This window comes from Eubacterium uniforme, from assembly GCF_900167115.1.
Lineage (GTDB): Bacteria > Bacillota > Clostridia > Lachnospirales > Lachnospiraceae > Eubacterium_S > Eubacterium_S uniforme.
In genome coordinates, this window is sequence record NZ_FUXZ01000011.1 from 57,672 (window position 1) to 115,342 (window position 57,671).

Genomic DNA, 57,671 nt, shown 5'->3' on the forward strand with positions numbered 1-57,671 from the left:
CTCATTCCATTATTTCGTTCCTTCTTATATCTTGTCGTCATAAGGATTGCATAATCAACTGTAGCACCAAGCTGAATAGTTCCAATTACAACTGAAGATATAAACGGAATTGTTGTTCCTGTATAATATGAGATTGCCATATTAATAAAGATTGCAAGTTCAATTACTGCAACTAAAATAACTGGAAGTGAAATTGACTTAAATGTAATTAAGATAATTAAGAATATAGCTCCAATTGAAACCACATTAACTGTCTTAAAATCCTTATCCGTAATATCGATCAAATCCTTTGTACAAGGAGCTTCACCAATCAGCATTGCCTTTTCATCATACTTATCAATTATTTTATTTAACTCATCCACCTGTCTGTTAACTTCATCAGATGCTACCTTATAATCAGAAAATACAAATGCTAATTTCCATTTATCATCTGCAAGTTCATCCTTAATCTTATCCGGAACAAATTCATCAGGTATTGATGGATCAACAAAACTATCATATGATAAAACTGTTTCAACACCTTTTACCTTTTCAAGTTCCTTAGCCATCTCGGCTGACTTTGATGCACTTAAATTTGAATCCATCAATATCATATGTGTTGAATTTGTATCGAATAATTCATTTAATTTGACATTTGCTGCACGACTCTTATAACTTACTGGTATTGTTTCATCCAAGTTATAATAAACATCAACATTATTATTTCCATGTAATGCTGGTATCAATATTACTATGTATAGCACCAATAGCAGCAAATGCTTTCTTGTTACGAACTTCGCTATTCCTTTAAATTCAGGTAATAATGGTTTATGTCTTCTTTTATCTATTGTTTTTTCAAATAATAATAGTATTGCTGGTAAAAGAGTTACACATTCAATAACACCAATTACTACACCTTTTATCATTACGATTCCTATATCAAGTCCCAAAGTAAAACTCATAAAACAGAGCGCTAAAAATCCAGCAACTGTTGTTATTGAACTAGCTGTTACTGAAACAATGGTGTTTGATATTGCATGAGACATTGCTCTTTTTGAATCATCCGGGAATTTTTCCTTATATTCCTTAAAGGAGTTATATAAGAATATGGAATAATCCATAGTGACACCAAGTTGTAATACTGCAGCAAGCGCCTTTGTAATATATGAGATTTCTCCCATAAAAATATTACTTCCTAAGTTATATACAATTGACATTCCTATACTTACCAAAAATAATACCGGTACTATGAACGAATCCATGGCAACGCCTAAAACTATAAGTGTTAAAATTCCAGCAATAACAACATAAACTGGTGTCTCAGTATTTGCTATAATTTTTGTATCCGTAACTACCGCTGACATACCACTTAAGAAACATTGTTCATTAGAGATTTCTCTAATATCTTCTATTGCCTTCATGGTTAAATCATCAGATGTTGTCTTATCATACATAATAAGCATCATTGTTGCATTTCCATTATTAAATGCATTAACGATTTTATCTGGTAATAATTCCATTGGAACTGTAATGTCCATTAATGAGTCATACCAAATAACCTTATGAACGCCTTCTACTTTTTCGATCTTTCCCTTTAGTTTTTCTACGTCCTTTTCTTTCATATCGTCAACTATGAAGAATGAAAATCCACCGGAGCCAAATTCATTAACTAGTATGTTCTGTCCTTTCATCGTTTCAATGTCACTTGGCAAATACGATAAAATATCATAATTAATTCTTGTATTTGCATAACCTATTATAGATGGAATTAGCAACAGAACATAAAGTACTATTATTAAGCCTCGATGTTTTACAATTGTTTTTCCTAATTTCCTAGCCATAATAACTCTCCTTAAATTAATTCAAACTTCTTTTTCATTTATGAAAAAGCTTTACAATTGATAATATTTTTCAAAACTGACTATCAGTCATTTTTGATTTCAACTGAATTATAACTCAAAACTGACTAGTAGTCAATATTTGTTTCTAAAATATTGATAAATTTATTTTTTTCATTTATACTATTCTAAGAAATCATTGTTTTTTGCTTGAATACTTGCATGTTTTTTAATTACATTTCAAAGCATATTCTAAAAATCAGGAGTTTATTTATGAGTAAAATTGATAAGAAAAAGAAAGAAAAAAAAGAATCACTTCTTGCTACAGCATTTGAATTATTTACCACTACTGGTTTTAATAAAACCTCTATTTCTGATATTTCAAAAAATGCAGGTGTTGGTAAAGGTACATTTTACCTTTATTTTAGAGATAAATATGATATTAGAAATAAATTAATAGCTCATAAGTCTAATGAGCTTTTTAATAAAGCTCATAATGAACTATTAAAACATTCTGATATTATAGATATTGAAGATAAGATTATCTTCATAGTTGACTATACTATTGATGAGTTAAAAGAAAATCAAAGATTACTTAATTTTATTTCTAAAAACCTTGGATGGGGGATTTTTAAAAATGCCCTTACTAACTACTCTCCTAGTGATGAGAATGAAGTTTCTTTCTTAGATTACTACATGAATATGATTAATGATGATAAATATAAATTCAAAGCTCCAGAAGTTATGCTTTTCTTAATTATTGAACTGGTTAGTTCAACATGTTATAGTGCAATTCTTTATAATGAACCACTTTCAATCGATGATTTAAAACCATATTTATATTCAACAATTAGAAATATAATTAAGGATAATATTATAGACTAATCCATAAAAATGATATATAATTATTAAGAATAAATTTTCAAATTTAGGAGTATATTTTGGATACCGCGAACATAATTAAACTAGTAATTTTAATAATATTGCTTATTCTCTCAGGCTTTTTTTCATCTGCAGAGACTGCTTTGACGACCTTAAATCGCATTAAGTTAAACTTAGCAGCATCAAGTGGTGATAAAAAAGCTATTCTTTTAGTTAAAATTACTAGCAATTCTTCAAAGATGCTTAGCGCAATTCTTATTGGTAACAATATTGTTAACCTTTCAGCATCAGCTCTTGCAACTATTCTCGCTCAAAACATATGGGGTAATAAATACGTATCATTTGCTACAGGTATTCTTACCTTCCTTGTGTTAATTTTTGGTGAGATTATACCTAAAACTGTTGCAAGTCTTTATCCTGAAAAGATCGCATACTTATACACATATATAATAAATATTTTAATGATTATATTAACACCATTTATATTTATTGTAGATAAAATTTCATATGTTCTATTAATGTGTCTTGGTATTGATACTAATAAAAAAAGAGACATTATAACTGAAGCTGAACTTCGTGGTATTGTAAGTGCTTCTACTAAGCATGGTATCATTGAAGATTCTGAAGAAGACATCATTAATAATGTATTTGATTTATCTGACGCTCTTGCTAAGGACATTATGGTTCCTAGAATAGACATTTGTAGTACTAGTGTTGACACTCCAATGAGCGACTTTTATGAGCTTGTTAGAGATAACAAGTATACTCGAATTCCAATTTATGAAAATACAATCGATAATATTATCGGTTTTGTTAATATAAAAGACGTATTTTTTGATATAATAAGCAAGGAGAATAAAAAGAAACGTAAAAAAGAGAATTTAAGAGATTACATTAGAGCTACTATTTATACTTTTGAGCAGAAAAACTTATACGAACTTCTCGATGAAATGATGGAGCAATCCATTCCTCTCGCTGTCGTTCTTGATAGTCACTCTGCTGTAGCTGGTATTATTTCTCTTGAAGATATATTAGAAGAACTTGTTGGTGAAATCAGAGATGAATTTGATAGTGATGAAGTTGATACAATTAGAAAGGCTGACAAAAGCCATTACATAGTATCTGGAATCACAAGAATTGAAGATTTCAACGACTTCTTCAACACAAAAATCACATCCGATGATTATGACTCAATTAGTGGTATTATTTTGGAAAAACTTGATAGAATTCCATCTATTGGTGATACCATTGAAATTGAAGATTTAACTATTAAAGTTACTAAACTCGATAAACAAAGAATTGACACATTAATTGTATATAAAACAAAATCAAAACAAAAGGAGGATTGATATGAGACATTTAATTAGCCCAATGGATTTATCAGTAAAAGAACTTGATGATCTTTTAGACCTTGCCTGTGATATCGAAAAGAATATAGATAAGTACAGCCATGCTTGCAGTGGTAAAAAGATTGCTACTCTTTTCTATGAACCATCCACAAGAACAAGACTTAGTTTTGAGGCTGCCATGATTAATTTAGGTGGACAGGTTTTAGGATTTTCTTCAGCCGATTCAAGTTCAGCTGCTAAGGGTGAAAGCTTATCAGACACTATAAGAGTTGTATCTTGTTACGCTGACATTGCAGCTATTAGACATCCAAAAGAAGGTGCAGCACTTGTAGCATCAGCTAAATCAAACATACCAGTTATAAATGCAGGTGACGGTGGTCATCAGCACCCTACACAGACGCTAACGGATTTGCTAACAATCAAATCTCTTAAAGGACGTCTTGATAATATTACCATTGGTCTATGTGGTGATCTAAAATTTGGTAGAACTGTTCACTCATTAATTAATGCTCTTGCAAGATATTCAAATATTAAGTTCATTCTTATCTCACCTAAAGAGTTAAGAGTTCCAGACTATATTAGAGATAATGTCCTTAAAGCAAATAATATTCCATATGTTGAAGCTGACAAATTAGAGGATGTTATGCCTGAATTGGATATCTTATATATGACTCGTGTTCAAAGAGAACGTTTCTTTAACGAAGAAGATTACATCCGCATGAAGGATTACTATATTTTAGATAAACCTAAAATGGAACTAGGAAAGGAAGATTTACTTGTATTACATCCACTTCCACGAGTTAATGAAATAGCTCCAGAAGTTGATGATGATCCAAGAGCAGTATATTTTAAACAAGCTCAATATGGTGTATATGTAAGAATGGCTCTTATACTTACACTTCTTGGAATTAAAGTAGATTAATTAATAGTTAGTATCAAAATAATACTAACTATTAAAATAAATAATTAGGAGGTATGCTATGCTTAACGTTGGACAGTTAAATAACGGTTTTGTACTTGATCATATTAAAGCTGGTAAAGCCATGCATATATATAACTACCTTGGTCTTGATAAACTTGATTGCCAGGTAGCAATAATAAAAAATGCTAGAAGCCAAAAGCTAGGAAAAAAAGACATTATTAAAATTGAAGGTCCACTTGATATTGTGGATTTTGATATACTTGGTTTTATAGATTGTAACATCACTGTTAACATTATTGAAAACGGTGAACTTACTGGTAAGAAACAACTCACACTTCCAAAAGTTGTAACTAATGTATTAAAGTGTAAGAATCCAAGATGTATTACTACTGTTGAACAGGGATTAGATCAGGTATTTATATTATCAGATCCTGCTATTCCGCTCTACAGATGTAAATATTGTGAAGAGAAATACGCAAGTTTATAATATTTATATAAATACCCCCCTTTAGGTTTAATATGCAACCATAATATTTGGTCATATCAAATCTAAAGGGGTTTTATTTATTCATAAACTACTTCTCTTGTTTCGTGATTACATAACGATTATCAAATGCATAAATTCACGCTTTCAAAGCTTTCCTCATCGAGTAAACAAATAAAAAAGACATCATATAAATGATGTCCTTTTAGTAGCGAGAGGGGGATTTGAACCCTCGACACCACGGGTATGAACCGTGTGCTCTAGCCAACTGAGCTATCTCGCCATATATAATTAAATTTATTTAATTTGCAATTTTGTTATGTTATATGGGACCTACAGGGCTCGAACCTGTGACCCCCTGCTTGTAAGGCAGGTGCTCTCCCAGCTGAGCTAAGATCCCTCAGCAGTTTTGACTGCCTTAATAGTATACTAATTATGTTCAATATTGTCAACTCTTTTTTCACTTTTTTTGAATATTTTTTTATAAATTTTTAATCCTCTTCTATTCAAATAATTTTAAGATTTTTTATTACACTTTTTTCACTATTTTTCCTATTGTGATATAATTATTATATAAATAAAAAACATAATTATTCTAATATGAAAGGATGTGTGTTTATGAGCGAAATAGATATGAAAATTATGACTGATACAAAAAGAATAGCTATGAGACCTCGTGTAGAAAGATATTTAGAAATCTACGAAGATGCTGTTTCAGATGTCGAAAACGAAGAAAAAACTGATCGTGTATTTTCTAACATGTTAACACAAATTCAATTTTTCCAACACGAAAGATTAATCCACCTTATAGTTACCGCAACTGTTGTACTTATTTACTTCATTGTAACAGGCCTTATGATGTTTTCTACATCAGTTGGTAGTTTATTGGTACTAACTCTTCTATTCACTTTATTAGCAATCTTGCTTTTCTTCTACATAAACCATTACTTCTTTCTAGAAAGAAGCATACAACGAATGTATAACCAGTATGACATATTATACGACAGACTATATAAAAAGAATAGTCCATTGGTAAAGAATTAGATAGTATTTATATTCAAAAAAAGGAAAACCCGTTAAAAAGGCTTTCCTTTTTTATTACTATTAAATATAAAAACTATTCTACTGAATCAATAAGTTCAAGTGTACGTTCTTCTGCCTGCTTTACACATAAAGCAACGAAGTCTTCGAGTTTTAAGCCATTCATCTGCTTATTACCTCTTACGTTAACTGATACTGTTCCTTCTTCTGCTTCCTTATCACCGATGATAACAATATATGGCTCTTTATACTTTTTAAAGCCTTTAATCTTTGTTTTCATATTCTCATCAGAATAATCAGCCTCCACTCTGATATGAGCCTTTCTAAGTGCTTTTTCAACCTTCTTAGCGTACTCATTATGCTCTGCTCTAATTGGAACAATACCAACCTGGTATGGTGACATCCAGAATGGAAATACCCCCTTGAAGTTTTCAATTAATATACCAATAAATCTTTCAAATGAACCAAAGATAGCTCTATGAATCATAACTGGCTGTTTCTGTGATCCGTCTGCAGCAACATACTTAAGATCAAAGTTAAGTGGCAACTGGAAGTCTAACTGAATTGTACCCATCTGCCATTCACGACCGATGCAGTCCTTCATCTTAAGATCAATCTTAGGACCATAGAACGCACCATCGCCTTCATTGATTTCATATCCACCTTCACCATACTTCTTATCTAAAATCTTCTTTAAAGCTGCTTCTGCGCTATCCCAGAGTTCTGGAGCGCCCATAAAGTCATCAGGTCTTGTTGAAAGTTCAGCTTCATATGTAAGACCAAATGTCTCATAGATGAATTTTGCAATATCCATGATATCACTAATTTCATCTTCAATCATGTCTTCTGTAAGGAATGTATGATCATCGTCCTGATGGAACATCTGAACTCTGAATAAACCATTTAATTCGCCTGATTTTTCTTTTCTATGAATAACCTGTGTCTCACTATATCTAAGTGGTAATTCCTTATAACTGTGAAGACCATTCTTATATACATTAATAGCATTAGGACAGTTCATAGGCTTAAGAGCAAATTCAACATCAGTTTCAATGTTTTCTTCACCAGATTCTTCATCTACATAAGCATTTGTTACAAGAAACATGTTTTCCTTATAATGTCCCCAATGTCCTGATGTTTCCCAAAGTTTTTTATGGTTAGCTACAGGTGATAAAATCTCCTGATAACCATATTCGTCATGAAGTTCTCTCCAGAAGTTGAGGATTGCATTATACATCTTAAAACCTCTTGGAAGCCAGTATGGCATACCTGGAGCTGATTCATCAAACATAAATAACTCCTGTTCTGGTCCAATCTTCTTATGATCTCTTTCCATAGCTTCTTTAACGAAATCAAGATGCTCCTTTAATTCCTGTTTAGAAGGGAAGGCATACATGTAAATACGCTGTAACTGATCATTCTTTTCATTACCTCTCCAGTATGAACCTGAAGCTGATTTAACTTTATATGCGCAATTAAGTAATTCCTGTGAATTAGCAACGTGAGGTCCTCTACAAAGATCGACAAAATCCTCACCTGTGTAGTAAATAGTAATCTTCTCACCTTCAGGAAGGTCTTTAATTAATTCTTCTTTATATTTCTGGCCTTTAAAAATTTCAAGAGCTTCAGCTGGGCTAACTTCTTTACATACCCAATCTTCTTTTCTTCTTAAAATTTCACGCATCTTATCTTCAATTGCCTTGTAATCCTCTGTCTGAATTGGACGTGGAAGCATAAAATCATAATAAAAACCATCATCTATCTGTGGTCCAATTGCAATTTGTACGTTTTCCTTACCAAAAATTTCCATAACAGCCTTAGCCATTACGTGTGCAAGTGAGTGTCTGTACACACTTAAGAAATACTCTCTGTTATCACTCATTATTCTACCTCCTAAAATATAAATCTCCGAAACCGCTACGCTTGTTTCGGGATTGAAATCAGTCGTCAAATACATTCAAGCAAGCTTGATGTGCTTGACTCGTTGCAAACAAATAAGTCCCTTGTACTAAGTACAAGGGACGTTAATAAACGCGGTTCCACCCAAGTTGCCATATTTAGTAAATACAGCCTCTCTTATGATTATAACGGAATCACCGTATTCATTTCATTAATCAATAATTAACTACTAAGAATCCCTCCAAGGTAGTTTTCAGATAAAACTTAATCTAGATTGCTCTCAGCTTATAACAATCTTCTCTGTCGATAAGACTTTTATCCTACTGTCCTTTTCAACGGTTTAAAATATGTGTATCATTATACGACTATTTTTAGTTATTGTAAAGTAATTTATTTAGATTCAGATTCACCTTCTTCTGAACTTATTTCTTCAGTATCGCCTTCTTCTGGGACAAGTCCAACTGGTTCATCCGTATCTTCTTCATCTTCTTCATAGTATTCATCATCTAGTTCTTCATCTTCTTCTGTACTAGGCTCTACCATTTTAACTGTAGCATTCTCTGCTAAGAAATCATATACAAGGTCATAAACCATAGACTCTTTAATCTCATCCTTAGTATAATCTTTTTCAAAACTTTCTACAGAATCGTATTCATAATCAGCTACATATTCATCAATATATTTTTTATATATATCATCAGTAACTTCTAAGTTCTCTGCTTTACAGATAGCCTTTAAAACTAATTCATTCTTAATCTGTTCTTCATAATAATTTTTAAGGAAATCATCTAATTTCTGATCTTCCTTCATATCATAAAACTGTTTTAAGAAATCTTCTAGTTCCATATCCCACTGTGAAGCTTCTTCCTGTAATGAAGAATATGCATCTTCTGATACTTCATCATATAAATCTTCTGGATAGCTTTTCATCTTGGAATCTTCAACAACCTTATTGAATAAATCCTCTTTCATGGCATATGCATTATCTTTTTCGCTATCTTTTTCTAATTTTTCCTTAACTGATTTTTTGTATTCATCTACTGAATTTGCATCAAATTTCTCTTTAACATACTCATCAGTTAATTCATGTTCAATATAATTATACGCTGAATTAATAGTTGCATATACTTCAGCTTCCTTGCCATTATACTTATCTCCTTCATAATTCGAAGAAGTGATATTCGCTGCATCAGCCACTTTAAAAGTATATGCATCACCTTTCTTTTTACCAAGAAGAGATGAATCTAACTCACTACAATAATCTTCGTCACCTATACAAAAATCGTAATCACTTTCACCAAGTTCAGCTACTTCCTGTCCATCAATCTTAACTGTAAGATTAAGATTAACAAAATCGCCCTTCTTTAAAGCTTCTGTAACTTCTACTTCTTCTGAAAGTTCATTTTCAATTTCTGAATCAACGTCTTCATCTGTAATGTAAACTTTTTCTTGAGTTCCTTCTAATCCCTTATACTTTCCAAGTTCAATATAATCATCAACATTATATCCATTTTTATTATCAAATTTTTCTTTTGACTTTGGATGTTTATGTCTTGAATATACTATCGCTCCAACTAATAATGCTGCTATTATTAATATTATAATTGGATAAATTAAACCCTTAAATTTTTTCATCGATACTCTCCATATAATTAATCTGTTTCTACGCTATAGTTTGGTGCTTCTTTTGTAATATGAATATCATGTGGATGACTTTCCTTAAGCGAAGCAGCTGAAATCTTAACGAATTTAGCTGTTTCCATAAGTGTTGGAACATCTTTAGCACCACAGTAACCCATACCGGCTCTAAGACCACCGATTAACTGGAATACTGTATCTTCAACAGAACCTTTATAAGCAACTCTTCCTTCAACACCTTCTGGAACAAGTTTCTTAGCATCTGTCTGGAAATATCTATCCTTGCTACCGTTTTCCATAGCCGCAATACTTCCCATACCTCTATATACTTTATACTTTCTACCCTGGAATAATTCAAATGTTCCTGGACTTTCATCACATCCAGCAAATATACTTCCCATCATACAAACGCTACCGCCTGCTGCGATTGCTTTTGTCATATCACCTGAGAACTTAATACCACCATCAGCGATAATTGGAATACCATATTCCTTAGCAACTTCATATGAATTCATGATTGCACTTACCTGTGGTACACCGATACCTGCAACAACTCTTGTTGTACAAATAGAACCAGGGCCAATACCAACCTTAACTGCATCTGCACCAGCTTCGATTAATGCCTTTGTAGCTTCACCTGTTGCAACGTTACCAGCAATAACCTGAAGATCTGGATATTCTTTCTTTATAGTTTTAACTGCATTAATGATATTAGCTGAATGACCATGTGCTGAATCAAGAACAATAACATCAGCTTTAGCTTCTACTAATGCCTTAACTCTGTCCATCATGTTACCTGTAATACCAACTGCAGCGCCACAAAGAAGTCTACCCTGTGAGTCTTTAGCTGATAATGGGTATTTAATCTGCTTTTCAATATCCTTAATTGTAATAAGACCCTTTAAGTTAAAATTATCATCTACAATTGGAAGTTTTTCTTTTCTAGCATTTGCTAAAATCTGCTTAGCTTCTTCAAGAGTAATTCCTTCTTTAGCTGTAACTAAATTTTCAGTTGTCATTGATTCTTTTATTTTCTTTGTGAAGTCTGTTTCGAATTTAAGATCTCTGTTTGTGATAATACCAACAAGCTTTCTGCCTTCAGTAATTGGAACACCTGAAATTCTAAACTTAGCCATAAGCTCATTTGCATCTGCTAATGTATTTTCAGGAGATAAATAGAATGGGTCTGTGATAACACCATTTTCTGAACGTTTTACCTTGTCTACCTCTTCTGCCTGTGCTTCGATTGACATGTTTTTGTGAATAATACCAATTCCACCCTGTCTGGCCATAGCGATTGCCATTCTGTGTTCAGTAACAGTATCCATGCCTGCACTCATCATCGGAATATTTAGTTTAATTGTCTTTGTAAGATTTGTTGATAAATCAACAAGATTAGGAGTTACCTCTGAATACTGTGGTACTAACAATACGTCATCAAATGTGATAGCGTCACCTATAATCATACCCATTATTATTTCCTCACTTTCTTTTTAATACTATATTTTTATATGCAAAAAATCCACGTGCTATAATTCCTTATAACTAATGGATTTTTGCTATATTAACAGTTTTAATAAATATTGTCAATTACTTTTTTTATTTTTTTTAAATTATTCTTCTGTATCTGCTTCATTATATTCTACAATCATAGGTTTTACATTTCTGATTGCATTTATAATTCGATTATTTTTCTTTAACAATATTACTTCTGCCCCCATATTACCTTTTAAAACGATACCTGTTTTTTGTTCATCTGATTCAAAACCTGATGAATAATCTAGAACCTTCTTACCATACAAATGTCTTTTAATTGAATCACTACCAGCTGGAGCAACAAGCTCTGCTGATGTCAAATCGTAAACCACCCATTTTTTTCTTTTACGCTTGTCAAATATCTTATCAATGGAAAGTTCTCCATTTAAATAAGAATACTCATACTCAAGTTTTGTTCTTGGAATAATCGTAAACCATAACACCGCAGCTATTAGCAAGAATACTCCTCCTAGCGGAGTAAACACAAGTAAAGCAAGCGATGCTGGCCATAGCGCAATAAGTATTGACTTTACTAGCACGGTTTTAAAACTCATTTTCACTTCAAATATATCTTCAATTAAAATATCACGTAGCATAAAATCTCCTAGTTTAACCTATCTGGTATGTTTATTTATTCAACTGATACAATGTAGTAATATATAGGCTGATCACCCTTATTTACTTCAATTTCTAAATCAGGATACTTTTCTTCAAGTGTCTTTGCACATTTTGCTGCATCTTCTTCTGATACTTCAGCACCATAGTAAATACTAATAAGCTCACTATCTTCATCAACCATAGTACCTATCATTTCTACTGTTGTATCTTCAACTGATTCACCAACTGCTGCAATACCCTTATCTGCAATCCCCATGATATTACCTTCCTTAATAGCAATACCATCGATAGATGTATCTCTAACTGCATATGTAACCTGACCAGTTTTTACATTACCAATTTCTTCGGTCATAATTGCAAGTGCTTCTTCACTTGAAACCTCACTATTAAAATTAATAACTGCTGCAATACCCTGTGGTATTGTCTTAGTAGGTACAACTACAATCTTTTTATCCTTTGAAAGTTTTTCAGCCTGTTCTGCTGCAAGAATAATGTTCTTATTATTAGGAAGAACATAAATTACATCAGCATTAACTTTATCAGCTGCATCTAAAATATCTGCAGTACTTGGATTCATAGTCTGACCACCTTCAATAACATAGTCAACTCCAAGACTTGTAAATATTTCATTAATACCACTACCAACTGAAACTGAAATAAAACCATAAGGCTTTCTAGGTTCATTGCTAGCAACTTCTTTAGTTTCCTCTGTAGTAGTTTCAGATACTAAAACATCTGCATCTTTTAAGTTACTTACCTTAATATTAGTAAGAACACCAAACTTGATACCCTTATGCATAGCAAGACCAGGATCATCTGTCTTCATACTTACAACAATTGTATCATTATTTACAGCAAATGAATCTATATCACCAAGAGAATCTAAATATCCTCTTAAATCACCATCAATATCAGCAGGGTTCTTCTCTGGTTTAAGTACGAAAGATGTTTCATATGTATACTTAACACCTTCATCAACCTTTTCTTCACCTGCAAGTGATGCATAATCAATCTCCTTACCAAGGAATGCATCAAATGCCCCCTGTAAGAATTCCATAAGGCCCTGTCCACCTGAGTCAACAACGCCAGCTTCCTTAAGAACTGGAAGCATATCTGGAGTTTTATCTAAAACTTCATATCCATACTTAATGGCTGAATCAATAATTTCTTCTAAATCATCAGTCTTTTTTGCCATCTCAGATACTTTAACACCTACACCTTTAGCAACTGTAAGGATAGTACCTTCCTTAGGCTTCATAACAGCTTTATAAGCTGTTTCAACAGCTCTTTCACAAGCTCTAGCAATTATAATACTATCAATTGCTTCTTCCTTTTTTACTTCCTTCGTAAAACCTCTAAGAAGCTGTGATAAAATAACGCCCGAGTTACCTCTTGCTCCTCTAAGTGATCCAGAAGATATAGCTTTAGCTAAGTTTTCCATGTTTGGAACATCTATAGCTGATACTTCTTTAGCAGCTGACATAATTGTCATAGTCATATTTGTACCTGTATCACCGTCTGGTACAGGGAATACATTAAGTTCATTAATCCATTCCTTTTTAGCCTCTAAATTAGCAGCACCTGCTAAAAACATCTTCTGAAGTAAAAATCCATCTATTGTCTGTATACTCACAACAAATTTCCTCCTTAAATAACCATTGCAATTAGTCGATAACTCTTACGTCTTCAACAAATATATTGATTTTTTTAATTTCCATACCTGTGTGCTCTTCCACTTTATACTTAACATTAGTAATTAAGTTATCAGCAACAGCGTGGATACCAACGCCATAAGCAACTATCACATGAAAATCAATAGTTATTTTATTATCTTCATCTATTTCTATATTTATACCCTTTGCCAAACTATCTCTCTTTAATAGTTGAACAAATCCATCTTTTACATTAACAGCTGCCATACCAACAATACCAAAGCACTCTACTGCTGTAGTACCTGCATACTTAGCTATTACTTTTGTATCAATAGTTATTTCACCATATGCGGTATTCATTTTACCATTCATATTTTATACCTCCATAAGTAATTGTATTAACTATATTCTATAGATAACCTTCATTTTTGTGAAAAATCCACGTCTATTTATTATACCCTTTATTTGCAAAAATATCAAGGCATATAAAAATATCAGGTCATAAAAAAAGGTATAAAAAAATACTTGCATTATATTTGCTAATTTGATACAATAGCAGTTGTGTCGGGCTGATATATAGGTTTAGCCTAATCTTTATTAAGGAGGTGTTGGACATGGCTAAATGTGCAATTTGTGACAAGGGTGCTCATTTTGGTATCGCTGTGAGCCATTCACATAGAAGATCAAACAAAATGTGGAAATCTAATGTTAAGTCAGTAAGAGTAAAAGTTAACGGAGCTACAAAGAGAATGTATGTATGTACACATTGCTTAAGATCAGGCAAAGTTGAACGTGCATAATTTGTAAGTTAGTTATAAATAAAAAAGCTGTTGTAAAACTTAAGTTTTATAACAGCTTTTTTATTTATACTCCTGAAATTTATTTCAGGAGAGCCATCCGCGGCTTAGAGCGGAGTCAAAGATTCTCTTTTAGAGAATCTTCCTTTCCTGAAATTTAATTTCCATAAACAATCTTAGCTACATCTACGCTTTCCTTTGCATCTTTAGCATAGTAGTCTGCGCCAATCTTTTCAGCATACTCTGGAGTAAGCACTGCTCCACCTACTACAACCTTACAATTAAGTCCTGCTTCTCTAATGAGCTTAATTGTTTTTTCCATAGAAGGAAGTGTTGTAGTCATAAGCGCTGATAATCCAACAAGACGTACATCGTGTTCTCTTGCAGCATCTACAACTAATGATGGTTCAACATCCTTACCAAGATCTATTATTTCATATCCATAGTTTTCAAGAATAACTTTAACTATATTCTTTCCAATATCGTGAATATCGCCTTTAACTGTTGCAAGAACAATCTTTCCATTACTAACCGAAGAATCATCCTTAACCATGCCATCCTTTATAACATCAAATGCTACCTTTGCAACATCCGCTGATAATATAAGCTGTGGTAAGAAAGTCTTTCCTTTTTCAAAATTCTCACCAACAACATCAAGTGCTGGTATAAGAATGTTATTTACAATATCAAGTGAGTCCATCTTTTCTAGTAATCTAGCAGTTGCATTTTTACCTTCACCTTTAAGTCCCTTAAAGATGGCATTATTAAGTGCATCCACGTCTACATCACCCGAACCACCTGCACTGTCAGATGCATCACTACCGCTAGCACCCTTTCTCATCTTCTTATCCGTAACAGGTGCATTTGAAAGGACTTCACTCTTCTTAACTAATTTATCTGTTTTAACAAATCCATTAAAGAATTCAATAAATTCCATTGAATTTTCATCATGGCACTTAAGAACTCTTGATGCAAGTACAGTACCAGTCATTGAAACATTATTTGGATTCATGATTGGTAAATCAAGTCCGTTCTCTATTGCCATTGCAAGAAATGTTGTATTAATCATTTCTCTATTTGGAAGGCCGAATGAAATATTAGATACACCAAGAACAGTTTTAAGTCCAAGCTGTTCCTTAACCATTCTAACTGCCTTAAGTGTTTCAACTGCTCCATCCTGTTCAGCTGAAACTGTAAGAACAAGACAGTCAATTATAATATCTTCCTTTGGGATTCCAATTTCAAGTGCTCTATCTAATATCTTCTTAGCTATTTCCACTCTCTGCTCTGCCTTCTTTGGGATACCGCCTTCATCAAGTGTTAGGCAAACAAGGTTTGCACCATATTTTTTTGCAAGAGGTAAAACAGCCTTTAGTGATTTTTCTTCACCATTTGCTGAGTTAATGATTGGCTTTCCGGCATATACACGAAGGGCTGCTTCTAAGACATCAGGTTTTGTTGAATCAATCTGAAGCGGAGTATCTGTAATACCCTGAAGCGCCTTTATAACCTTAACCATCATTTCTTTTTCATCAATTTCAGGATGGCCAACATTAACATCTAAAAGATCAGCACCACCATCAATCTGTTCAACTGCCTGTCCTAGGATATAATCAATATCACCTTCTACTAATGCTTCTTTAAATCTCTTCTTACCAGTTGGGTTAATTCTCTCACCAATAATCGTTGGTCTATTTACGATAACGTGCTTACTAGCCGATGTAACAACTGTTCTTTTAATCTTCTTTATTACATTAAAGTCCTTTCTATCAGCAAATGCCACCTCAAGTTTATCCCTTGTTGCCTTAATATAATCTGGATTAGTTCCACAGCATCCGCCAAAAACTTTAACACCCATCTGAGCCATTTTAACCATAAGATCTGAAAACTCATCTGGTAAAACATCATATGTATTATCAACTGGATCTGGCAAACCTGCATTAGGTTTAACCACAACTGGAAGATTAGTATTCTCTAAAATAATCTTAACTGTATCGAAAAGGTCAGCTGGGCCAACGGAACAATTAACACCAATTGCATCTACTCCAAGTCCTTCAAGAGTAACTGCCATTGCAACTGGTTCAACACCAGTAAATGTACGACCATCTTTTTCAAAACTCATAGTACAAAGTATTGGTAAATCACTATTTTCCTTAGCCGCTAGTACCGCTGCCTTAATTTCTAAAAGATCGGACATTGTCTCAATACAAATAATGTCTGCCTTATATTCACCTGTAGTAGCAGCAACTATTTCTTCCTTATATGCTTCATATGCATCATCAAACTTAAGATCACCTGTAGGCTCCATGAGTTTGCCAAGTGGTCCTATATCAAGTGCAACTAGTGCATTCGTACCCTCTGCTGCTTTTTTACCGTTTTTAATACCAGCCTGAATAAGTTCAGTTACACTGTATCCACTGCCAGCCGCTTTATACTTACTTGCACCAAATGTATTTGCATATACAATGTCAGTTCCAGCATTAATGTACTTTCTATGAATATCTACAATAACTTCTGGTTTTTCTATATTAAGTGTTTCAGGCATCTTACCAAGTTCAAGTATACCTGCCTGAAGCATGGTTCCCATACCGCCATCCAACATTATAAATTCATTCTCTTTAAGATTTCTTATATCCATGTATCCTCCGATGATACTTTCAGCAAATGCTTTCTAATATCATTCTACTTATTATATTTACTATATGCGCATACATCCTTCATATTACATATTGAACACTTATGCGAATACGAATCCATTATATCACGATTACCATCTAGTTTTCCATCAGAAACTCCAATAATACAAGTAACTGATTTAGTTGGAGTTAATAGTCCTCCATCACTTAAGTTAAGTCCAATGAGCTTTCTTGCATTTGCTAAGTCAAGGAATGTACTTTGAAATTCTAACGGGAAGTCTCCGTATCCCACGCCAAATCTCCAAGTTAAGTGCTTATCCTTAAATCTATTTATAAGCTCAAGGTCTATTAATTTAAGTGCATCCTCTATTGCTGCTGAAGCCAAGGCATCTGCACAAACCATGTCAAAGCTACCACTTACCTGACGCTTTCTAATAAACTCATCAACTGATGAAGATAAAGTTGCAGCAAGAAAAATCACCTTGTTACAATCTTTAAGGTGATTTTTTATGGACTGACCTTCTAACTTAATGTTAGGACCAATCATCATTGTTTCGTTGTCTATATCAAATACTTTATAAACGTATCTAACGTTTATGTTTTCTAGAAGAAGCTTTTCGTTTTCTTTTAGAATTTTTAATTCCTCTTCATTAATGGATGAATAATCTCCACCCATATATCTAAAAGCATCTTCCTTACTAATCTCTTTTAATTTAATCATATTTTTAAAGTATGTTTTTCACACTCTCCGTAATTTTTCTTGCAACATATGGATTATTCATAGTATAAAGATGAATTCCATCAACGCCATTTGCTACTAAATCAACTATCTGATTAACCGCATATGCAATACCTGCATCTACTAACGCTTCTGGCTTATCCTCATACTTTTGTAAAACCTTAACGAACTTAGCTGGAAGTGATGCACCACAAAGCGTAACCATACGCTCAATCTGCTTTTTATTTGTAACTGGCATAATGCCCGCTTCAATAGGAACATTAATGTCAGCTGCTCTTGCTCTATCCTTAAACGCATAGAATACTTCATTATCAAAGAAAAGCTGACTAATAAGATGTGAAACGCCACAATCAACTTTCTTTTTTAGATTCTTAATATCAGCTATGCTATCCTCAGCCTCTACATGAACCTCTGGATAACATGCACCTGAAACATAGAATCCACCACGTTTTATTATATAAGTAGCAAGTTCACTTGCATATTTAAATTCTTTCTTAGGTTTAATATCTGGATTAATATCACCTCTAAGTGCAAGGATGTTTTCAATCCCCTTACTTTCAAGATCGTTTAAAATATAATCTAATTCTTCCTTACCTGTATTGATACAAGTTAAATGAGCAACACTCTCAATATTATATTTATCCTTGATAAGTTGTGCAATATCCGCTGTTTTACTATCTGCTATATTACCACATGCTCCATATGTAACAGATATAAAATCTGGATTTAAATCACTTAATTTTTCTATCGTATCATAAATCTTATCAATACTATCATTTCTTTTAGGTGGAAAAATCTCGTATGATAAGACTGTCTTATCACCATCAAATAATTTAGATATCTGCATATAAACCTCCATGTAAAACAAACAAGTCATCATTCTATATATAAATCTTACATTTAAGCGATATATCGCCTTAATTATAACAACTATGTTATTTTACAATAAAATAAAAGTTATAACAAATATTCGTTTTAAATAACTTGTTATAACTTTTATTTATATCAAACTCTTATTCAGTAATATCTACTTCATCTGATGATCCACCATTATTTGAGAACTTCTCAACAAAATCAGGAACCATATCCAATACCTTTGTAAGACCATCCTGCTGCTTAATGTTAACAAGCTTAGCCTGACCATCTTTAATTACTAATACTGAACTTGGAACAAGTTTAAGTCCCATACCACCAGCAACATTAGTGGATGAAGATGTTGAACCTGTACCAACACCAACCGAAACGTCAACAAGTGGTAATATCGTTGTATCTCCTACTTTGATAGCTTCACCAACTACCGACTTAGTAGAAATGAAATTCTCCATACTTTTTAATAAATCATCAATTGTAGTTTTCTCAGCCATAATAACCTCCATATCTCTTTTAGCTTATCGCATCTAAATCGTCGTCGAAATCATAAAAACCTTCGTCCATTTCCATGCTTTTATACTTGCTATTTATTTTATCAAATTTCTTTTTAATTATCCATACATTTCTATTAAGTAAAATCTTAATAGCAACAATCAATGCATGAATAAGTCTAATATGACCCTTAATGTCAACCTTTCCTTCTAAAATCTTATGTTCAAAATCCGGGATAACATCAAACTTTTTTAGTCTCTTACCAAATATACCATAAAGAATGGCAATGTAACCATAAGTTTTTCCAGTTTTATCTGGATGCTCAAATCCAAACTTTATAAAACCTTTGCACTTTCTTGGGAATATTTGTTTTAATAAATACTTTACTTCCTTTTTCAAAAAAGCAAATGTCTTTTTAAATCTCTTAGTCTTACTTAACTCTCTATATTCCTTAATCCTATTCTTTGTAAGATTAGCTTTATACTTAGCTCTTTCTATCTTCCTAATTATACTCTTGATCTTAAATTTTAGACCATGTATCTTTCCTTTTATTGAAGATAACTTAAAACTAAATCCTTTTATCTTATCACTAATAACTTTAATTCTATCTGCTGATTCATTATAATGCTCTCTCTTAGTCTCAATTCGTTCACTAAGCTTATTTGCCTTTTCATCTAGGAATGAAAAAATATTATCCTCTTTTGAAACTAATAAATCAATACCCTTAAAAATCAAAAGCGCCACAGCAAATACTGCCGAAATAATTAAATCAAATATCTTAAAAAATCCAAACAAAACAAAATTAAATAATTTAAAATATCCGTTTAAAATATAATCAAAATACCCATTTAGGAGCTTATCAAATAAGTTATTATCTTCATTAACTTCTTTATCATCAAAATCTAAATTAATAATCTGACCATCCGATGCATTATCAATCTTCTCACCAGAAACATTCAAGTCTATCGAAGAATCCTTAATGCCTTTATCAACATCAATATATTGATTTTCATCCTCATCAGAAGTAAAACTCTTGTCATGAATATCACTCCTATCTACGGAATCAAAATCATCACCTTTATTTCTTTCAGATTCATTATTGATTTTCGATTCATAAGCTTTATTAGAATATTCCTCTTTTTCTTCTTCACGATAAGATTCTTTCGATTCTTTGTTCAAATCAAGAAAATCTTTTTTTAAAACAGGAATTCCAAAAAATTTAATAATCATATTCAATTTTTTATTTTCGAATAATACTTTTGCACTTATTATATGCAAAAGGAAAGAAATGTTTACCTTACCTTCCTTAACCTTATCATCATACCTTCCATTAAGTCTATACCTTATCGGAACAAACATCAATAAAAGGAATATAAATAAAATTATTCCTAAGATGGCAAGTAAAACAATCCCAACTATTTTTAAAACATTAAGAACAGCTAACAACATACTTCCACCATGTAATCAATTACATTTTACTAATAAAGAAATCTCTAAGTTTATAATCACCAGTCTCATCATAGCAATCCTTAATGATTTTAGCTAAAAGTTCTCTACTTTCACCCTTTCCCTTAGCAACTCCTATTACCAGCAAATCCTTATTTTCAAAATGTTTTTGTATAAATGTATTAGCTTGATATATATCAAGATTATCTAAGGGATTATCAGCAGTTGTAATCAAATATACATCATAAACAATCTTTTTATCCTTAATTGCTTTTAGTATCTTATTAATCTTTCCTGCCGCTTTGTCCCCCACATACAAATTATCATAAAAGCGCATATTTACACCTATTTATCTTCTCCACTATAATCAAAATCATCCATAATTGTTATAGCTAATAATTTACTTGCTTTCTTAACATGTTCATCTGTACATGTTTCAAGTGAATTCTTAATATATGCTTTGATTTCATCAAGATTATTAAAGAAAACTGGTAAACTTCCAAGAACATTTGCCATAATGGCTCTCTTAACCATTCTATCCTTACCACTTAATCCATTAATAATCTCATCAATTACTTCATTTTTCTTAGATTCAAAATATTCAGGATCAACTTTTTCACCTAATGATTCTTCTTCTTTCTCCAACGAAGCAAATTCACTGTTAGATAAAAGTAAAATAAGCTTTCTTGTATACTCAAGAGTACTTTCTGAATTCTTAATTTCTCCAACTTCATCATTAAGAGTAACCCTAGAATATGCTTCCTTAATAACTCCATCATCAAAAAGAGCAACTAAGTTTGAAACTTCATCATAATACTCTTCTTGTAAACCTTCTGATTTTTCAAGAATTGGATTAAGTTCATCATCAGTAAGATTTCTACAATCCATCTTAATATATGAATCAATCTTATCCATATCTATCTTATTACTAAAATATTTTTCTTTTATATTTTCATTACATAATTTTTCAGCAATAAGACATACATATAAATCATTAATTGCTTCTTGTAAAACAACATGAACTGATGAAGCTTCTTCAAATTTATCAGCAATACTATATAAATCTTCTTCATACTTAAAGAATGAATCTTCATCTATTTCCTTAAACTTAATCTTTGAATATTCATCAAGAATTCTCTTATATTCTTTAAATGAATCCTTATCAGATAACTCATCTACAACAGAATTATATCTAAGCATATCCAGGAAATTATCAAAACTAAACTTTGTACTATCCTTATAAATTGAAATACCAGCATCTAAATAATCTCTAAATTTTTCACGAGTAAGCATAACTGGCAACTCACAAACAAGCTTGCTAATTAACACATTAGCCATTTTCTCTTCATTAGCCTTAGCAATACTTCTTGAAACCATATCAAGGAAAACTTCATCATTGTACATCTTATCAAGTTTAACTTCTCTAAATCTTCCTTCAATACGATTAAATACCATCTGATAAATTGAATAATTTTCAATATATCTCGTTGTATTTGTTACAAAATCAAGATTATCATTTCTAAGTTCATCTAACTTTACAATAGCTTCATCAACATCCATATCACCGAAAGACTCACATAAATCTAATAATCTATCATAAATCTTCTTAAATTCAGCTTCCCTATCGTCTTCAATACACTCCATAAGATTTACCTTATTAAGTAAAAGGTGAACTCCAGCAAATGCCTTCGCATACATACAAAATCTTGCCACAAAACAAGGTAAATTATCCTCTAAATTCTTATAGCTTCTAATATCACTTATAAGTTTACTCATAAAAAATCTGTCTCCTAATAGTAGTTTTACATAAATTTCATTAGGAAATATATAATCATATACCCCCTAATGAAATCATAATCAATAATCTATATCAAATTTTATTTAATATCATCAAATATTCCAGTAAAATCAAATGTTGCAAAATAATCCTTAGGCGTTTCGGCTCTTCTAATCATTGAAACTGAACCATCTTCTTTAAGTAAAAGTTCTGCAGAACGAAGTCTTCCATTATAGTTATATCCCATAGAAAAACCATGAGCACCAGTATCATGAATTACCAAGAAATCACCCATATCAATTTTTGGTAACATTCTATCAATTGCGAACTTATCACAGTTCTCACATAAAGAACCTACAACATCATATTTATGATCACAAGGAGCATCTTCTTTACCTGCAACAGTAATATGATGGTAAGCGCCGTAAATAGCTGGTCTCATGAGATTAGCCGCACAAGCATCAACACCAATATACTCTTTATGAGTATGCTTTTCATGAATTGCTTTAGTTACAAGATGACCATATGGCGCAAGCATAAATCTACCTAGTTCAGTAAAGATTGATACTTCACCAAGTCCTGCTGGAACTAAAACTTCATCATATACTTCTTTTACTTTCTTACCAATAATCTTAATATCATTAGGTTCCTTATCAGGTGTATATGGTATACCTACACCACCCGAAAGATTAATGAAACTAATTTCAACGCCTGCTTTTTCCTTAATTTCAACAGCAAGTTCAAATAAAGTCTTTGCAAGAGTTGGATAATATTCATTAGTAACTGTATTACTTGCAAGAAATGAATGCATACCAAACTTTTTAGCACCAAGTTCCTTTAACTTCTTATAACCTTCTATAATCTGATCATGTGTAAGACCGTACTTAGCATCACCAGGATTATCCATAATGTTATTACTAATTTTAAATACTCCACCCGGATTATATCTAAGAGAAATTGTTTCTGGAATTCCAGCACAATCCTTTAAAAAGTCAATATGTGTAAAATCATCAAGATTAATTGTTGCATTTATCTTTCTAGCATAAACAAATTCCTCAGCTGGTGTATCATTAGATGAGAACATAATATCAGTTCCATCATAATTTAGTTTATCTGCCATCATAAGTTCTGTTAAGGATGAGCAGTCTACACCACATCCTTCTTCTTTTAAAATATTTAAAATATATGGATTTGGAGTTGCTTTTACAGCAAAATATTCTTTAAATCCTTTATTCCAACTAAATGCTTCATTTAATCTTCTAGCATTCTCTCTAATCCCCTTCTCATCATAAATATGATAAGGTGTAGGATATGTCTTATCAATTTCCTTAAGTTTCTCAAGTGTAATAAATGGTTTTTTTTCCATTATTATGTCCTCCATTTTTTTAGTATTATTCCCCCATTTTTACCAACTATATTTTATTATAAGCCTTATTAAAGGTCTTTTAAGCTTCCCTATGAGCTTTTTGTTTCATCTCATACATCGCTTCATCAGCCATACGGAAATATTCTTCATTTCCAACTTTATCTTCAATATCAACAATAACATAGCCAACGCTAACGCTTAATTTAAACGGAAGTGCAAGTTCTTTAGCCATGTTTTTAGCTTTATTTATTATTTCATTCTTTACGACTTCCACATCTTTTTCATTATCACACTCGCCTATCATAACATATTCATCGCCACCATATCGAACTGTTTTCCAGTTAGCTGGAACGGTACTTTTTAGAACGTAAGCAATAATTCTTATAGCAGCATCTCCTTGAAGATGACCAAACTCATCATTTATCACCTTCATTCTATTTATATCAGCAACCATAATAATTGATTTTTTCTTTGAAGAACGAAGATCATTCAAATATGGAATAACTATTTTTTCATATCCCATTCTATTATAAAGACCTGTAAGTTCATCTCTAACTGACATATCTTCCAATATTTTATTCAAATTCTCTAATTGAATATTCTGACGTGCTCTTTCTAGCCCTGATGAAATATGTCTTGTAAGAGAATTTAAATAAAAATCTTTAATGGTAGATATATGATTCTTACAAACATAATATCCTAAACACTCTGCTCCCGAATGTAGCGGAATAAAAAGATACATTTCACTCTCTGAGGAATCTGGATTATGATTAGGTACTAATTCTTTTAATGATATACTAGTTCTATCTATAGTTTGTCCATCTTTCATACCATAAATAACATCTAAACTATCACTATATCCTTCTGATTTAGAATCAACATCCTTAACCATAGAATCAACAAAATTCTGATCAAGACAAATATAAAATTCATTACCTTCATAATTATGACTAGATTCCCAAAGTTTACTAAAACCTTTATGTATATCATCTACTGTTTTTACTTTAGATACCGCATCATCTATACCAATCAAATGCCAATCAAAAATAGTTCTTTCAACTGGTATTGAAAAGGCTCGCATTCTTGCTTTTTTCTGAATCTTCTTGCCTTCATCTCCCATAGAGCAACCGCAGCTTTCTCCTAAATCAAACTTTGAATCATATAATTTATCACCAAAATCAGGAGAACCATTAATAAGATTTATCAAACTATCCATAGCTTGATAACTTCTTTCATTCCATCCTCTATCTACAGAAGTAAGCATAGGTGAAAAATAATTTCCACTCATAAGATTATCAAATCCTGTAACTCTAACATCTTGTGGTACACTAATTCCAATCTTTTCAAGAGCTATACAAGTTGCAAGTGCCATGGAATCATTAGCGCAAATAAAGGCATCCGGAAGTTTATCAAGACTTTTGACAATTTTCGGAATATTCTCCTCTACAATAGCATAACTCCAACATCCATCAAATACATTATCAGGATTCATCTTAAGGCCATACTTTTTCATCGTATCAACAACAGCCTGATACCTTTCATTGCTTTCAGCGTTATCACTTGGACCACTGATATAAAATACATCTTTAACATTATGTAGATTAATCATATGTTCCATAAGTTCTTTCATTCCATTATAGTTCTCAGTTCTTATACAATTAATATCTTCTAATTGATACTCAAGACACAAAGACGGAACCTTCGTTTGAAGAATCTTTTCGCGCAAAATAGCATTCTCATTTGCAGTATTAAGAGTATTACCAAGCAAAAGAACACCATCAAAATCTTTCAAATCAGGAAGATTTAATATATTTAACTCTCCAATTTTATCCTTCTCATTATTATCATAAGAAGTATATTCCATAAAAATAAAAATATCTATCTTATCTTCATTCGCACGTCTTCTAATTCCTTCTAATGCAAATTCCAAATAGTCATCATTCCAACCATTAGTAAATACTGCAATTTTCCTTTTCATGTAAAACCTCCATAATACAATCAACCTACTCCACAAAACAATACATTCATACTATAAGTATAGTTTATTTTGGCATATTTTTCAACGTAAAAGGAACTTTCATAAATAAAAAGGCAAAAAAAGACGGATCTTGTAGCTGTTAACTATAAAATCCGTCCATAGAGAAGAGAGTGCGACTTTCGTCGCAGAAAAAGGGAGACAAAAATATGTTATGATTCCCCTAAGTATTTAATCACTTTTTTGACATAGTCCAGATGAGCTGTACCAGCCGCAACAGTGAAATATAACTTAGAGTCATCATTTGTGCTTATATAATTTTTTCCAAATTTGGTATTAGTAATATCAATCGCATCTATATATGTTTCCTTGCCATCAATATCTTTATTTCTAACACCGTATTTATCTAATATTTCTTTTAATTCTTCATCATCTTTAAACACCTCTTCCAAATTTAAAAAAGGTTTTGAAAAAGCTAGTGAAGTATATCCTATCTCATCAGCTAATAAAATATCCGGATTACCAACTAGCAACTTAGATGATAATGCATAAGCATTACTCGCATCTTCCATATATTTTATCTGTCCACCGTAACTTACAGCAACTTTATTTTTTTTATTGATTTTTGAATAAGTTCTAAAATCATCCTTTAAATAAGTTAACCCTTCAGGTGAAATCTCCATATTAACAAATGAAATATTCAATATAGTCTTTTTATTATTATATATATCCTTACCAAGTGATAATGCAAATACAATAAAAGCAATTATAGCAATGCATTTAAGTAAGTAATAATCTTTAAAATACTGTAATCTTTGACCTTTCTCAATACTTTTAAGCTTCGCTATCATACTTATCCTCGTTTATACGCTCTCTGTAATATCCATTCTTTTCTTCGATTTTAGTAAACTCTTTGTCATAAAAATATGCAACATAGCATGTTAATGCAATATTTGAGAATAACCAAATCAACCATCCCCATTTAATACCGAAATTATTCCAAGCAACAATTAAAATAAACGGAAATAACATAATGAATACGATAAGCATTAGCTGACCAAAATATCTAACTGACATAGCCAACCCCGAACTTACAGCTTCTTTTGTTTTTATTTCAAATCTAGAAATCAATAAAAAAATATTGATTAGTGACATGAAATAAATCAATGTAACAACTACTAATAACAATTCAATAAGGAATGTAAATTCACCCTTAATTGAAAGTGTTAAAGCCCAGTCAAAATATAATATCACTCCAACAATAATAGCGATAATATTTATAAATGTACACTGTTTAAAATTCTGTTTAAAAGCTTTAAAAAATGCTTTTGTAACCGGTGTATCCTCTCCTCTGGTATACTTCATTGCTACATAATATTTTGCAGTTACAGACGCACCAATAGTAAAGATTGGAAGTGAACAGATAAGACATAAAACTGTCATCCATACATAGTCCGTAATCTTATTAATGGCCATCATAACTGGTCCATCATATCTTAGCATTTTTAATTCTCCTCATTCTATAATCTATATCTAAACAACTGCTATTCTCCCTTAATCTAGCAGTATAGTAATTATCGTATTTAAATAATATATATAATTAAAATATTTTTTTGAAATAAAATATCATACAAAACAAATCAATCTAAAATACAAACTCTTAAATCAAATAAAACCCATGGCAAGAGAAAATCAAAGGCCATAGGTAAATAATACATAATTTTATATACCACCTAATATTTAATCACCACTATTTAGATACATATGTATTATATACATACAATTATCCAATAGCAAGTGATTAAATATTAAGTTGTGATATATATATTTCTTCTTTTTTCTTCTTGTTCTTTTTCTAATTATAAATAATAAAGTAATTAAATTCCGTCAATATAAACTTTTTTTGTATTAAACAAATTATTCTTTTACACCACCAATCATAACACCAGTTACAAAGTATCTCTGTAAGAATGGGTATAAGCAAACGATTGGAGCCATAGTAACAACTGTTGCAGCAGATCTTACTGTAACTGATGTAACAGCACTACCCTTTGCACCTGCTTCAGCATGAGATGAAGCTGAACCACCTGCCTGGTTTGAAACTGTAGCAAGGAGTTTCTGTAACTCATACATAAGTGTTGTGTTCTCAGGTTTCATCATGTTATAAAGCATTGTATCAAACCATGAGTTCCACTGATATACAGCTACGAAAAGAGCAACTGTAGCATAAACCGGTTTACAAAGTGGTGAAACTACCTTAACAAAAATTGTCCAATATGTAGCACCATCAATCATAGCTGCTTCTTCCAAAGCATCTGGTAAACCATTCATATATGTTCTCATAACGAGCATGTTAAATGCACTAATCATACCTGGGATAACATATACCCAGAATGTACCTGTTAAACCTAATGTCTGCATTAACAAAAGGTTAGGAATAAGACCACCGTTTACATACATTGTAATAACCCAGAATAAAGATAACTGATTTTTGAAAATAAATCTCTTTCTACTTACAATGAATGAAAGTAATGCATTAAAGAATAATGCTAATACTGTACCAAGTACTGTTCTCATTACTGTAACTTTAGCACCAGTAATGATACCTTCCTTATGGAAAACTACACTATATGATTTGGTTGAGAAAGATCTAGGTAACAAATGAATACCGCCCTTAATAGCATCAACACCATCATTAAATGAATATGCAATAGTGTTAAGTACAGGATAAATTGTTACGATAGAAAAGATAATCAAAAATATAGCATTACAAACTGTAAATGTTCTATCTGCTTTTGAAGTTTTATGAACTTTTCTTCTCTTTCCACCGAATGTTTTAACTGAAGTAATATCTCTTCCTGCCATCATAAACCTCCCTAGAATATTCTTTCTTCGCCCATTTTCTTGGCGATTGTATTAGCTGCAAAGATAAGCACAATAGCTACGGCACTCTTGAATACACCAGCAGCTACACCTCGTGAGTAAGCAAAGTTCTTCATACAGTCAACGAATACATAAACGTCGATTGTATCTGAAACCTGTGCAACAAGACCATTTCTAAGTAAGTACTGTTCTTCGAAACCAGCATTGATAATATTACCAATATTTAAAATAAGCAAGATAATAATTGTAGGTCTGATTGAAGGAATAGTAATATGCTTAATTTTACCCCATCTACCAGCACCATCAATTGAAGCTGCTTCATAAAGGTTAGGATCAATAGATGTAATTGCAGCAAGATAAATAATAGCATTCCAACCTGTTTCTTTCCATACATTTAAGAAAACAATTAATCCCCAGAAGAATTTTGGAGCACCCCAAAATGCAAATGGTGATTTTAAAATATGTGTATTTATAAGAATTTCATTAACAATACCTTTAGATGCAAATGCATCATGGAATATACAACATACAATAACCATTGAAAGGAAATGTGGAAGATAAGATATTGTCTGAACTACCTTTTTCGCTTTTATATTTTTAACTTCATTTAATAAAATAGCAAAACCAATTGCAAAAACAGTTGTAAAAATAAGTTTTAAACTACCCATTGCAAATGTGTTTTTAATTGCTTTTAAGAATCTCTCATCTTTAAACAAATAATCAAAATGTTTCCATCCAACATATTTACCCTGAAGTACAATCTTTAATAAGTTTGTCTTCATCTGAGGTTTGTAATCCTGGAAACCAATAGCCCATCCAGCTAATGGAATGTAATAAAAAATCACACCATAAATTACAAATACAGCAGACCAAAATAAAAGGAATTTTTGTCTCTTAACTTCTTTCATAAAGTTCTTCTTCTCATTTTTTTTAACGTTCTCTCTGTCCATACTCGCCACCTTTACTTCTACTTTCATATAGCTGCGCCATGAGGCTTGTGGCGCAGCTATATAAATATTTTACTTTATTCCTCATCCTTTCAAACCATACGGTTTGTCCGGTTTATTTTATTTTTCTTTTGCAAGAACATCTAAGTACTTCTGATATCTGTTATTAACTTCTTCCTGCATTTCTGCAATGAAGTCTTCTGGCTTACAAGCTTTATACTTAGCCTGATATTTATCCCATTCACTATCAAAGTCTTTAGCAACAACAACTTTTGGAAGCCACTCATGTTTAACTGAGCCCATCTTGCCCCAAGCATCTCCACCTGGAGTATCAGCTGTCATATTGTTTGAATGTGAGTACATTGGGAACCAATATGCCATTTCTTCAACCTGATCCTCTGTATATCCAGCAGCTTTACATCCAACTGAACCGATCATGTCTGGATATCCGTTAGCACCGTATGCATCGAAACACTTAAGAAGTGGTTCTGCAAGACTTGCTCTAAATTCTCCAACCTGTTCACTAGGAAGACAAGCGTTGATACCATCATCACTTGTACCACCCCACTGAGGGAAGTAACCATATGGGCACATATGCTTAGCCTGATATTCTGTATCAGCTAACTGCATTCTCATGTCTTCAGTTCTATAGAACTCACCTTTTTTATGCGAACCATCTTCTGCATCATCTTCATACACCTTGTAATCTACATCCTTAACACCCCAGTTTCTAAGGTCTAAGATTTCCTGATCAAGTAAGTCGTTCATCCACTTGAAAGCAGCATCTTTATCCTTACATGCTGTTGTTACAGCAATACCACTTGACTGGTTAACTGTATCACCATATGTATGCCATCTCTGTTCTTCGCCTTCTTTCATTGTAAGGCCAAGTGGAACGTAGTTATAACCCTTAAGGTCACCACCTGATGTCTTTAAAGCATTGTTAACATCGTTAGCGAAATCCCACCACTGATCACACATACCTAAAACATAACCATTTGAAAGTTTCTGTTTGTATTCATCGTATGTCTGTGTACCAAATTCAGGATCGATGATACCTTTTTTGTATTCTTCGTTAAGCTTCTTGAAGTAAGCTTTAGCTGTATCTGTTGTATTATAGTCTCTGATTGTTGGATTAGCTTCGCCACTATCTAACTTAGATCTATCAAAGTCTACTAAAACAGAACCATCATTTGGATAACCATCTAAGAATTCAGGAGCATTTTCAATACAGAAATATCTCCAGTCTTCACAAAGCATTGTATAAGGAATGATGTCTGTTCCATCATCGTTCTTCTTATTCTTTTTATAATAGTTTTCAAGAAGATCGAAGTACTGATCAAGAGTCTTGATTTTTGGATAACCAGCATCCTCTAATACTCTAACCTGTACCCAGAAAGCTTCATCGTTATGAATAACGTCTGTTGAAGCATTCTTATGATTCTGGAATACGTTAGCCCAGTAGATTTTTCCATCTTTCTGTCTAAATTTATCCCATTCAGCATCTGAATACATTGCTTTAAGATTTGGATACTTGCCACTGTCAAGATATTCATCCCAAGCAACAAGCGCACCAGCATCAACAAGGAGTCCCATTGAATCACCACCGTTTACGAAGTCAGTGTATGTTCCACTTGAGATCATTGCATTAACTGCATCTGCATCTGACTGACCAGCAAGCCATGTTTCCTTACAATCACAGCCTGTCTTTTCAGCGATAATCTTCTTAATTTCATTATCGTCATTAATTTCTGTTCCTGTCATAGCTGTAAACATTGTAAAATGTTTAATTCCGCCCTTTTTCTCAGATTTCTTTCCACCAGCACAAGCTGTTGCTGAAGAAAGAGCCATAACTGAAACTAAGCCGAGTGCTACGCACTTACCAGCTAAATTTTTCTTTTGCATGTAACTACCTCCATATAATTTGTTATTTTGCCTCACGTGTATCATGCTTTGTAATACCATTATATAGCATTTTCACTAAAAAAATACCGGACAAACAATACTAAAAAGGGGGACAAACTATACTTTTTCCATTTTTATCCGTAGCATTAATTTAATAACACCTAACTTTTTAGTTTTTATATACATAAAAATAACAATATCTTGTGCAAAAGCATACATTTCACACAAGATATCGTTATAAAGTTTCCTTTTAGTAAATATGTACAAATAAATCTACATATTTAAACATATATAATTTGTCAGGTATAATTTATCAGGTATTACTACTGTGCATGTGACTTTCTATACTTTGCAGGAGTACATCCCTTCTTTTCAATAAACTTCTTAATAAAGTAATCTCTATCTTTATATCCTACTGCTTCACCTATATCTGCCACCCTCATGTCTGTTGTAAGTAAAAGATTACATGCAACATTCACTCTATGCACTGTCAAATAATCCTTAAATGTAATCCCATATTTTTTATAAAAGATTCTTCCAAAGTAAGAATTATTAATATAGAATCTTTTACTTATCTCTACAAGGTTTAAGTTTTCAGCATAATGCTCCTTTACCAATTCCTCAACCTGAGTAAATACATCTCCAACAGTTGTTTTTCGTAACTGTTGTAAATATATCGCATAGTTTTTCGAGAATTCCAATAAATGCTCCGAAGAACCTCGCGAAAAACTATTATCAAAAGACTGTTCGGAAATATATGTTAAAATCTCTTCTTGGTTAACATTATTATCCTGTTTTGTAGCAATATGAATAAGTTGGAATAATAAGTAATTGATATTTAAGTTAATCGCATCATTACTTCTGCCTGATTTCTTGATTTCCTCATAGAAAGCATCTACAGAATTCTTCATAGCTTTTTCATCATTCTGTTCAATTGCTAAAATCAATTTATCCAAACTATTCTTGCAAAGCATTTCACCACTTTGATTCTTGTTAAACTCTATATCATAAATATAGATTTCCTTCTTATCATGAAATGCAAGCTGTGATTTTAAAATGTTAACCGAACCATATGACTGGCACAAATTTTCTGTACCATTAACATTCTTTCCAACAACCATCATAACTTTCTTTTGTAATAAACCTTCAAGATGCTTTCTTACATATTCTAAGAATAAATCAAATTTACTATTATATCCGTTACTCATATAATCACAATATATAAATCCAATTGCATATGAGTTTTCATCAGCGTTATCAAATATAATATTATTTGAATAATCCTTTAAAACATCAAGACAAGCATTATATAATTTCTTCTGTCTCTCTCTTAAGTCCTTATCCTCTATTTCAGCATTTTCATCATCAATAAAAATACTAACATATCTTAAATTCCAGGATAAGTCCATCTGAGATTCTACATATTCAATATCATTCTTATCAAATTTACCTAAAACTACAGATGTTAAATATCTTTCAAGATATGCCTTTTCTGTTTTATTAGTATGAAGTTTCTTAAGTTTTTCCTGTTCGCTCGACTCAGAAACCTTCTTTAAAACAGTAATTAAATCAGATTTATTAACTGGTTTTAAAACATAATCCATACAGTTATACCATATAGCTTTTTGAGTATATGAAAAATCACTATATCCAGAAAGAATAACAAAATAAGCATCTGATAATTTTTCTTCTCTAACTTTTTCCAATAACTCAATACCAGTCATACCAGGCATTTTTATATCTGAAATAATAAGATCCAAATCATTCTCTTTCAAGTATTCATATGCCTCTTCACCATCATTTGCTATTTTTACAATCTCAAATCCTTCTTTTTCCCAATCAATCAGAACCTTTAAACCCTGGGTTATAAAAGGTTCGTCATCAACAAGCATAACCTTTAACATTTATGACTCCTTTTTTACTTAATAAATATCTGTATAATTGTACCTTCATCCTCTTCACTTTCAATGAAAAATCTAATCCTATCTGGATTTCTCATTTTAAGTCTTAAACTAGCATTAATTATACCAACTCTCTCCCCCGATTTGAGTCTATCTATGTCAGCATTTTCCATCTTATCAAGAATATCCTTAATAGCTTGTTCATCCATGCCACAACCTGTATCCTCGATTTCGATAACCTTCTCATCGCCTTCCATATAAATTCTAACAAATATCCAGCTTGTTCCCTTTTTGTTTTCAACACCATGTACACAAGCATTTTCTACAAAAGTTACAATTGTAAGTCTAGGGATAAGCATATCCTTAAGCTCATCTTCAACCTCAATTTCGTAATTTAGTCTGTCGCCAAACCTATATTTTTGAAGGCCTAAATACGCTTCTACAAATGCAATCTCATTCTCAACAGAAACTTCATCACTATTCCAATCCACATTATTACGTTCCATTATTGCTAGTCGTTCAACCATCTGTGCTGTTTCTTCTTCACCCTTTAAAATACTATGCATTCTAATACTTTCAAGTGCGTTAAAAAGGAAATGTGGATTAATCTGACTATGAAGAGCAAGAAGTTCAGCATTTTGTCTAGCAATATCCATCTCCTGCTCTTTTAGCCTATCCTTATATACCGTCTGAATAAGTTCATTAATACGACGTGCCATATGATTATAGTTAATTGAAAGGTTTGCAATTTCATCCTCACCTTCAATTCTATCAAGCATTTTAAGCTTTTCTTCATTTACACTAGCAAATGCTTTCTCCAGTTTCTTAACTCTACTTGTAATACTACTTTCTATCTGCTGCATCATGAAAAGAGGCAATACAATATTAAGAAGTAAGAGAGCAATTATAAGTGGAATACTTCTAACCATCTGTTTCCATGGAGTATAATCCGAACTAACAACATTAATTGTTAACGCCTCTCCATGAAGAACCAAAGGCTTACTATAATTTACTTTCTTTTTTAGTTTAAAACTACCATAATCATCAATTACGTTATTACCACCTGTATTAGAAATAAGTAATTTATTTCCTTTACAAAGATAAATATCACAGTCAAGCCCAAGTTTATTAATACCTTCAACAAAAGAATTATATTCCATTTCAATCTTTAATACTTTATCGCACCCGCTCCAACTGTACATATTAAGGCTTGATAAGAATAAAACCTTTCGCTTACTAATCTTTCTCTTAGTCTCATCACGATCGTAGTAAAACAATAGTCTGGTTGAATAATTATATTTGTTTGCATCGTCAACTCCAGCCTCTTTGTCAGTATTATAGTATTCGTTTGATGTTCCATTTTTACTGCCAATATACTTATACCATTCTTCGTTTTTAACTGAAGATAATTTTGAGAATTCACCACCATTGATAATAGTATCATTATCAGCATAAATAGTAAGTGTAGCTTTATCAATTCCCATATTTGAACCAAAAATAGTATTCTTTTTAAATTCCTGAATACTATTATAATAATCTGTTGTTGAATCATACTTGGTATTTAACAAATTATTAATTACATCATTATGAGATAAAACTCTTGCTGCTGAAATAGGATATTCAAGCCTGTTTTTTATATAATATTCAACAGCTTCTGCATATTCACTTAATTCGTGCTTCTGCTTTGTGGTATTAATTGTACTAAAGTTATAAATAATAAATCCATCGGTTACTATCAAAGGTAAGAGCACGCATAATAGGAATAAATATAATAATTTATCCCTAAGCATTAACATATTCATCCATCTTCTAAAACGTCTCTTAAATTTTTTCATATGCTAACTCTATACTCCTTACAACTAGTAGCAAAAAATATCATTTACTTTATCTTTTTCTTAAATGGCACTGCCGGCATAATACCTTCATATAAATTAACTTCCATAGGAGCGTTAATAAACATATATGAAATTTCATCGATATTATCCTTATTAATATCAGCAAATGCACTAGTGTTTATTGTAACACAATTATCCGAAGTTATCACTCCATTTATTCTAAAAATCTTACCATCAACTAACTTAATAGCAAATCCATGAACATCACTATCTCCGCTTTCAAAGTGATCAACCTCTGGATTATAATTTAAATTTTTCTTATATTCTAACTTACTTTCACATTTAAAATATACATTAATTTTATCATTAGAAATATCAATTTTATCAAGTGTTGGACCATAAATATAATTTATTTCCCCATAAACTAAATCTTTTATAGCCACATACATTCTATCAGCAAGTTCCTTCTTTTTATATGGATGTAAATCATAATATTCACCTAAATCATAACTCTGAACCAATGCTGAATTATCAACACAAAGAGCATCTTTCTGAATCTCTCTAAAGATAGCCCAATCAGTATTAAAATCCACATATCCATCAGAAAAAGCTGAAAGCTGTGTCTGAATAATAGGAAGTTTATCATTAGCAAATAACTTCCTTACATCCTCACACATTCTTACATATTGACGTTTATAATCATTTGAACGCTCAACATTACTTTCGCCCTGATAGAATAAATATGCTAACGGATTCACATCACGAAGTGGTGCTAAATGAGCATTAAAAAGTGCTGTTGGATAATATTCAAAGAAAGTCATATCAGGTAAAATGTTAGGATTACCTTCTTCATCAAGCATTTCTTTTGCTTTATAAATATTCCAAGCACCAGTTAAATCAATCTTCTTTCCATTTGCTAAAAGAAGATAATAACGCATGCCACCTACAAATTTACCATTTTTTCTAAATACAAGCATATTAATTCTAACTGTATTTTCTCCAACATTTAAGATTCCATCTTCAACTCTGTAAATTCTAGGTGGATATCTATACTCTGTATTTCCAACGAAATGATCATTAATAAATGTATCATCAGCATCTACGATAGCACCAAGATAAAGTTTTGCATCCTTAAGGTAATCCTTATCTTCTTCATCAATTACAAACTTCTTTTCAAGCATGAGACTACCAACAAAATCTTTGTACTCTTCCATATCTCCAGGAACTTCCACGATTCCCTTAGAACCATTATTTCTTATAGCCTCTAAATCCTTAAAAACTTCCTTAGCTGTTAATATCCATTCAGTATCTCTTTTTACTTCTGCTTCATTAATTTCTCTTATATAACCAGGAACCTTTGCTTTTTCAAGCAAATCAACATTAATATTAAGTTCTCTAATTGACTCTTCACTTAAATAAGTTTCAATTGGAACGCCACCAACAGCTGTATGATAAAGTCCAACGTAAACATCCTTTTCTTTAGCTAGCTTATCGGCGACGAAAAATGCCAATATACTTACAGAATCTAAACTATATTCATCACATACAATCCAGTTACCATAATCTATAATATCATTAGGTTTATTAAACTCAGTATTTCTACCAAGTATAAAGCTTCTAATCATAGGATTAGCAATCTTTTTATACTCAGATTTAAACATATCAGGAAGAAGTGCAAACATAAGCTCCATGTTTGACTGACCAGCAAGCATAAAAACATCGCCAAAATAAACATCTATAATCTTTACATCTTCTATTTTTACATTTTCATCATTAGCTATTACACTGACTGTCACCTCAAAAGGTCCTCCCTTACTCATTGAAGGAATAGAAACTCTAAATTCATTATCATTAATAACTTCTCTTACAGCAAATGCTTCATTTCCATTCTCATCAGTTGCAACAACCTTAATCTCTATATTATTACAATTAATACTTGCATTATTATCATTATTTAATTCTTCTTCAGTATATAAAATACCCTTAATTACATTTTTATCACAATCTCTTTGGAAAACCATACCATTTCCATATACATTTGATAATCTCATATTTCTTCTCCAAAAACTATAATTATACTACAATATTTTTCCATTTATTATGGGACTGCAAAAAGCAGCCCCATAACTAATCTAATTTATAAATAAAATCATATTTAATTTTACTGGAATAAATCCTTTGTATGTGGATATAACTTCTTATAGAAGTCATAAGCCTTATCATACTTAGCAGCAATTTCTGCATCTGGTTCGATAGAACTATCATATTCTACAATCTTCTTAGCAGCTTCAATAACATCTGGATATACGCCATCACCAACAGCTGCAAGAATAGCACCACCTAAAGCTGGACCTTCATCATTCTTTAATGTATTAACCTTGATATTAAGTACATTAGCCATGATTTTTCTCCAAAGTGGACTCTTTGCGCCACCACCACAGATACATGTTTCTGTAATGTTAATGCCCATTTCCTTAGCAACTTCTAAACAATCTCTCATACCGAAAGCCACACCTTCAAGTACAGCCTGAGACATCTGAGCTCTTGTTGTATCCATACTCATACCAATGAACATTGAACGAGCCTTTGGATTATTATGAGGAGATCTCTCACCCATTAAGTATGGTAAGAAGAATACATTATTCTCACCTAAGTTGCCCATTTCTTCCTGTGCTTTAGCATAATCCTTATCTCTAAGAATTTCATCCATCCACCACTTATTACATGAAGCAGCTGAAAGCATACAACCCATAATGTGGAATCCCTTATCTGAATGAGCAAATGAATGAAGTGCATTATTATCAAGATCAACGAATTTGCTATCTGTAATAAAGATTGTACCAGATGTACCAAGTGAGATATTACATCTACCAGCACCAACTGTACCTGTACCAATTGCAGCTGCTGCATTATCGCCAGCACCAGCAACCACCTTAACTTCACCATTAATTCCAAGGTCGGCTAAAACATCACTCTTAACTGTTCCTACAACATCGCTACTTTCGTAAAGCTTTGGAAGCATGTCTTCAGAAACATGACAAATATCAAGCATTTCCTTTGACCAGCACTTATTCTTTACATCTAAAAGTAACATACCTGATGCATCTGAATAATCACAGCTAAATGCACCAGTAAGTCTATATACAAGATAATCCTTAGGAAGCATTATCTTTTTAATCTTCTTAAAGTTATCAGGTTCATTATTATAAACCCAAAGAATCTTTGGAGCTGTAAAACCAGCAAATGCAATATTACCAGTATACTTAGCAAGCTTATCTGTACCGATTTCATTATTAAGATAATCAGTTTCAGCTGTTGTTCTACCATCGTTCCAAAGAATTGCAGGTCTAATAACTTCATCATTTTCATCTAAAATAACAAGACCGTGCATCTGTCCACCAACACCAAATCCCTTAACGTCTGATGGGTTGATTTCACTAATTAATTCCTTAATACCTAAAATAGTATAATCATACCAGTCATATGGATTCTGTTCTGACCATCCTGGCTGTGGAAAACTTAAGCCATACTCTTTTGTAACTTTCTTTAAGATTTTACCATCTTTGTCCATTAAGAGTAACTTAACACCACTAGTACCTAAATCTACACCAATATACATATTCGTTCCTCTTTTCTTTAATTACTTATAAAACATCTTCAAATATATTTTCAAGCATAAACATATCTATCTTCTGTTGATTTACTTAACCATATATCATAATAAACTATAATGCTATGCTTAAAACTAAACATAGCATTATAAATATCTCTAATTTATATCAGAGAAGCCTCCGAAGCTTTGAGCGGAGTCAAAGATTCTCTATTAAGAGAATCTTCAACTTCTATCTCTGATTTAATTAAGCAAATGGGTTCTCTGTCTTATAAAGAACACCCTTTGGCTGATTGTAATCAATTTCATCTACATCTACGCCGAGCATTTTGAATACTTCATAGATGCACTTTCCATGATGACCAAATGCGATAGCTGCATGATGTGGATAATTCTTTTCTACTAATACATGTCTGTAGAATCTACCCATTTCTGGAATAGCGAAGATACCGATAGCACCGAATGATCTTGTTCTAACTGGTAAAACTTCACCCTGAGCAATGTAAGCACGAAGCTTAGCATCTGATGTAGACTGAAGTCTGTAAACTGTAGCCTGACCTGGAGCAATATCACCTTCAAGAGTACCATTTGTAACTTCTTCTGGAAGTGATCTAGCCATAATCTTCTGGTTCTTCATTTCACAGAATGCAAGCTTTGTTGAAGCTGTATTACCACAATGGAATCCCATGAATGTATCTGTAAGTTTATAATCATAATCAAATTTACCTTTGATTTCTTCGTTGTACATATCCTTAGGTACTGAGTTGTTGATATCAAGAAGTGTAACAACATCGTTACTTACTACGCTACCAATGTACTCACTAAGTGCACCATAAATATCAACTTCACATGATACAGGAATGCCTCTCTTTGTAAGACGGCTGTTTACGTAACAAGGTACGAATCCAAACTGAGTCTGGAATGCAGGCCAGCACTTACCAGCGATTGCAACATACTTTCTGCTGCCCTTATGAGCTTCAATCCAGTCAAGAAGTGTAAGTTCATACTGAGCAAGTTTTGAAAGAATTTCAGGTTTCTTATTACCATTTCCAAGTTCAGCTGCCATATCATCAACAACTGCAGGAATTCTTGAATCACCTTCATGCTTCTTGAAAGCTTCGAAAAGGTCAAGTTCTGAGTTTTCTTCAATTTCAACACCTACATTGTAAAGCTGCTTAATTGGAGCGTTACAAGCAAGGAAGTCCTGAGGTCTTGGACCGAAACCAATAATCTTAAGATTCTTAACAGCGTTAACTGTCTTTGAGATTGTCTGGAATTCAGCAATCATATCTGCACATTCATCAGCATCACCAACTGGATACTCTGGAATGTAAGCCTTAAGGTTTCTAAGCTTTAAGTTGTAGCTTGCATTAAGCATACCACAGTAAGCATCTCCTCTGTCATCAAGAAGTTTATCACCAGCTTCTTCAGCTGCAGCGATAACCATTGATGGACCATCAAAATATTTAACTAATAAAGTCTCAGGTGTTTCTGGACCGAAGTTACCAAGATAAACAACTAATGCTTCAACACCAGCAGCCTTAACATCTTCTAATGCCTTCATCATATCTACTTCGTTTTCAACTGTAACTTTACTTTCATAAATTTCACCATATTTAGCCTGATAGCTAGCTACCACAGCAGCTCTTCTGCTTTCTGATAAGCTCATTGGGAAACAGTCTCTACTAACTGCGATAATACCCAATTTAATCTCAGGCATGTTGTCTGAAAATACTTTTGCAATACTCATTTTAAATTCCTCCTATAAATAGCGTATTATATTTTAGATTGTGCGAACAATCAATTTTCATATTATAAATAACCAAATAAATTTAGTTATATTAATATCTTTCTTTTAATTCTTTTTTCTTTAACTAATTTCTACTTCAACTTCAAGTGGCTTCTTACCAGTAAGTTTAACACTTCTTTCATCTGGCTGTGATGTACCAACGTATAACTTATACTTACCTTTAAGTAAGACTCTTTCACCATTTTCAAGAACTGTAGTAAATGCCTTCTTACTAAGCTTAAGTTCTACATTTTTACTTTCACCAGCATCAATACTTACTCTCTTAAATCCACAAAGTGAATACTTAGGCTGATTATCAACATCTATGTTAGAAGTATAATCATCATTCTTACCGTTATATACCTTTTCATCAATGTTATTATTAATGTAAACCTCAACTATTTCATCAGCATCATAGTCTCCATCATTAGCGACATTAACACTAACGGATATATCCACAGATAAATCGTCCCTCTCAATAACATCACTAACCTTAAGATTATCATACTTAAAATCAGCATATGAAAGACCATATCCAAATGGATAAAGAGCTTCGCCTTTTAAGTAACGATATGTTCTACCCTTCATTGAATAATTAGTAAATTCAGGAAGTGTACCATCGTAACTAACTGTAACCGGTAATTTACCCGAAGGTGAAACATTACCAAATATAACATCAGCAAGTGCAAGCCCACCAAACGCACCACTATACCAACTTTGAATTATGGCATTAGCACTCTTAGCTTCATTTGAAACATCCATTGCAGAACCTGTATTGATAACAAGAACAATAGGCTTTCCAACCTCTGCAACTTTCTCATAAAGTTCTCTTTGACATTCAGGTAAGTAAAGATTTAACTTATCACCTGCAGCAAATGCATTACCAGTATCTCCTTCTTCACCTTCAATACTAGCATCAAGTCCTAAGCACATGATAACAACATCACTTTTCTTAGCAACTGCAACTGCTTCGCTTAGTCTGTCCCCAGGCTGACCTAAGAACTGAACTCTGTCTCTATATAGATGTGAGCCTTCAGAATAAAGTATTCTGGCTTCACCATCAACCACTCTTCTAATACCTTCAATATTAGTAACAGTTTCCGATGCCGTTCCATTGTAATTTCCATATAAAACATCCACTGAAGAAGCAGTTGGACCTATCACTCCTATTGTATCATATTTTTCTAAATTAAGTGGTAAAATTCCATCATTTTTTAATAAAACTTGACTATTAACTGAAGCAAGATATGAAAGGTCCTTACTGTCCTCTGTTTCCACATCAAATAAGCCTAATTCATCATACTCAGTTTTCTTATCAAACATACCTAACTTAGCTCTTGTTGTGAATAACCTAATCGCAGATTCTCTTAACTGTTCTTCTGTTATTAATCCTTCTTCTAAAGCATTTAACAACTGTAAATATACACAACCACAGTTAAGATCACATCCATTGTTAAGTGCAAGTGCAGCTGACTCAGTAGCTGTCTTTGTAACCATGTGATTTTCATGGAAATCCCTTATTGCCCAGCAATCAGAAACAACATGTCCATCAAAGCCCCACTTACCTCTTAATGTCTTAGCTAGTAAATATTCACTACCACAGCACGGTTCGCCATTCATACGGTTATAGGCTCCCATAACTGTTTCAACATTACCTTCTTTAACTGCCACTTCAAATGCAGGAAGATAAGTTTCTTCTAAATCCTTAGGTGTAGCGATAGCATCGAATTCATGTCTACCTTGTTCAGGTCCTGAATGTACAGCAAAATGCTTTGCACAAGCTGCAACCTTCATATGCTCTCCATCGCCCTGTAAACCATTAATAAAAGCAAGTCCAAGTTCACTGGTAAGATAAGGATCTTCACCATATGTTTCCTGTCCTCTTCCCCATCTTGGATCTCTAAATATATTAATGTTAGGGCTCCAAAGGGTTATACCTTTATATATGTCATGGTCACCTAAACGTGTGCTTTCATTATATTTCGCTCTTGCCTCAGTTGAAATAACTTCAGCAATATCAAAAAGCATCTTTTCATCAAACATTGAAGCAAGACCTATAGCCTGAGGGAATACCGTTGCAGTACCACCTCTTGCAAGTCCATGAAGTCCTTCATTCCACCAGTTATAATAATCAACACCTAGTCTTTCAATTGAAGGAGCATCATATTTTAACTGACTAGCAACTTCTTCTATAGTCATCTTACTAACTAATTCTTCAGCTTGCTTCCTATATTTATCTTTTAATTCTATAAACTTTGTCATATCTTTCTCTTTTTCTAATCCTTTCAGCAAATATTATTCCTTCATCAAAATAAATTAGCATTTGCTGAATTTAATCATATTCCAAGATTTAGATGATAATACAACTTTATCGCTAATATTCTTTTCTTTAGCAACAACTTCTTCTGGATTATCAATAGTATTAATCGCCTTAAGATCATCATGTGTAAGCTCAACATGTGATGAAATCTTATATCCATCAAAACCTTCAAGCTCAAGTTCAACTTCTTCATCAAGTGATCTATTAACTAAGAATACTGAAATAGTTTCTTTATCTTCGCTCATAGTAACTGATGAATCAATATATGGAATATGTCCAAAGTTATTCTTCTTATACTCTTCACTTTCCGGATCACCTGCTGCATATGTATCACATTCACATGTTGCATTAAGTGCAAATCCTCTACCAAATGTTGATGCATAGTAGAATGGATAATAAATAGTCTGTAACCACATACCTCCACCTGTCTTAGTCATAATTGGAGCAATTACATTAACTAACTGCGCAAGCGCTGCAATCTTAACTCTATCACTATGCTTAATAAGTGTATTAATAAGAGAACCTACTACTAAAGCATCCTCTAAATTATATACATCCTCTAAAAGCGGTGGCGCAATCTGCCACTTTTCCTGTTCCTTATCAGCTTCATTACTATGGAACCAAACATTCCATTCATCAAATGATAAGTTAACAGTTTTATCAGAATTCTTTTCTTTCTTTACTTCATCACAAATATCAACAACTTCCTTAATGAAATTATCCATTATAAGCGAGCTGGCTAAATATTTCTTTGCATCGTTATCTGGATTTCCATAATAACAATGAAGTGACATATAATCTATATTCTCATAAGCCCCTCTAAGAACTTCTCTTTCCCATGTACCGAAAGTTTCCATAGTAGGACTAGAGCTACCGCATGCAACTAACTCAATTGATGGGTCAGTCCACTTCATAACCTTAGCTGTTTCAGTCGCTATTCTGGCATATTCCTGTGGAGTTTTTGCACCTATCTGCCATGGCCCATCCATCTCGTTACCAAGACACCATACCTTAATACCATAAGGTTCTTCATGTCCATTAGCCTTTCTCATATTTGCATAATACGTATCTGTATTTAAGTTACAATACTCTACAAGATTTCTAGCATCCATAGGTCCTCTTGTACCTAAGTTTACAGCCATCATAACTTCTGAGTTAACTCTCTTTGCCCATTCCTGAAATTCATCAATACCAATTTCATTAGTTTCTATTGTGCCCCATGCTAAATCCATCTTATGTGGTCTTTTAGCTCTATCACCAACTGAATCTTCCCAATAAAAACCTGAAACAAAGTTTCCACCTGGATATCTTACGATTGGAACATTAAGTTCTTTAACTGCGTTTAAAACATCCTGTCTAAATCCACAGTCATCTGCAGTTTCGTGGTCTTTTTCATAAATTCCACCATAAACAGCACGTCCTAAGTGTTCAATGAAAGAACCAAAAAGCCTGTTATCAATCTTACTAATAACATCTTCTTTGTTAATCTTGATTTTGGCTTTCATGCCTACCTCCCATTCTCTTTTTAAATTGATTTCCGTTTTTCTTCTTGTGTTTTATAAATATTTTATATGTATTTTGCGAGTGAATTATATGTATTTTACATACTTTCCCACCATCGCAACATACAAAAATATTCTAACATAATAACAAAACAAAAAATACCGGACAAACGATACTAAAAGAGGGGACAAATTATACTTTAATCCACTATTAAAAGTTTTCATTTTTAGCCATACAATTATAATACAACTACACTTGTTTCGAGATTATATCAAACAAAAAGACATAATCATCGAACACATCAACAATCATGTCTTTTCATTACACAAATATATGTTATTTTATTAATATCCAATTAGAAGTTAATTACTTCTGGAGCCTTTGTAAATGAAGCAAATGTAGCTGTTACATCTGTCATGTAAAATACTTCTGTATTATCATCCTCTGCTGAATACATAGCTTTTAAATCTGGATATGCATCAAGCATAGCAACCTTAGCTTCAACTCTAGGATCTTCTACCAACTTTCCACTAACTCTAATCCAATCACCATTTAAGAATGCTGAAATTTCAAAATTTGGATTTGCATGAATCTGTTTTGAAACATTTTTTACTTTTCCAGTCTGAATATATAGTTTTCCTTCAAACTCATTAATTGTACCAAATGGTCTAACTCTTGGCTTATCGCCATCAATTGTTGCTAAATAATATGTTCCTGCCTGTTTTAAAAATTCTAATACTTTTTCCATTTTTCTTCCGTCCTTTCTTTAATTTGTATATGAAAATATTTTATTACATATATTCTGATAGCATTTATTATACAATAAAGGAACTTGCATGCGCAAGTTCCTAAAATATAAAACCACATTAATTATTATAACTATTATTTATCACAAGTCTACCAGCCTTCATCTTCCCAATCTTCATATGCATCATCCCAATCATCATAATCATCACCCCATGCATCATCTGCAAAATCTTCTCCATTATCATAATCATCAGGCTCTACATTTCTCTGTTTTCTCGTAGTACTTTCGCTAGTTTCCTTTACTTTCTTTCTAGTAGTCTTTTCTTCAACTTTATCTTTCTTTTTACCTTTTTTTGATATTTCAGTCTGTTCTTCCTTACTCTTTAATTCTTTATATTTTGTAACTATCCTCTGAGTCTTATCTTTGTCTAATAACATCTCCTTAGAATCATTTTTTAACAAATCATATAAATTTGCTATATTCTCAGCCTTTTTTACGTATTCATTATCCGCCATACTTTCATCAAAAATCTCAACTATAGCATTCAACGAATCTATATAAGCCTGTTGCAATCTCACAGTTGATAGTTTAATCCCCAACATATTATGAATCGACATTAACAAATTATATTTATCACCATCAATCTCTGCTTTTTGTTCAGCTGTAAGTTTGTCATGCATATTAATAACTTCTTTAATTTTATTATCATAATCATATATATCCATGGTCGTTTTATAGTCATTCTGTTTTTCTATTAATTCAACCACACTACGATTAAATCCATCAATTGTCTCTATATCAGAATCTGAGAGAACCACACCGGATTTATCTTCATTCTTTTCACCAAATAAAACTGTAAATGATACAACAATAATAATTGATATCACAATCAAACCGATACCAACTAAAATACTCTTCTTATCTTCGCTCATAACATCACCCTTTTTCAATAAAAGAGCATTACAACTGTAATACTCTTTCATAAAAACAATTACTCTTCATCAGCACTAATTTCAGTTGCTTCCTCCGTTTGGCTTGGAAGTTCCTGCAAAGTATATACCTGATCATATAATTTATCCATCGCCTCATATCCAACACAACTTATGTTAGGATCAACATAATCACTTGGATTAGTAGAATCTGCTCTGGTAAAAGCCTTTGATGATACTTTTACAGACAACTTTGAATTTTTAAGTGTATGTGATACTGCTTCACCATAACGATTTGCTGGGTTACCAGGTCTTTCGCCTATTAATGTGCCAATTTTGTTATCAAGGATATATTCAGAGAACAACATTGCTGCTCCTCTAGTTTCAATATCCATTAAAACATAAATCTCGCCATCAAAATCAAATCCTTTATATTTTTCATTAGTAACAATGTTTTCATTCGATTCAATATTTACGATACCAAGTCTTAATACATTAGTTTCTGTTTTCCATGTATCAATGTACAAATACTTCATAAATTCATCAATAACAGATAAATCGCCACCACTATTACTTCTTAAATCAATTGCAAGATTAAAGAGCTTCTCCTCCTTAATCTTTGTGAACATTTCATTTAACACCTGTTTATATTCTTCATCATCCTTACAAGACTTAAGAGTAAGAATTGCAAGGCTCTTTTCTTTATCAATAGTATATAAACTGTTTATTTTATCTTCCTTTGTAGGCTTATTATACATCTTATATGCATCACTAGTTATATAATCACTAATCTTATATGTATAATCCTTTGTACTTCCATCATTTGCTTTAAATGTATACTTATAGATATTTTCAGATTTTTTCTTATTAACCATCGGATATATCTTATTATATTTTAATCCTTCTAACGTATATAAATCTCTTGTTAATAAGACCTTGTGCCAACCATCTAATTCAAAACTATATAACTGCGCCGAACTCTTAAGGATATCTTTAATATCTACATCATTTACCTTAACTAATTCTCCAGCTTTTTCCTTTAGTTTTTTCATCTGTTTTAGATAATGAATATCTTCACTTGAAAATCTAACACTTGTATTAGAATCAGCTAAAGTTGAATATATATTTTCAATCTTTCTATCCAAATCAGCTAGTGAAACTGTCTTACTATTCTTAATAAAACTTTTAGCATTCTTATACTTTACTTCTGTCTTTTCAGGCAATCCATTCTCACATAACGGATGGACACTCTTAAGATACGATATAGCTTCTTCTAAATCTGCCATAGCTTTCTTACTGCTTATCTTATTATCCAAAGCTATTTCTATTTCCTTAGGATTCTTTTTAAAATTCCAACTATTCCAATATGGATTAAAGAAACTACCATATATCGAAAACCCAATAGTTAACACAAAAAAGATACTAACTACTATTCTTCCTTTTTTCTTTTTAGCTACAGAAAATATCATTCTAAAATAAGCTGATAACAAAATTATACAAGCAATAATTGTAACCCATTTAGGCATTTGAAAAACAAACATGTTAACAGGTACAATTGAAATTACCAGCGATGATAATACTATATATTCAATGATCGTTAAAACTTTTCGTTTACTCATATCATTCTCCTAATCATTGTTAAAATTCAAGTCTCTATCTTAGTTTCTAATTATATAACTTTTATAATTTAATGTCAAAAATGGTCTATACATTTTTCAATGTATAGACCATCTGTAAAATACGTTTTTTCTCATTCCTTAACTGCTGCACCAGCAAGTGATGTTATCATCATACGCTGTGTCATCATGAAGAATATCATGAACGGAATTGCTACTATAAGCGATCCCGCAGCGAATAGAGTAAACTGATCTTTCTTATCCGAAATCATATTATAGAGACCAATTGCAACTGTCATCTTATCCGGTGTTCTAAGCAAAAACTTAGGGAATATAAAATCCATCCATGGAGCTGTAAAACTTGTAATACCAAGAAAGATTACCATTGGTTTTGCAAGTGGAAATACAACCTGTCTGAATATTCTTATATTACTAGCACCATCAATTTTAGCCGCTTCATCGAGACTTAAAGGAACTGTATCGATATAACTCTTAATCATCCATGTGTTGTATGGAATATTTGCTGCTACATATATAAGGATAAGTCCCCAAAGTTCATTATATCCACCCATCTTAAGAACGATAACATATAAAGCAATCATACCTAAGAATGAAGGAAATGTTTCTAATACCATAAATGACATAAGAAGAGGTTTTTTAGCAGCAAACCTAAATCTTGAAAACACATAAGCTGAAAGTGTTGTTGTAACAACAGTGAATATAGAGGTACAAGCTGCTATAATAAAACTATTTTTAAACCATAATCCATATTCAGTATTCTTAAATAACTCTCTAAAATGATCAAGCGTAAATCCCTTTTTAAAAGGAATTACAGTTATGCTTCCTATATCTTCACCTGGCGAAAAAGCGCCAGCAACTGTATATATAAGTGGATATATAACCGCAATTGAAATCAATATAAGTACAACGTAAATTATAAAATTACTAAAAGATCTCCAAAAATTTCTTTTTCTTCTAATCTGTTTAACTTCAATACCAATCTTAGCCATTTCGGACTGGTGTTCACGCATGAAGTCTGTTTTATTTACTCCCATTATAACTCACCCTCCTTAAATGACTTCGTTCTTCTGAAGTTCCATACTGCAACAGGACATAAAACCATAAATACCATAATTGCAAGAACTGATGCATATCTATACTGTCCCTGATCTACTGTTAACTTATAAATCCATGTGACAACAATATCAGTACCCTGAGCGAATGTCGATGTAGACATCTTTGTATTAGGTGCACCGCCTGTTAAATAATATATAGCTCCAAAGTTATTAATATTATGAACAAATGACATAATTATAAGTGGTGCTGTTTGATATAAAACTAAAGGCAATGTGATTGATTTAAAAATCTGGAATTTAGAAGCTCCATCAATTTTAGCTGCCTCTAACACATCCCCAGATATAGATGTCATGGTTCCCATCGACAAAAGCATAAAATATGGGAAGCCTGCCCATAGATTAATTAATATACATAAAAATCTAGCCATTGCCACACTACTAAAGAATGAAACCGGCTTAGATATTAAATGCAAATCCATAAGTGTTCTATTTACAATACCACCTGATGTTCCATTTAAAAGAGAAAACCAAACTCTCATACTGACAATTGCTGGAATTGCATATGGAAGAATAAATATAGTTCTAAAGTAAGGAGCCATTTTAATTTTATTATCAGATAATAAAACAGCAACAATAAGACCACCAAAATAACAAGTAAATGTTGCCAAAATAGCCCAAACCAAAGTCCATGCAACAACACTACCAAGTGCTGATGACCAAACTGCATTTCCTCCAAAGATATATTTGAAGTTTTCAAATCCAACCCATTTAAAATTTTGATTAACCGTTGTGTAATCTGTAAATGCAACAACGGCAGCAAATACCAATGGAATAATAACAAAAAACAATACCAAAACAACTGCTGGTGCTAATGCAAAAATAGGGAATGATTCATCGATTGTTCTTGAAGCAGTCTTATTCCCCTCAAATTTCTTGGAAATACAATACTTCTTATATGTATTAAGAGCATCTCTAACTGAGAATCCATATACAACTAAGAATAAAAATGTAATAACCATGGCCATAACACCTTCAATCAAGATAAAATTATGAGCCTGAGCATTATAGACCACTCCATCAGCTCCAACACCATAATTTGTCATATCCATAATTGCATAGTAAATGGATGGTCCACTACCAACTAATGTTGTCACAACGGTAAACATCAAAAACATTATTTCAATGAATGCAAGTGCAAGTCCCTTACCCCTTCTTTTTAATAAACAAAGATGAGCAAGTCCCATAAACAAAAGTGAAAAAATTAAAACTTTGGTTTTATCTTTACCATTTGTTTTTAACAAACCCTTCACCTTCCTCTCTTTCTCTTTTTTAGAAGTATTATAAACTCATAATAACATTCTAAATATTCCCTTATATGATATATGGTACGGCAAGCCGTACCATATAATTAATTCTTTACTTTTTTATAGCTGCTTCAAGCGCCTCAAATTCTTCTTCTGGTTTTTTACCATCCCAGATATTAGAAACAGCTGAATTATATGATGCCCAATAAGCATCAGCATCAACATTTTTAAACATAGGATACGAATATTCTAACTGATTCTTAAATGCACTTACATAATCACCATCTACTTCGATGTTTGTAGCTGGTAAAGTACCAGTTATTTCATAACGAAGTTTCTGCATTTCATCTGAAAGTAAGAATTCAGCGAATTTCTTAGCCTCTTCCTGATGTTTAGAATATGCTGAAACAAACATAGCTCTTGTACCATTAAATGATACTGCAGGAGTTGTCTCATCTAAAACACTTGGAAGTGTTGTAGCTCCAACTTCAAGTCCTGCATCCTTAAATGCATTAGCATCCCAAAGACCTGATATGAACATTGCAGCGTCACCATTTGTAAATAATGATTTTACTGTTGATGTTGCAAGATCTGCAGCAGGAACATTTAAGATTTCTTTCTTAACATCCTGTAACTGCGCAATGCCTTTAAGTCCGTTCTCTGTAGTTAAATCAGTACCATCTGTTTTAAGTCCGTCCGCACCAAATGGTCTGTTTCCACCATATGTTGAAAACATTACATCATAATAACCAGTACCTGCTGGAAATACTATTGGATATTTACCTTTGTTTTCAGCTTTCTTAGAAAATTCTTTACCGTACTTAATCAAATCATTCCATGATTTTGGAACCTCTTCATCCTTAATCATGTTTTTATTATAGAATAAAGCATACGTTTCTACCGACACTGGATAACCATATAGTTTATCATCATATGTAAGTCCATCTATACATGTCTGTAAAATTTTACCCTTAGCTTCATCACTAAGTGTAACTTCCTTAACATGTCCAGCTGTTGCTAAAACACCTACTTTATCATGAGGTGCTGCAAATAAGTCTGGTCCCACACCGGCTGGTCCATCAAGCGCAATCTGCGTTGTAGCATCACCAAGTTCAACGTTAACAAATTCAACCTGAATATTTGGATTCGCCTTTGTAAATTCCTCTCCGGCTTTTTTGATAAATTCATCAGGGCCCTCTGCTGACTCCCAAATTGTCAATTTACAATTGCCTGTATCTCCACCTTCAGTACTGATAGCCTGTTTTGCAGATCCTCTTCCACCACAACCTGTCAAACTGCCGGCAAGTACAAATGCCATTGTCAAACCTAAAAACTTTTTCTTCATTGAATTACCTCTTTCTCTTACATCCACTTTTTACTTATTTATCTTGTTAAAACAAGTCTAACAAAAGCCTAAAAACTTGTCAATTGAATACCCTTTCAATGCACAAAAAGAACCCCTATTTATCCATTTTTAATACAAGTTTAAATACAACTTGTATAGTTTGTACAAGTTATATTTAAATTCCAAATCAGACTCCATACTCATTAAACAATTTAAAAGACCTCCATAATAGTGGAGGTCTTTTATATGAATTATTCACAATCAATGAATCTGTATCTTTATTCTGTACCATAATCAGGTTTTTCAATATCAAACATATCTGTAAAACCTGTAATGTGGAAAATATCATATACATCTTTTGAAGAGTTAATAATCTTAAGACTAACGCCACCCTTCTTGATACGAATCAAAAGACGAAGACCTGCACTTGAAATATATTCCATATTCTTAACATCAAGAGTAAGATTATCTTTCTGATGCTCATCTACGATTGCAATAATCTCTTCTCCAATTCTATCAACACTGCTTGTATCGATATTTTCATTAACTTCAACCACCAATTCATCATTAATTATTTTTGCATTGCAGCTCATAATACTTCCCCATGAAAATACTTCCTACAAAAGGAACTACCTTCATATTCCTTTCTTAAAATTTTTCAATTCACCCAATAAACCTTGCTATTTAAGCAAATATTTTATTAGTTAAATTATAACATATTTTTTTCACTTTTAACAACCTTTTTGTGTATTTTTTTATAATAATTTATGATTCTGAAACTATCTATTTTTATGTAATTATTTATTATTTTTTAATCATAGAAATAAATGTTCATTATCATAATTATCATTCTTTTATATTCTTCTTCATAACGAATATATTGTTACCACCTTTATGTTCATAAGAAACTGAATCCATAATCTTTTTAACCATAAAGATTCCAAGTCCGCCAATTCGTCTCTGCTTAGCAGTTAAATCAGTATTAGGATCTTCTTTCTTTAATGGATTATACTTAATTCCCGAATCAACAAATCTAATTGAAAACTCTTTTGTTTCTTCATCATAATCCGTAATTATTACAGCCATTCCATCCCTATCTGGGTATGCATAACTTGCAATATTAACATAGATTTCTTCAGCAGCAATGTATATCTGATTAGCTATTCCCTTAGGGCAATCATAAAATGTAAGTCTGTCCTTAATTAAATTCATAACTAATTCCCAATTTTCTCTTGTTGCTTCTATTTTCAAAGAAGTAACATTATCTGCTTCGAATTTATTAATACTAAAACTACCATTATATTGAAGTATTAACATTGTAATATCATCATGCTGAATAGCATTATTAATAAAGCCATTTATCTGAACTAACACGTTTTCAACTACTTTATTAACCGCAATATTCGTTTCTCTATTCAATGCTTCTAATAATCTTTTCTCTCCAAATAATACACCATTTTCATTTCTTGAATCAGTAACGCCATCTGTATAAAGGTAAATCTTATCGCCTTTATTAAGTCTAATGCTTTCATTGTAGAACATTGTATCCTTATCAACAGCAAGTGGCAATGAGTGCTTTTCCTTTTTTAAATTATAACTTGCACCCTTTCTACAAATAGCTGGATGTTCATGACCAGCATTTGCATATTGCAATTCACCTGAAGATATTGTTAAAATTCCGAACCATACAGTTATAAAGAACGATTCCGCATTACCATCACATAACTGTCTATTAACCGTTTCAAGAATTTGTGCAGGTGTATCTCTTCTAATTCTGCAAACACTCTTAATAAGATTTTTAGCAGCCATCATAAAAAGTGCAGCTGGCATGCCTTTTCCAGATACATCAGCAATTACAAGAGCTAATCTATCATCATCAATCATAAAAAAATCATAAAAATCTCCACCAATATCTCTGGCTGGAATCATACAAGCAAATAAATCAAATTCATTTCTATTTGGAAATGCCGGAAACTCCTTAGGTAATGCATCACTTTGAATTTTCGCTGCTAAATGCAAATCATATTCTGCCCTTGCCGTTGCCTTACTTCTTGAAACATTAAGCATGCAATACATTACTAATGTTGCAAGCATAACAGATGCATACAAAACCGAAAATTCATAAAGGAATATCATTATTATACTAACTACAAATGGCAATATTACATACACCATCATAGCAACAAGCTGGTGAAAATCTAATAAACTTTTATTTCTAATTATTACCAAAAAGCTAATAAACAAAACTATATGTGCATACATATATGCTATAAAGTTAAACGATTCTCTGTGATAAAAACCATATTCATTGACAGAAAAATAATATCCAAATTTAGCATTCAAGATTATAGATAATACCTCAATAGCAAATGCAACGTTTAAAATCTTTGATATTATTAATAACCTTGGTCTTTGCCCTCCAACAACACTTATAACGTAATTCCAAAAAATCAAAGCCAAGAACTGCCCCAATGCATAGTAACACGTATTTATTACAATGCCACATGTTCTATAATTTTCAACTCCGTCAACCAGCCATGCTGCCTCATCCAAAAATAATAAAACAAATGTAACAACCAAAATCGATGTAAAAAACACCAAATCTTCATGTGTATGTTTTGCATCATCAATAATACTACAAATTAAGATTACCTCGCCTACAAGCATACCAGCTATATCAAAAGCAATACTAAAAATTCTAGAAGTATTTAATCTATCCCTATCAGTAGAACCGAGAAATATAAAACTTAAAATTATAACTAATTGCATTAAGATAACAATAATTATTCTCTTATCGTTTATTTGCTTCAACCTTTTAGCGACCCTTCTAACCATATACCTACCCCACAATTTTTAACTACTTATGCTCATGTGTAAAAAGATGATCTTCACAATACTCCTTACTACCAGTACACTTACTGCAATATCTAAATGTCAAATTTGGATTATCAAGTTCCGTTCTTCCACAAATTGCACATTTATGTCTTGCCCCACCTTCATATACACTTTTTGCACTATATACCTTCTTCTGATAATCACGTTTTCTCCTTGCATTAGCAGGTGTTTTACCCTTCGCCTGCAAAATTAATACAAAGAATATTAAAAAGTTTAGCAATGATGCAAAAACAATTACACCACATACGAAACCATATTGATAAATTTCATAAGCCATTAAGGCTAAATCAAGATAAGCTAACCACTTAATCTTAATTGGAATAATAAAATAAAGCATAACTTGCATATCAGGATATAAAGCAGCAAATAATAAGAAAATAGATAAATTAATATAATATGTACTAACAAATGCAGATATTATATATCCCTTAACAAAATTAAATACTTCACCTGTAAAAGCAGCCGGTATTTTATACACTTCATAAACACTTGATGGTAATATAAAATAAGCAACCATAGCACTTACTACAGTAAAAATAATACCGCTTATTATAAATATATTATATTTAAATTTACCCCATGTCTGTTCTAACGTTCTTCCAATTGAATAATAAAAGAACAACATAATAATTGTAAAAAAACCAAGTTCCGAAGGTGGAACTAAAACCCATGAAACAATTCTCCAAATCTGCCCCTTCATAATGTAATATGGATTTAATGTAAGCATATAAAACATATCAATATTAATCTTTTGAATAACATATCCAATTACATATCCTAATATCAATAATAAAGTAATATTATCAATAGCATACTTCCCGTACTTTCTTTCTAGCTTGTTTAAAAATTTCATCTCTACCTCCATAAATCTTTCCAATTATATTTTAACACCAATTCCCCATATCATCAACAAATATAATATTTTTTTAGTAACAAAACAAGGTCATATTTTAACAAAAAATCAGGGAACATAATAATTTTTATTCCTTAGAAACACTCACGTAAATAGCAATTGAATTATATATTATTTTGTACTATAATATAGTGGATTGTGTTTAGAAAAATTATTAAAGAAATTTAATTAATTATTATAATTTTAGATTATAGTTATTAGCTTTAAAGAAAGGTGATAAAAATGGCTTTAAATAATAACGAATATGTTTATCCTTTAGGAATTGATATCGGATCAACAACAGTTAAAATTGCAATTCTTAACGAGCAGAACGAAATTGTATTTTCTGACTATAAAAGACATTTTGCTGATATCCAGGGAACTCTTGCTATTTTAATTGAAGAAGCAAAACAAGAATTAGGAGACATCAAACTTTCTCCTATGATTACTGGTTCTGGTGGATTATCGCTTTCAAAACATCTAAAAATCCCATTTATCCAAGAGGTTGTAGCTGTTGCTACTGCACTAGAAGATTATGCTCCACACTGTGATGTAGCAATCGAACTTGGTGGTGAAGATGCTAAAATCATTTACTTTAATAATGGTATTGAACAGCGTATGAATGGTATCTGTGCTGGTGGTACAGGTTCATTTATTGATCAGATGGCATCTCTTTTACAAACAGATGCATCAGGTCTTAATGAATATGCAAAAAACTATAATGAAATATATCCTATCGCTGCAAGATGCGGTGTATTTGCTAAAACTGACATTCAACCTTTAATCAACGAAGGTGCTACTAAGGAAGATTTAGCTGCATCAATATTCCAGGCTGTTGTAAATCAGACTATTAGCGGTCTTGCATGTGGTAAACCAATCAGAGGTAATGTTGCATTCTTAGGAGGACCACTTCACTTTCTTCCTGAACTTAGAAATGCATTTATTAGAACATTACACTTAACAGATGAGCATATTATCGCCCCTACACATTCACATTTATTTGCTGCAAGTGGTGCTGCCCTTAATAGAAACGAAGAATGTGTATTTGAAATTGATAAATTATTAAACACACTTAAAAATGGTGTTCAACTTGAAGTTGAAATCAAGAGAATGGAGCCTTTATTCGAAGATGAAAAGGCTTATGAAGAATTTACAAAAAGACATGAAAGACACTCTGTTAAAAAGGGTGATTTAAAAACATATAAAGGAAACTGTTTCTTAGGAATTGATGCTGGTTCAACAACAACTAAAGTTGCTCTTGTTGGCGAAGATGGTTCACTACTCTATTCATTCTACAGCAATAATAACGGTAGTCCACTTACAACATCAATTAAGTCCATCAAAGAAATATATTCTCTTCTTCCTAAGGAAGCTAAAATTGTATATTCTTGTTCAACAGGTTATGGTGAAGCTTTAATTAAAGCTGCTCTTATGCTTGATGAAGGTGAAGTTGAAACAGTTTCACATTACTATGCAGCTGCATTCTTTGATCCTGAAGTTGATTGTATCTTAGATATTGGTGGACAGGATATGAAGTGCATCCGCATTAAGGATCAAACCGTTGACAGCGTTCAGCTTAACGAAGCTTGTTCTTCAGGTTGTGGTTCATTTATTGAAACATTTGCTAAGTCGCTTAATTATTCTGTTGCAGATTTTGCTAAAGAAGCTTTATATGCAAAGAATCCTATTGACTTAGGTACAAGATGTACAGTATTTATGAATTCAAATGTTAAGCAGGCTCAGAAGGAAGGCGCTACTGTTGCTGATATTTCTTCAGGTCTTGCTTACTCAGTTATAAAAAATGCTCTTTATAAGGTTATTAAGCTTACAGATCCTAAAACTTTAGGTAAACGTATCGTTGTTCAGGGTGGTACATTCTACAATGATGCCGTTCTTAGAAGTTTTGAAAAAATTTCTGGACGTGAAGCTGTAAGACCTGATATTGCTGGTATCATGGGAGCATTTGGTGCAGCGTTAGTTGCACGTGAAAAGTATGAAGAAGGCATGACTTCTACTATGCTTACAATTGAGCAGATTGAAAACCTTAAATACACTACTTCAATGACTCATTGTAAAGGCTGTACAAATAGTTGTCTTCTTACAATTAATCGTTTTACAGGCGGTAGAAGTTTTATTTCTGGTAACCGTTGCGAAAAGGGACTTGGAAAGGAAAAGAATAAAAAGAACATTCCTAACCTTTTCGAATTCAAGAATAAACTATTATTTGGTTTCGAGCC

At 32.1% G+C, this 57,671-nt stretch carries 44 protein-coding genes, 2 tRNA genes and 1 other annotated feature (2 of these 47 cut by a window edge); of the genes, 7 read left to right on the top strand and 39 right to left on the bottom strand.

Features of this window, described 5'->3' with window-relative positions:
- Positions 1-1,820, bottom strand: partial view of an efflux RND transporter permease subunit gene (locus tag B5D16_RS09255; protein WP_078766708.1) — the 5' portion only. It extends 244 nt beyond the left edge of the window; 1,820 of the gene's 2,064 nt are visible here — the first part of the coding sequence; it begins with the start codon at positions 1,818-1,820; the stop codon falls past the left edge of the window.
- A gap of 270 nt (positions 1,821-2,090) precedes the next feature.
- On the opposite strand from B5D16_RS09255, the gene B5D16_RS09260 reads away from it, so the two are divergent.
- The 4 genes from B5D16_RS09260 to B5D16_RS09275 are packed head-to-tail and all read left to right on the top strand — an operon-like array spanning position 2,091 to position 5,457.
- Positions 2,091-2,702: a TetR/AcrR family transcriptional regulator gene (locus tag B5D16_RS09260; protein ID WP_078766709.1), complete on the top strand. Its 612-nt coding sequence runs from the start codon at positions 2,091-2,093 to the stop codon at positions 2,700-2,702.
- A gap of 56 nt (positions 2,703-2,758) precedes the next feature.
- Positions 2,759-4,048, top strand: a complete 1,290-nt coding sequence (locus B5D16_RS09265) for an HlyC/CorC family transporter (RefSeq protein ID WP_078766710.1) — start codon at positions 2,759-2,761, stop codon at positions 4,046-4,048.
- A 1-nt stretch (position 4,049) separates the two neighbouring features.
- Complete coding sequence (gene pyrB, locus B5D16_RS09270) at positions 4,050-4,970, top strand: aspartate carbamoyltransferase (protein ID WP_078766711.1); 921 nt, start codon at positions 4,050-4,052, stop codon at positions 4,968-4,970.
- Positions 4,971-5,028: 58 nt separating this feature from the next.
- Positions 5,029-5,457 (top strand): aspartate carbamoyltransferase regulatory subunit, encoded by a 429-nt coding sequence (locus tag B5D16_RS09275; protein WP_078766712.1) that lies wholly within the window; start codon positions 5,029-5,031, stop codon positions 5,455-5,457.
- A gap of 206 nt (positions 5,458-5,663) precedes the next feature.
- On the opposite strand, the gene B5D16_RS09280 is transcribed toward B5D16_RS09275, so the two are convergent.
- Together B5D16_RS09280 and B5D16_RS09285 are read right to left on the bottom strand one after the other, a co-directional pair.
- Positions 5,664-5,737: transfer RNA gene (locus B5D16_RS09280), tRNA-Met, on the bottom strand.
- A 44-nt stretch (positions 5,738-5,781) separates the two neighbouring features.
- Positions 5,782-5,854: transfer RNA gene (locus tag B5D16_RS09285), tRNA-Val, on the bottom strand.
- 218 nt (positions 5,855-6,072) lie between these two features.
- Between B5D16_RS09285 and B5D16_RS09290 the strand changes: the two genes are divergently transcribed.
- Positions 6,073-6,498 carry a hypothetical protein gene (locus tag B5D16_RS09290; RefSeq protein ID WP_078766713.1) on the top strand — a complete coding sequence of 142 codons (426 nt, stop codon included), beginning with the start codon at positions 6,073-6,075 and terminating at the stop codon, positions 6,496-6,498.
- A gap of 73 nt (positions 6,499-6,571) precedes the next feature.
- Here the strand turns inward: B5D16_RS09290 and thrS are convergent, their stop codons facing one another.
- The 6 genes from thrS to B5D16_RS09320 form a co-directional block, all read right to left on the bottom strand.
- A complete protein-coding gene (gene thrS, locus B5D16_RS09295; RefSeq protein ID WP_078766714.1) occupies positions 6,572-8,377 on the bottom strand; it encodes a threonine--tRNA ligase in 1,806 nt (601 codons plus the stop codon).
- A 132-nt stretch (positions 8,378-8,509) separates the two neighbouring features.
- Positions 8,510-8,739 (bottom strand) — a binding site (T-box leader).
- A 45-nt stretch (positions 8,740-8,784) separates the two neighbouring features.
- A complete protein-coding gene (locus tag B5D16_RS09300; protein WP_078766715.1) occupies positions 8,785-10,029 on the bottom strand; it encodes an FKBP-type peptidyl-prolyl cis-trans isomerase in 1,245 nt (414 codons plus the stop codon).
- Between the two features lie 17 nt (positions 10,030-10,046).
- Complete coding sequence (gene guaB, locus B5D16_RS09305) at positions 10,047-11,504, bottom strand: IMP dehydrogenase (RefSeq protein WP_078766716.1); 1,458 nt, start codon at positions 11,502-11,504, stop codon at positions 10,047-10,049.
- Positions 11,505-11,645: 141 nt separating this feature from the next.
- On the bottom strand, positions 11,646-12,164 hold the full coding sequence (locus B5D16_RS09310; protein WP_078766717.1) for a DUF6106 family protein: 519 nt from the start codon (positions 12,162-12,164) through the stop codon (positions 11,646-11,648).
- Positions 12,165-12,199: 35 nt separating this feature from the next.
- Entirely contained in the window at positions 12,200-13,819 is a 1,620-nt protein-coding gene (locus B5D16_RS09315) for a DAK2 domain-containing protein (RefSeq protein WP_078766718.1), read from the bottom strand.
- Positions 13,820-13,850: 31 nt separating this feature from the next.
- Entirely contained in the window at positions 13,851-14,210 is a 360-nt protein-coding gene (locus B5D16_RS09320) for an Asp23/Gls24 family envelope stress response protein (protein WP_078766719.1), read from the bottom strand.
- Between the two features lie 242 nt (positions 14,211-14,452).
- Between B5D16_RS09320 and rpmB the strand changes: the two genes are divergently transcribed.
- The gene (gene rpmB / locus B5D16_RS09325; RefSeq protein WP_078766720.1) at positions 14,453-14,638 is read left to right on the top strand and encodes a 50S ribosomal protein L28; all 186 of its coding nucleotides are present in this window, start codon (positions 14,453-14,455) and stop codon (positions 14,636-14,638) included.
- Between the two features lie 154 nt (positions 14,639-14,792).
- Here the strand turns inward: rpmB and B5D16_RS09330 are convergent, their stop codons facing one another.
- The 30 genes from B5D16_RS09330 to B5D16_RS09475 form a co-directional block, all read right to left on the bottom strand.
- On the bottom strand, positions 14,793-17,273 hold the full coding sequence (locus B5D16_RS09330; RefSeq protein ID WP_078766721.1) for a homocysteine S-methyltransferase family protein: 2,481 nt from the start codon (positions 17,271-17,273) through the stop codon (positions 14,793-14,795).
- Between the two features lie 44 nt (positions 17,274-17,317).
- The gene (locus B5D16_RS09335; RefSeq protein WP_078766722.1) at positions 17,318-17,992 is read right to left on the bottom strand and encodes a hypothetical protein; all 675 of its coding nucleotides are present in this window, start codon (positions 17,990-17,992) and stop codon (positions 17,318-17,320) included.
- Between the two features lie 4 nt (positions 17,993-17,996).
- Entirely contained in the window at positions 17,997-18,857 is an 861-nt protein-coding gene (gene metF, locus B5D16_RS09340; protein ID WP_078766723.1) for a methylenetetrahydrofolate reductase [NAD(P)H], read from the bottom strand.
- Positions 18,858-19,023: 166 nt separating this feature from the next.
- Positions 19,024-19,374 (bottom strand): GerW family sporulation protein, encoded by a 351-nt coding sequence (locus B5D16_RS09345; protein WP_078766724.1) that lies wholly within the window; start codon positions 19,372-19,374, stop codon positions 19,024-19,026.
- 19 nt (positions 19,375-19,393) lie between these two features.
- Complete coding sequence (locus B5D16_RS09350; protein ID WP_078766725.1) at positions 19,394-20,821, bottom strand: DUF2953 domain-containing protein; 1,428 nt, start codon at positions 20,819-20,821, stop codon at positions 19,394-19,396.
- Between the two features lie 19 nt (positions 20,822-20,840).
- Positions 20,841-21,155 carry a hypothetical protein gene (locus B5D16_RS09355; protein ID WP_078766726.1) on the bottom strand — a complete coding sequence of 105 codons (315 nt, stop codon included), beginning with the start codon at positions 21,153-21,155 and terminating at the stop codon, positions 20,841-20,843.
- A gap of 8 nt (positions 21,156-21,163) precedes the next feature.
- A complete protein-coding gene (locus tag B5D16_RS09360) occupies positions 21,164-22,594 on the bottom strand; it encodes a hypothetical protein (RefSeq protein WP_078766727.1) in 1,431 nt (476 codons plus the stop codon).
- 101 nt (positions 22,595-22,695) lie between these two features.
- Positions 22,696-23,961 (bottom strand): diaminopimelate decarboxylase, encoded by a 1,266-nt coding sequence (locus tag B5D16_RS09365; RefSeq protein WP_078766728.1) that lies wholly within the window; start codon positions 23,959-23,961, stop codon positions 22,696-22,698.
- Positions 23,962-24,040: 79 nt separating this feature from the next.
- Complete coding sequence (locus tag B5D16_RS09370; protein WP_078766729.1) at positions 24,041-25,939, bottom strand: diguanylate cyclase; 1,899 nt, start codon at positions 25,937-25,939, stop codon at positions 24,041-24,043.
- A 209-nt stretch (positions 25,940-26,148) separates the two neighbouring features.
- Positions 26,149-26,787 (bottom strand): hypothetical protein, encoded by a 639-nt coding sequence (locus B5D16_RS09375; protein WP_078766730.1) that lies wholly within the window; start codon positions 26,785-26,787, stop codon positions 26,149-26,151.
- The gene (locus B5D16_RS09380) at positions 26,771-27,439 is read right to left on the bottom strand and encodes a YesL family protein (protein ID WP_078766731.1); all 669 of its coding nucleotides are present in this window, start codon (positions 27,437-27,439) and stop codon (positions 26,771-26,773) included. Before B5D16_RS09380 ends, B5D16_RS09375 begins: the two co-directional genes overlap by 17 nt.
- A gap of 414 nt (positions 27,440-27,853) precedes the next feature.
- Positions 27,854-28,801 carry a carbohydrate ABC transporter permease gene (locus tag B5D16_RS09385; protein ID WP_078766732.1) on the bottom strand — a complete coding sequence of 316 codons (948 nt, stop codon included), beginning with the start codon at positions 28,799-28,801 and terminating at the stop codon, positions 27,854-27,856.
- A gap of 11 nt (positions 28,802-28,812) precedes the next feature.
- On the bottom strand, positions 28,813-29,769 hold the full coding sequence (locus B5D16_RS09390) for an ABC transporter permease (protein ID WP_143405092.1): 957 nt from the start codon (positions 29,767-29,769) through the stop codon (positions 28,813-28,815).
- 117 nt (positions 29,770-29,886) lie between these two features.
- Entirely contained in the window at positions 29,887-31,671 is a 1,785-nt protein-coding gene (locus B5D16_RS09395; protein WP_078766734.1) for a type 2 periplasmic-binding domain-containing protein, read from the bottom strand.
- A gap of 323 nt (positions 31,672-31,994) precedes the next feature.
- Complete coding sequence (locus B5D16_RS09400; protein ID WP_078766735.1) at positions 31,995-33,575, bottom strand: response regulator transcription factor; 1,581 nt, start codon at positions 33,573-33,575, stop codon at positions 31,995-31,997.
- A 14-nt stretch (positions 33,576-33,589) separates the two neighbouring features.
- Entirely contained in the window at positions 33,590-35,407 is a 1,818-nt protein-coding gene (locus tag B5D16_RS09405) for a sensor histidine kinase (protein WP_078766736.1), read from the bottom strand.
- A gap of 44 nt (positions 35,408-35,451) precedes the next feature.
- Positions 35,452-37,458, bottom strand: coding sequence for a sialate O-acetylesterase (locus B5D16_RS09410; RefSeq protein ID WP_078766737.1), 2,007 nt, complete (start codon positions 37,456-37,458; stop codon positions 35,452-35,454).
- 110 nt (positions 37,459-37,568) lie between these two features.
- Positions 37,569-39,026, bottom strand: a complete 1,458-nt coding sequence (gene xylB / locus B5D16_RS09415) for a xylulokinase (RefSeq protein ID WP_078766738.1) — start codon at positions 39,024-39,026, stop codon at positions 37,569-37,571.
- Between the two features lie 238 nt (positions 39,027-39,264).
- Complete coding sequence (locus B5D16_RS09420) at positions 39,265-40,767, bottom strand: L-fucose/L-arabinose isomerase family protein (RefSeq protein WP_078766739.1); 1,503 nt, start codon at positions 40,765-40,767, stop codon at positions 39,265-39,267.
- A gap of 120 nt (positions 40,768-40,887) precedes the next feature.
- Entirely contained in the window at positions 40,888-43,068 is a 2,181-nt protein-coding gene (locus B5D16_RS09425; protein ID WP_078766740.1) for a glycoside hydrolase family 3 C-terminal domain-containing protein, read from the bottom strand.
- Positions 43,069-43,122: 54 nt separating this feature from the next.
- Complete coding sequence (gene arfA, locus B5D16_RS09430) at positions 43,123-44,631, bottom strand: arabinosylfuranosidase ArfA (RefSeq protein WP_078766741.1); 1,509 nt, start codon at positions 44,629-44,631, stop codon at positions 43,123-43,125.
- Positions 44,632-44,984: 353 nt separating this feature from the next.
- On the bottom strand, positions 44,985-45,377 hold the full coding sequence (locus B5D16_RS09435; RefSeq protein WP_078766742.1) for a pyridoxamine 5'-phosphate oxidase family protein: 393 nt from the start codon (positions 45,375-45,377) through the stop codon (positions 44,985-44,987).
- A gap of 149 nt (positions 45,378-45,526) precedes the next feature.
- The gene (locus B5D16_RS09440; protein WP_078766743.1) at positions 45,527-46,360 is read right to left on the bottom strand and encodes a hypothetical protein; all 834 of its coding nucleotides are present in this window, start codon (positions 46,358-46,360) and stop codon (positions 45,527-45,529) included.
- A gap of 8 nt (positions 46,361-46,368) precedes the next feature.
- Positions 46,369-47,925 (bottom strand): S41 family peptidase, encoded by a 1,557-nt coding sequence (locus tag B5D16_RS09445; RefSeq protein WP_078766744.1) that lies wholly within the window; start codon positions 47,923-47,925, stop codon positions 46,369-46,371.
- A 131-nt stretch (positions 47,926-48,056) separates the two neighbouring features.
- Entirely contained in the window at positions 48,057-48,977 is a 921-nt protein-coding gene (locus B5D16_RS09450) for a sugar ABC transporter permease (protein ID WP_242943030.1), read from the bottom strand.
- A complete protein-coding gene (locus B5D16_RS09455) occupies positions 48,977-50,299 on the bottom strand; it encodes a carbohydrate ABC transporter permease (protein ID WP_341465209.1) in 1,323 nt (440 codons plus the stop codon). Before B5D16_RS09455 ends, B5D16_RS09450 begins: the two co-directional genes overlap by 1 nt.
- A gap of 115 nt (positions 50,300-50,414) precedes the next feature.
- A complete protein-coding gene (locus B5D16_RS09460; RefSeq protein ID WP_078766746.1) occupies positions 50,415-51,647 on the bottom strand; it encodes a sugar ABC transporter substrate-binding protein in 1,233 nt (410 codons plus the stop codon).
- A gap of 278 nt (positions 51,648-51,925) precedes the next feature.
- The gene (locus B5D16_RS09465) at positions 51,926-52,240 is read right to left on the bottom strand and encodes an STAS domain-containing protein (RefSeq protein WP_078766747.1); all 315 of its coding nucleotides are present in this window, start codon (positions 52,238-52,240) and stop codon (positions 51,926-51,928) included.
- Between the two features lie 253 nt (positions 52,241-52,493).
- Positions 52,494-54,482, bottom strand: a complete 1,989-nt coding sequence (locus tag B5D16_RS09470) for a SpoIIE family protein phosphatase (protein WP_078766748.1) — start codon at positions 54,480-54,482, stop codon at positions 52,494-52,496.
- Positions 54,483-54,504: 22 nt separating this feature from the next.
- Positions 54,505-55,395 carry a hypothetical protein gene (locus B5D16_RS09475; RefSeq protein WP_078766749.1) on the bottom strand — a complete coding sequence of 297 codons (891 nt, stop codon included), beginning with the start codon at positions 55,393-55,395 and terminating at the stop codon, positions 54,505-54,507.
- Between the two features lie 282 nt (positions 55,396-55,677).
- Between B5D16_RS09475 and B5D16_RS09480 the strand changes: the two genes are divergently transcribed.
- Positions 55,678-57,671: the start of a 2-hydroxyacyl-CoA dehydratase gene (locus B5D16_RS09480; RefSeq protein WP_078766750.1), read on the top strand. It continues 2,287 nt past the right edge of the window; only the first 1,994 of its 4,281 coding nucleotides appear in the window; it begins with the start codon at positions 55,678-55,680; the stop codon falls past the right edge of the window.

What these genes read in the sequence shown, in the direction of transcription:
- B5D16_RS09465 (WP_078766747.1), bottom strand. Translation starts at nt 52,240, where the DNA reads ATGAGCTGCAATGCAAAAATAATTAATGATGAATTGGTGGTTGAAGTT.
- xylB (WP_078766738.1), bottom strand. Translation starts at nt 39,026, where the DNA reads ATGTATATTGGTGTAGATTTAGGTACTAGTGGTGTTAAGTTACTCTTA.
- B5D16_RS09445 (WP_078766744.1), bottom strand. Translation starts at nt 47,925, where the DNA reads ATGAGTAAACGAAAAGTTTTAACGATCATTGAATATATAGTATTATCA.
- thrS (WP_078766714.1), bottom strand. Translation starts at nt 8,377, where the DNA reads ATGAGTGATAACAGAGAGTATTTCTTAAGTGTGTACAGACACTCACTT.
- B5D16_RS09350 (WP_078766725.1), bottom strand. Translation starts at nt 20,821, where the DNA reads ATGTTGTTAGCTGTTCTTAATGTTTTAAAAATAGTTGGGATTGTTTTA.
- B5D16_RS09435 (WP_078766742.1), bottom strand. Translation starts at nt 45,377, where the DNA reads ATGGAAAAAGTATTAGAATTTTTAAAACAGGCAGGAACATATTATTTA.
- B5D16_RS09300 (WP_078766715.1), bottom strand. Translation starts at nt 10,029, where the DNA reads ATGAAAAAATTTAAGGGTTTAATTTATCCAATTATAATATTAATAATA.
- B5D16_RS09335 (WP_078766722.1), bottom strand. Translation starts at nt 17,992, where the DNA reads ATGATTAAATTAAAAGAGATTAGTAAGGAAGATGCTTTTAGATATATG.
- B5D16_RS09355 (WP_078766726.1), bottom strand. Translation starts at nt 21,155, where the DNA reads ATGCGCTTTTATGATAATTTGTATGTGGGGGACAAAGCGGCAGGAAAG.
- B5D16_RS09475 (WP_078766749.1), bottom strand. Translation starts at nt 55,395, where the DNA reads ATGAAATTTTTAAACAAGCTAGAAAGAAAGTACGGGAAGTATGCTATT.
- B5D16_RS09345 (WP_078766724.1), bottom strand. Translation starts at nt 19,374, where the DNA reads ATGGCTGAGAAAACTACAATTGATGATTTATTAAAAAGTATGGAGAAT.
- B5D16_RS09290 (WP_078766713.1), top strand. Translation starts at nt 6,073, where the DNA reads ATGAGCGAAATAGATATGAAAATTATGACTGATACAAAAAGAATAGCT.
- B5D16_RS09380 (WP_078766731.1), bottom strand. Translation starts at nt 27,439, where the DNA reads ATGCTAAGATATGATGGACCAGTTATGATGGCCATTAATAAGATTACG.
- B5D16_RS09360 (WP_078766727.1), bottom strand. Translation starts at nt 22,594, where the DNA reads ATGAGTAAACTTATAAGTGATATTAGAAGCTATAAGAATTTAGAGGAT.
- B5D16_RS09375 (WP_078766730.1), bottom strand. Translation starts at nt 26,787, where the DNA reads ATGATAGCGAAGCTTAAAAGTATTGAGAAAGGTCAAAGATTACAGTAT.
- B5D16_RS09460 (WP_078766746.1), bottom strand. Translation starts at nt 51,647, where the DNA reads ATGAAGAAAAAGTTTTTAGGTTTGACAATGGCATTTGTACTTGCCGGC.
- B5D16_RS09470 (WP_078766748.1), bottom strand. Translation starts at nt 54,482, where the DNA reads ATGGTTAGAAGGGTCGCTAAAAGGTTGAAGCAAATAAACGATAAGAGA.
- arfA (WP_078766741.1), bottom strand. Translation starts at nt 44,631, where the DNA reads ATGAAAGCCAAAATCAAGATTAACAAAGAAGATGTTATTAGTAAGATT.
- B5D16_RS09260 (WP_078766709.1), top strand. Translation starts at nt 2,091, where the DNA reads ATGAGTAAAATTGATAAGAAAAAGAAAGAAAAAAAAGAATCACTTCTT.
- B5D16_RS09370 (WP_078766729.1), bottom strand. Translation starts at nt 25,939, where the DNA reads ATGAAAAGGAAAATTGCAGTATTTACTAATGGTTGGAATGATGACTAT.
- guaB (WP_078766716.1), bottom strand. Translation starts at nt 11,504, where the DNA reads ATGGGTATGATTATAGGTGACGCTATCACATTTGATGACGTATTGTTA.
- B5D16_RS09390 (WP_143405092.1), bottom strand. Translation starts at nt 29,769, where the DNA reads ATGGACAGAGAGAACGTTAAAAAAAATGAGAAGAAGAACTTTATGAAA.
- B5D16_RS09425 (WP_078766740.1), bottom strand. Translation starts at nt 43,068, where the DNA reads ATGACAAAGTTTATAGAATTAAAAGATAAATATAGGAAGCAAGCTGAA.
- B5D16_RS09310 (WP_078766717.1), bottom strand. Translation starts at nt 12,164, where the DNA reads ATGCTACGTGATATTTTAATTGAAGATATATTTGAAGTGAAAATGAGT.
- B5D16_RS09395 (WP_078766734.1), bottom strand. Translation starts at nt 31,671, where the DNA reads ATGCAAAAGAAAAATTTAGCTGGTAAGTGCGTAGCACTCGGCTTAGTT.
- B5D16_RS09400 (WP_078766735.1), bottom strand. Translation starts at nt 33,575, where the DNA reads ATGTTAAAGGTTATGCTTGTTGATGACGAACCTTTTATAACCCAGGGT.
- B5D16_RS09365 (WP_078766728.1), bottom strand. Translation starts at nt 23,961, where the DNA reads ATGGAAAAAAAACCATTTATTACACTTGAGAAACTTAAGGAAATTGAT.
- pyrB (WP_078766711.1), top strand. Translation starts at nt 4,050, where the DNA reads ATGAGACATTTAATTAGCCCAATGGATTTATCAGTAAAAGAACTTGAT.
- B5D16_RS09320 (WP_078766719.1), bottom strand. Translation starts at nt 14,210, where the DNA reads ATGAATGGTAAAATGAATACCGCATATGGTGAAATAACTATTGATACA.
- B5D16_RS09420 (WP_078766739.1), bottom strand. Translation starts at nt 40,767, where the DNA reads ATGAGTATTGCAAAAGTATTTTCAGACAACATGCCTGAGATTAAATTG.
- rpmB (WP_078766720.1), top strand. Translation starts at nt 14,453, where the DNA reads ATGGCTAAATGTGCAATTTGTGACAAGGGTGCTCATTTTGGTATCGCT.
- metF (WP_078766723.1), bottom strand. Translation starts at nt 18,857, where the DNA reads ATGCAGATATCTAAATTATTTGATGGTGATAAGACAGTCTTATCATAC.
- B5D16_RS09385 (WP_078766732.1), bottom strand. Translation starts at nt 28,801, where the DNA reads ATGGCAGGAAGAGATATTACTTCAGTTAAAACATTCGGTGGAAAGAGA.
- B5D16_RS09275 (WP_078766712.1), top strand. Translation starts at nt 5,029, where the DNA reads ATGCTTAACGTTGGACAGTTAAATAACGGTTTTGTACTTGATCATATT.
- B5D16_RS09450 (WP_242943030.1), bottom strand. Translation starts at nt 48,977, where the DNA reads ATGGGAGTAAATAAAACAGACTTCATGCGTGAACACCAGTCCGAAATG.
- B5D16_RS09405 (WP_078766736.1), bottom strand. Translation starts at nt 35,407, where the DNA reads ATGAAAAAATTTAAGAGACGTTTTAGAAGATGGATGAATATGTTAATG.
- B5D16_RS09330 (WP_078766721.1), bottom strand. Translation starts at nt 17,273, where the DNA reads ATGGATATAAGAAATCTTAAAGAGAATGAATTTATAATGTTGGATGGC.
- B5D16_RS09410 (WP_078766737.1), bottom strand. Translation starts at nt 37,458, where the DNA reads ATGAGATTATCAAATGTATATGGAAATGGTATGGTTTTCCAAAGAGAT.
- B5D16_RS09440 (WP_078766743.1), bottom strand. Translation starts at nt 46,360, where the DNA reads ATGAAAGAGTATTACAGTTGTAATGCTCTTTTATTGAAAAAGGGTGAT.